Origin of the sequence: Candidatus Acidulodesulfobacterium sp. H_13 (assembly GCF_048541835.1) — a bacterium.
GTDB lineage: Bacteria > SZUA-79 > SZUA-79 > Acidulodesulfobacterales > Acidulodesulfobacteraceae > QIJE01.
Genome location: NZ_JBLEOY010000001.1, coordinates 32,983 through 90,653, shown reverse-complemented (window position 1 = coordinate 90,653; position 57,671 = coordinate 32,983). Strand labels below are relative to the sequence as shown.

Annotated in this window: 56 protein-coding genes and 4 tRNA genes (1 of these 60 running past the window's edge); 17 read left to right on the top strand and 43 right to left on the bottom strand. The window is 36.7% G+C overall.

Going from position 1 to position 57,671, the window contains the following annotated elements; genetic code table 11:
* Nucleotides 1-1,184, top strand: the 3' portion of a protein-coding gene (hemL, locus tag ACMCNP_RS00445; RefSeq protein ID WP_419312304.1) for a glutamate-1-semialdehyde 2,1-aminomutase. The gene continues 106 nt to the left of window position 1, outside the view; 1,184 of the gene's 1,290 nt are visible here — the last part of the coding sequence; the start codon falls outside the window, past its left edge; its stop codon occupies nt 1,182-1,184.
* Between the two features lie 155 nt (nt 1,185-1,339).
* Here the strand turns inward: hemL and ACMCNP_RS00440 are convergent.
* A tRNA-Ala gene (locus ACMCNP_RS00440) sits at nt 1,340-1,415 on the bottom strand.
* 373 nt (nt 1,416-1,788) lie between these two features.
* Between ACMCNP_RS00440 and ACMCNP_RS00435 the strand changes: the two genes are divergently transcribed.
* The 8 genes from ACMCNP_RS00435 (at nt 1,789) to cbiB (ending at nt 11,787) form a co-directional block, all read left to right on the top strand.
* Nucleotides 1,789-3,249, top strand: coding sequence for a radical SAM/SPASM domain-containing protein (locus ACMCNP_RS00435; protein ID WP_419312301.1), 1,461 nt, complete (start codon nt 1,789-1,791; stop codon nt 3,247-3,249).
* Between the two features lie 152 nt (nt 3,250-3,401).
* Nucleotides 3,402-5,522 carry a replication restart helicase PriA gene (gene priA, locus ACMCNP_RS00430; protein WP_419312298.1) on the top strand — a complete coding sequence of 707 codons (2,121 nt, stop codon included), beginning with the start codon at nt 3,402-3,404 and terminating at the stop codon, nt 5,520-5,522.
* A gap of 47 nt (nt 5,523-5,569) precedes the next feature.
* A complete protein-coding gene (locus ACMCNP_RS00425; protein ID WP_419312295.1) occupies nt 5,570-5,851 on the top strand; it encodes an HU family DNA-binding protein in 282 nt (93 codons plus the stop codon).
* Nucleotides 5,829-6,953, top strand: coding sequence for a tRNA (N6-isopentenyl adenosine(37)-C2)-methylthiotransferase MiaB (miaB, locus tag ACMCNP_RS00420; RefSeq protein ID WP_419312292.1), 1,125 nt, complete (start codon nt 5,829-5,831; stop codon nt 6,951-6,953). The genes ACMCNP_RS00425 and miaB overlap by 23 nt, the downstream gene beginning before the upstream one ends.
* A 6-nt stretch (nt 6,954-6,959) precedes the next feature.
* Entirely contained in the window at nt 6,960-7,619 is a 660-nt protein-coding gene (locus ACMCNP_RS00415; RefSeq protein ID WP_419312289.1) for a histidinol phosphate phosphatase domain-containing protein, read from the top strand.
* Between the two features lie 57 nt (nt 7,620-7,676).
* Nucleotides 7,677-8,312 (top strand): tetratricopeptide repeat protein, encoded by a 636-nt coding sequence (locus tag ACMCNP_RS00410; RefSeq protein WP_419312286.1) that lies wholly within the window; start codon nt 7,677-7,679, stop codon nt 8,310-8,312.
* A gap of 33 nt (nt 8,313-8,345) precedes the next feature.
* Nucleotides 8,346-10,718: a glycoside hydrolase family 57 protein gene (locus ACMCNP_RS00405; RefSeq protein WP_419312283.1), complete on the top strand. Its 2,373-nt coding sequence runs from the start codon at nt 8,346-8,348 to the stop codon at nt 10,716-10,718.
* A gap of 70 nt (nt 10,719-10,788) precedes the next feature.
* Nucleotides 10,789-11,787 carry an adenosylcobinamide-phosphate synthase CbiB gene (gene cbiB, locus ACMCNP_RS00400; protein WP_419312280.1) on the top strand — a complete coding sequence of 333 codons (999 nt, stop codon included), beginning with the start codon at nt 10,789-10,791 and terminating at the stop codon, nt 11,785-11,787.
* Nucleotides 11,788-11,819: 32 nt separating this feature from the next.
* On the opposite strand, the gene ACMCNP_RS00395 is transcribed toward cbiB, so the two are convergent.
* The 4 genes from ACMCNP_RS00395 to ACMCNP_RS00380 form a co-directional block, all read right to left on the bottom strand.
* On the bottom strand, nt 11,820-12,233 hold the full coding sequence (locus ACMCNP_RS00395) for a hypothetical protein (RefSeq protein WP_419312277.1): 414 nt from the start codon (nt 12,231-12,233) through the stop codon (nt 11,820-11,822).
* Nucleotides 12,234-12,326: 93 nt separating this feature from the next.
* Entirely contained in the window at nt 12,327-12,464 is a 138-nt protein-coding gene (locus ACMCNP_RS00390; RefSeq protein WP_419312275.1) for a hypothetical protein, read from the bottom strand.
* Nucleotides 12,461-12,790 (bottom strand): hypothetical protein, encoded by a 330-nt coding sequence (locus ACMCNP_RS00385; RefSeq protein WP_419312273.1) that lies wholly within the window; start codon nt 12,788-12,790, stop codon nt 12,461-12,463. The genes ACMCNP_RS00390 and ACMCNP_RS00385 overlap by 4 nt, the downstream gene beginning before the upstream one ends.
* 174 nt (nt 12,791-12,964) lie before the next feature.
* Nucleotides 12,965-13,582, bottom strand: a complete 618-nt coding sequence (locus ACMCNP_RS00380) for a hypothetical protein (RefSeq protein WP_419312270.1) — start codon at nt 13,580-13,582, stop codon at nt 12,965-12,967.
* A 242-nt stretch (nt 13,583-13,824) separates the two neighbouring features.
* Here ACMCNP_RS00380 and ACMCNP_RS00375 point away from each other — a divergent pair, with 242 nt between their 5' ends.
* Together ACMCNP_RS00375 and ACMCNP_RS00370 are read left to right on the top strand one after the other, a co-directional pair.
* Nucleotides 13,825-14,346 carry a 3'-5' exonuclease gene (locus ACMCNP_RS00375; RefSeq protein ID WP_419312268.1) on the top strand — a complete coding sequence of 174 codons (522 nt, stop codon included), beginning with the start codon at nt 13,825-13,827 and terminating at the stop codon, nt 14,344-14,346.
* Between the two features lie 95 nt (nt 14,347-14,441).
* On the top strand, nt 14,442-15,140 hold the full coding sequence (locus ACMCNP_RS00370; RefSeq protein WP_419312266.1) for a Bax inhibitor-1/YccA family protein: 699 nt from the start codon (nt 14,442-14,444) through the stop codon (nt 15,138-15,140).
* Here ACMCNP_RS00370 and rfaE2 read toward each other — a convergent pair.
* Nucleotides 15,102-15,623: a D-glycero-beta-D-manno-heptose 1-phosphate adenylyltransferase gene (rfaE2, locus tag ACMCNP_RS00365; protein ID WP_419312263.1), complete on the bottom strand. Its 522-nt coding sequence runs from the start codon at nt 15,621-15,623 to the stop codon at nt 15,102-15,104. The genes ACMCNP_RS00370 and rfaE2 overlap by 39 nt on opposite strands.
* A 199-nt stretch (nt 15,624-15,822) precedes the next feature.
* Between rfaE2 and ACMCNP_RS00360 the strand changes: the two genes are divergently transcribed.
* Nucleotides 15,823-15,912, top strand: a tRNA-Ser gene (locus ACMCNP_RS00360).
* 53 nt (nt 15,913-15,965) lie between these two features.
* Nucleotides 15,966-16,247, top strand: a complete 282-nt coding sequence (gene tatA / locus ACMCNP_RS00355; RefSeq protein WP_419312261.1) for a twin-arginine translocase TatA/TatE family subunit — start codon at nt 15,966-15,968, stop codon at nt 16,245-16,247.
* Nucleotides 16,248-16,277: 30 nt separating this feature from the next.
* Here tatA and ACMCNP_RS00350 read toward each other — a convergent pair whose 3' ends face one another.
* A complete protein-coding gene (locus ACMCNP_RS00350) occupies nt 16,278-16,943 on the bottom strand; it encodes a hypothetical protein (protein ID WP_419312259.1) in 666 nt (221 codons plus the stop codon).
* A 176-nt stretch (nt 16,944-17,119) separates the two neighbouring features.
* On the opposite strand from ACMCNP_RS00350, the gene ACMCNP_RS00345 reads away from it, so the two are divergent.
* Together ACMCNP_RS00345 and fba are read left to right on the top strand one after the other, a co-directional pair.
* Nucleotides 17,120-17,212, top strand: a tRNA-Sec gene (locus tag ACMCNP_RS00345).
* A gap of 85 nt (nt 17,213-17,297) precedes the next feature.
* Complete coding sequence (gene fba, locus ACMCNP_RS00340; RefSeq protein WP_419312256.1) at nt 17,298-18,224, top strand: class II fructose-1,6-bisphosphate aldolase; 927 nt, start codon at nt 17,298-17,300, stop codon at nt 18,222-18,224.
* A gap of 9 nt (nt 18,225-18,233) precedes the next feature.
* On the opposite strand, the gene ACMCNP_RS00335 is transcribed toward fba, so the two are convergent.
* From ACMCNP_RS00335 to ACMCNP_RS00195, 29 genes are all read right to left on the bottom strand, one after another.
* Nucleotides 18,234-18,896, bottom strand: coding sequence for a YIP1 family protein (locus ACMCNP_RS00335; RefSeq protein ID WP_419312253.1), 663 nt, complete (start codon nt 18,894-18,896; stop codon nt 18,234-18,236).
* A complete protein-coding gene (cimA, locus tag ACMCNP_RS00330) occupies nt 18,896-20,527 on the bottom strand; it encodes a citramalate synthase (RefSeq protein ID WP_419312250.1) in 1,632 nt (543 codons plus the stop codon). Before cimA ends, ACMCNP_RS00335 begins: the two co-directional genes overlap by 1 nt.
* Complete coding sequence (locus ACMCNP_RS00325; protein ID WP_419312247.1) at nt 20,514-21,761, bottom strand: aspartate kinase; 1,248 nt, start codon at nt 21,759-21,761, stop codon at nt 20,514-20,516. Before ACMCNP_RS00325 ends, cimA begins: the two co-directional genes overlap by 14 nt.
* Before the next feature lie 27 nt (nt 21,762-21,788).
* The gene (lpdA, locus tag ACMCNP_RS00320) at nt 21,789-23,231 is read right to left on the bottom strand and encodes a dihydrolipoyl dehydrogenase (protein WP_419312245.1); all 1,443 of its coding nucleotides are present in this window, start codon (nt 23,229-23,231) and stop codon (nt 21,789-21,791) included.
* Nucleotides 23,232-23,252: 21 nt separating this feature from the next.
* Nucleotides 23,253-23,708 carry a tRNA (adenosine(37)-N6)-threonylcarbamoyltransferase complex ATPase subunit type 1 TsaE gene (gene tsaE, locus ACMCNP_RS00315; protein WP_419312242.1) on the bottom strand — a complete coding sequence of 152 codons (456 nt, stop codon included), beginning with the start codon at nt 23,706-23,708 and terminating at the stop codon, nt 23,253-23,255.
* A gap of 2 nt (nt 23,709-23,710) precedes the next feature.
* Complete coding sequence (locus ACMCNP_RS00310; RefSeq protein WP_419312239.1) at nt 23,711-24,193, bottom strand: CBS domain-containing protein; 483 nt, start codon at nt 24,191-24,193, stop codon at nt 23,711-23,713.
* 37 nt (nt 24,194-24,230) lie between these two features.
* Nucleotides 24,231-25,859, bottom strand: a complete 1,629-nt coding sequence (locus tag ACMCNP_RS00305) for an NAD(P)H-hydrate dehydratase (RefSeq protein WP_419312236.1) — start codon at nt 25,857-25,859, stop codon at nt 24,231-24,233.
* The gene (gene acpS, locus ACMCNP_RS00300; RefSeq protein WP_419312234.1) at nt 25,856-26,266 is read right to left on the bottom strand and encodes a holo-ACP synthase; all 411 of its coding nucleotides are present in this window, start codon (nt 26,264-26,266) and stop codon (nt 25,856-25,858) included. The genes ACMCNP_RS00305 and acpS overlap by 4 nt, the downstream gene beginning before the upstream one ends.
* Nucleotide 26,267: 1 nt before the next feature.
* On the bottom strand, nt 26,268-26,996 hold the full coding sequence (locus ACMCNP_RS00295) for a pyridoxine 5'-phosphate synthase (protein ID WP_419312231.1): 729 nt from the start codon (nt 26,994-26,996) through the stop codon (nt 26,268-26,270).
* Nucleotides 26,997-27,028: 32 nt separating this feature from the next.
* Complete coding sequence (gene glmM, locus ACMCNP_RS00290) at nt 27,029-28,390, bottom strand: phosphoglucosamine mutase (protein ID WP_419312229.1); 1,362 nt, start codon at nt 28,388-28,390, stop codon at nt 27,029-27,031.
* Between the two features lie 36 nt (nt 28,391-28,426).
* Nucleotides 28,427-29,077, bottom strand: coding sequence for a CdaR family protein (locus ACMCNP_RS00285; RefSeq protein ID WP_419312226.1), 651 nt, complete (start codon nt 29,075-29,077; stop codon nt 28,427-28,429).
* A gap of 20 nt (nt 29,078-29,097) precedes the next feature.
* Nucleotides 29,098-29,934: a diadenylate cyclase CdaA gene (gene cdaA, locus ACMCNP_RS00280; RefSeq protein WP_419312224.1), complete on the bottom strand. Its 837-nt coding sequence runs from the start codon at nt 29,932-29,934 to the stop codon at nt 29,098-29,100.
* Nucleotides 29,935-29,955: 21 nt separating this feature from the next.
* On the bottom strand, nt 29,956-31,173 hold the full coding sequence (gene folP, locus ACMCNP_RS00275; RefSeq protein WP_419312221.1) for a dihydropteroate synthase: 1,218 nt from the start codon (nt 31,171-31,173) through the stop codon (nt 29,956-29,958).
* 2 nt (nt 31,174-31,175) lie between these two features.
* Complete coding sequence (gene ftsH / locus ACMCNP_RS00270; RefSeq protein WP_419312218.1) at nt 31,176-33,047, bottom strand: ATP-dependent zinc metalloprotease FtsH; 1,872 nt, start codon at nt 33,045-33,047, stop codon at nt 31,176-31,178.
* A gap of 104 nt (nt 33,048-33,151) precedes the next feature.
* Complete coding sequence (tilS, locus tag ACMCNP_RS00265) at nt 33,152-34,684, bottom strand: tRNA lysidine(34) synthetase TilS (protein ID WP_419312215.1); 1,533 nt, start codon at nt 34,682-34,684, stop codon at nt 33,152-33,154.
* Nucleotides 34,685-35,308: a class I SAM-dependent methyltransferase gene (locus tag ACMCNP_RS00260; protein ID WP_419312213.1), complete on the bottom strand. Its 624-nt coding sequence runs from the start codon at nt 35,306-35,308 to the stop codon at nt 34,685-34,687.
* 66 nt (nt 35,309-35,374) lie between these two features.
* On the bottom strand, nt 35,375-36,445 hold the full coding sequence (locus tag ACMCNP_RS00255) for a radical SAM protein (RefSeq protein ID WP_419312210.1): 1,071 nt from the start codon (nt 36,443-36,445) through the stop codon (nt 35,375-35,377).
* Nucleotides 36,446-36,474: 29 nt separating this feature from the next.
* Complete coding sequence (locus ACMCNP_RS00250; RefSeq protein WP_419312208.1) at nt 36,475-38,043, bottom strand: lipoyl protein ligase domain-containing protein; 1,569 nt, start codon at nt 38,041-38,043, stop codon at nt 36,475-36,477.
* Between the two features lie 21 nt (nt 38,044-38,064).
* On the bottom strand, nt 38,065-39,066 hold the full coding sequence (locus tag ACMCNP_RS00245) for a radical SAM protein (RefSeq protein ID WP_419312206.1): 1,002 nt from the start codon (nt 39,064-39,066) through the stop codon (nt 38,065-38,067).
* Nucleotides 39,067-39,068: 2 nt separating this feature from the next.
* Nucleotides 39,069-39,515 carry a glycine cleavage system protein GcvH gene (gcvH, locus tag ACMCNP_RS00240; protein ID WP_419312204.1) on the bottom strand — a complete coding sequence of 149 codons (447 nt, stop codon included), beginning with the start codon at nt 39,513-39,515 and terminating at the stop codon, nt 39,069-39,071.
* A gap of 35 nt (nt 39,516-39,550) precedes the next feature.
* A complete protein-coding gene (gene gcvH, locus ACMCNP_RS00235) occupies nt 39,551-39,988 on the bottom strand; it encodes a glycine cleavage system protein GcvH (protein ID WP_419312201.1) in 438 nt (145 codons plus the stop codon).
* 158 nt (nt 39,989-40,146) lie between these two features.
* Nucleotides 40,147-40,545, bottom strand: coding sequence for an ArsR/SmtB family transcription factor (locus ACMCNP_RS00230; protein WP_419312198.1), 399 nt, complete (start codon nt 40,543-40,545; stop codon nt 40,147-40,149).
* Nucleotides 40,546-40,696: 151 nt separating this feature from the next.
* Nucleotides 40,697-41,458 carry an enoyl-CoA hydratase/isomerase family protein gene (locus ACMCNP_RS00225; RefSeq protein WP_419312195.1) on the bottom strand — a complete coding sequence of 254 codons (762 nt, stop codon included), beginning with the start codon at nt 41,456-41,458 and terminating at the stop codon, nt 40,697-40,699.
* 23 nt (nt 41,459-41,481) lie between these two features.
* Nucleotides 41,482-44,673: an efflux RND transporter permease subunit gene (locus tag ACMCNP_RS00220; RefSeq protein ID WP_419312193.1), complete on the bottom strand. Its 3,192-nt coding sequence runs from the start codon at nt 44,671-44,673 to the stop codon at nt 41,482-41,484.
* Between the two features lie 47 nt (nt 44,674-44,720).
* Entirely contained in the window at nt 44,721-45,791 is a 1,071-nt protein-coding gene (locus ACMCNP_RS00215; protein ID WP_419312191.1) for an efflux RND transporter periplasmic adaptor subunit, read from the bottom strand.
* A gap of 147 nt (nt 45,792-45,938) precedes the next feature.
* Nucleotides 45,939-47,153 (bottom strand): type II secretion system F family protein, encoded by a 1,215-nt coding sequence (locus ACMCNP_RS00210; RefSeq protein ID WP_419312189.1) that lies wholly within the window; start codon nt 47,151-47,153, stop codon nt 45,939-45,941.
* A gap of 62 nt (nt 47,154-47,215) precedes the next feature.
* Nucleotides 47,216-48,973, bottom strand: a complete 1,758-nt coding sequence (locus ACMCNP_RS00205; protein WP_419312186.1) for a GspE/PulE family protein — start codon at nt 48,971-48,973, stop codon at nt 47,216-47,218.
* Nucleotides 48,974-49,030: 57 nt separating this feature from the next.
* A complete protein-coding gene (locus tag ACMCNP_RS00200; protein ID WP_419312184.1) occupies nt 49,031-49,828 on the bottom strand; it encodes a type I 3-dehydroquinate dehydratase in 798 nt (265 codons plus the stop codon).
* A complete protein-coding gene (locus ACMCNP_RS00195; protein WP_419312182.1) occupies nt 49,828-50,043 on the bottom strand; it encodes a 2-hydroxymuconate tautomerase in 216 nt (71 codons plus the stop codon). The genes ACMCNP_RS00200 and ACMCNP_RS00195 overlap by 1 nt, the downstream gene beginning before the upstream one ends.
* Before the next feature lie 146 nt (nt 50,044-50,189).
* Between ACMCNP_RS00195 and ACMCNP_RS00190 the strand changes: the two genes are divergently transcribed.
* The gene (locus ACMCNP_RS00190) at nt 50,190-51,881 is read left to right on the top strand and encodes a methyl-accepting chemotaxis protein (RefSeq protein WP_419312179.1); all 1,692 of its coding nucleotides are present in this window, start codon (nt 50,190-50,192) and stop codon (nt 51,879-51,881) included.
* Between the two features lie 175 nt (nt 51,882-52,056).
* Here ACMCNP_RS00190 and ACMCNP_RS00185 read toward each other — a convergent pair whose 3' ends face one another.
* The 7 genes from ACMCNP_RS00185 to ACMCNP_RS00155 all read right to left on the bottom strand — a co-directional run bounded on the left by ACMCNP_RS00185 (nt 52,057) and on the right by ACMCNP_RS00155 (nt 56,406).
* Nucleotides 52,057-52,497: a hypothetical protein gene (locus ACMCNP_RS00185; RefSeq protein WP_419312176.1), complete on the bottom strand. Its 441-nt coding sequence runs from the start codon at nt 52,495-52,497 to the stop codon at nt 52,057-52,059.
* Between the two features lie 126 nt (nt 52,498-52,623).
* Nucleotides 52,624-52,755, bottom strand: coding sequence for a hypothetical protein (locus ACMCNP_RS00180; RefSeq protein WP_419312173.1), 132 nt, complete (start codon nt 52,753-52,755; stop codon nt 52,624-52,626).
* Nucleotides 52,756-52,801: 46 nt separating this feature from the next.
* Nucleotides 52,802-52,972 (bottom strand): hypothetical protein, encoded by a 171-nt coding sequence (locus ACMCNP_RS00175; protein ID WP_419312170.1) that lies wholly within the window; start codon nt 52,970-52,972, stop codon nt 52,802-52,804.
* Nucleotides 52,973-53,164: 192 nt separating this feature from the next.
* Nucleotides 53,165-54,598, bottom strand: coding sequence for an oligosaccharide flippase family protein (locus ACMCNP_RS00170; protein ID WP_419312167.1), 1,434 nt, complete (start codon nt 54,596-54,598; stop codon nt 53,165-53,167).
* 271 nt (nt 54,599-54,869) lie between these two features.
* Nucleotides 54,870-55,415: a DUF2079 domain-containing protein gene (locus tag ACMCNP_RS00165; protein ID WP_419312164.1), complete on the bottom strand. Its 546-nt coding sequence runs from the start codon at nt 55,413-55,415 to the stop codon at nt 54,870-54,872.
* Nucleotides 55,416-55,453: 38 nt separating this feature from the next.
* Nucleotides 55,454-55,801: a glycosyltransferase family protein gene (locus ACMCNP_RS00160; RefSeq protein ID WP_419312161.1), complete on the bottom strand. Its 348-nt coding sequence runs from the start codon at nt 55,799-55,801 to the stop codon at nt 55,454-55,456.
* A 529-nt stretch (nt 55,802-56,330) separates the two neighbouring features.
* Nucleotides 56,331-56,406, bottom strand: a tRNA-Asn gene (locus tag ACMCNP_RS00155).
* A gap of 514 nt (nt 56,407-56,920) precedes the next feature.
* On the opposite strand from ACMCNP_RS00155, the gene ACMCNP_RS00150 reads away from it, so the two are divergent.
* A partial coding sequence (locus ACMCNP_RS00150; RefSeq protein ID WP_419312158.1) for a hypothetical protein occupies nt 56,921-57,671 on the top strand: 751 nt, incomplete at its 3' end.

Here is a 57,671-nt window from a genome sequence, read left to right as displayed (position 1 = left end):
TGATAATAAAGAAAGCACACGAGAGTAAAATTTACGACGTTGACGAAAACGAATATATCGACTATGTCATGTCTTACGGTCCCATGTTGCTTGGACACGGTGATGCTCGCGTAATAAAGGCTATTTCGGATACGGCAAAAAATGGATTCGGTTTTGGAGCAACGACGGAAACGGAGGTCGAACTTGCCGGTTTAGTCAACAAATATTTTCCCTCAATGGAGATGATAAGACTTGTAAATTCCGGAACTGAAGCCGTAATGAGCGCAATCAGGCTTGCAAGGGGTTTTACGAAAAGGGATAAAATTATAAAATTCGAGGGATGTTATCATGGTCATTCCGATTCTATGCTTGTAAAGGCCGGTTCCGGAGCGCTAACGACATCCATACCTTCAAGCGCCGGTATCCCAGTAAATTCCTCTTTGGATACCCTCGTTGCTGTTTATAACGATTTAGAAACCGTCAAAGATTTATTTCTTAATCACAAGAGAGAGGTGGCCGCGGTCATAATAGAGCCGGTAGCTGCAAACATGGGGGTAGTTTTGCCTAAGGACGGTTTTTTGGAGGGCTTAATGGACCTGTGCCACGAAAACGATTCGCTTATAATTTTCGATGAGGTCATAACTGGTTTCAGGGTGTCCCATAGCGGAGCACAGGGCTTGTTCGGTCTAAAACCGGATATAACATGCCTCGGCAAAATAATAGGCGGTGGGCTTCCGATAGGCGCTTTCGGCGGAAGGAGAGATATAATGGAATATCTTTCTCCTATTGGTCCGGTTTACCAGGCAGGAACGCTTTCCGGTAATCCTATATGTGTAGCAGCCGGCATAGCTACCATAAAAGCAATAGAAGAAGACGACGCGGTATCTAAAGCCAATGAAGCATCGCAATATCTGATTAAAAATTTAAAAGACGAGATTAAGGGTTTTGACGATAAAATTACGATGAACGGCATAGCGTCTCTGCTCACCATATTTTTTAAGGGAAGAGATGTCAATAATTTTAGAGACGTAATGAAGTCGGATGCAATTTTATTTAAGAAATTTTTCGGTATAATGCTAAACGAGGGAATATTTATTGCTCCTTCTCAATATGAAGCTATGTTTTTAAGTTCCAAACATAGCAAGCACGATATAGACAAAACCGTTCTCGCTATAAAGAAAGCGATAAAAGAAGTTTTATGTTGAATAGTTATCTGCCGTCGTTAACGACTTTTATGTCGGCAATGGATTGAATATAATAAAGAATAAAACGAGGCTATTTAATATTCTGCGTATAAGATATATTCAATTTTAAAAGACTTGTTCGTTCTGCGGAACGGCTTATTTTCTACTGCCTTAAATGGTGGAGGGTATGGGATTCGAACCCACGACCTACGCCATGCGAAGACGCCACTCTACCAACTGAGCTAACCCCCCGTTTTCAAAACCGTCTGTTCATGTAAAACAAATATTATTATCGCAAATAATCTATAAAAAAGCAAATATAATAATCGGTCGTTTTAAAACAACCGATTATCCCGTTTTTTCTACTTTACCTCGGTACAGTGCTACGTTTCTTGACTTTTTCCATTATAGTGATAAACTACAAAAAGCTATTATTTCATAATTTAAGTTAATATAGTAGTGAGGACTTATTTTTTTTGGCATTTTATACGTTACATAAAAAGGAGGTGCTGTTGGAGAATATTAAAACGATGGTGCGGATATTAAAAGTGTAAAATGACATTCTACCGACCGCGCCTGGAAGTTCTGAAAAATAATTTTGTATCAATAAGGAGGCCTACAAATTATGGAATTATCGGTTATGAGAGAAAGGGTTAAAAGCGCTGTCGTAAAACGCACTCTTTATCTGGCAGGTAACTATATAGTGCCTAAGCTAAACGATGAGATGATAGTTAAGATTTCTGATAAGTTAAATCATTTCAAAGCGCCCGCCGGAAAGATTTTTTTCGACCATATTTTTGTCAATTTAAAAAGAAAACTTCCATACCTTTCTAAAAACGTCAGGAAAGGGATATTCGATAATTTTATCTCTAATTTTTTACTGCTTAGCGGGGAAAGGAGGAGAAAATTTATCGATAAAAATGGTTTTTATCCGCCCCTTTTTTATGTTATTAGCCCGTCAATGCGTTGCAATCTGAAATGTTACGGGTGTTATTCCGCTAACTATGCAAGAAAAGATAAGCTTTCATATGAAAAAATCAATCAAATCATTGACGAAGGTAAAAGCTTCGGAATATTTTTTTATACTATTTCCGGCGGGGAGCCTTTTATAAGAAAAGACCTTATAAGCATATTCGAAAGAAATAAAGACTGTTTTTTTCAGATTTACACGAACAGTTCTTTAATAGACGGCAAAATGGCGGAAAAGCTTTCGAAGTTGGGCAATGTTTTTCCATGCATAAGCGTCGAGGGTTTTGAAGACGAAACTGACGAAAGAAGAGGAAAGGGTCATTTTAAAAAGGTCGTTTCGGCCATGAATTACCTTAAGGACAACGGAGTGCTTTTTGGTTTTTCCGCCACGGCGACGAGGTTTAATAATGAGGTAATTGTTAGTGACGAGTTTATAGATTTCTACATTAAACAGGGGTGTTTTCTTGGGTGGTATTTTAATTATATACCTATCGGACGAGAGCCGGATATCGGTCTTATGCCGACGCCGGAACAGCGAAATTTCAGAAGAAAAAGGGTGGCGGAGATAAGAGAGACTAAACCGATAGTAGTCGGGGACTTCTGGAATGACGGGGTTCTCTCTCACGGCTGTCTTTCGGGCGGACGTGTTTATGTTCACGTAAATGCTGAAGGCGGGGTAGAGCCGTGTGTATTTGCCCAGTTTGCAGCGGACAATATATTTGATAAATCTATGGAGGAAATCCTTAATTCGATGTATTTTAAGTCTATAAGGAAAGAACAGATGAATAATAGAAACAGGCTCCGTCCATGTATGATAATAGATTACCCTGAAATTCTAAGAAAGGTCGTAGCAGAAGGCGGTGCTAAGGCTACGCAGGAGGGGGGTGAGTCTATAATAACCGAACTCAAAGATAAAATGGACGAGTATTCCCAAAATTACGGAAAGATTGCCGACGAAGCTTGGAAAGAAGAATTCGGCAACGGTAAATTCTTTTATACTCATGACGGTAAAAAGGTTGAATTAAACGAGGACGATTATTATAGAAGATCCTTTTATCCATTAAAAGGAGGGCATAAAAAAGAAAAAACCGAGAGCAAAATACATAAGGGGATTTAAATAATATTTTGGGTTTTAGAAAAAAGGGCGGAAATTAAATTCTGCCCTTTTTTCTTTTTTATATTAGCCTTTTATGTTTACATTCGATGCGGTTTTTCCGTATATTATTTTATATTATAATATTACGGTTAAAAATATTATAATATAAAGCTATGATAGCCGATATAGTTATTCCCAAAAGCGGAACAAATATTAAATTTATTTATTTGATACCGGAAGAATTTGAAACCGAGGCAGAAGTAGGTAGAGCAGTTATTGTCCCTCTAAAAAATAGACCGGTTTATGGTTTTATATTCGATATCAAACAAGATGAACCCTGCAGCTTTAAAAATAAAAAAATATCGTTAAAAAAGATACGTCGCATTTCAAAGGCTGTTTTTTTTAAAGAAGCCCACAAGGATATGTACAATTTTCTTATGTCCTATTATCATGAAAATATCTCCAGGGTTTTTGAGACCGTTTTGCCGTCTATAGACGTGAATCATTTTGATCTGATAGATAAATATTACAATGAAGCATTGGCTCAAAAGGCAGGCGATGCATGTATCCCCAATTCCGCATTTCTTTCCGAAGCGCCTTATGACTTGACAGTAGACCAAACAGATTCAGTGAATATAATAAAAGAGTCGATAAAAAACTGTTTTTATAAAACTTTTTTAATTCACGGCGTTACGGCAAGCGGTAAAACAGAGATTTATTTCAACCTGCTTGATTTTGCTTTAAGTTTAAATAAACAAATTATCATAATCGTTCCGGAAATATTCATTACCAATCAGTTTATTTATTTGATAAAAAAAAGATTTAAGGGATTGGCGGAGCAGAACAGTTTCGCAATATTTCACAGTAAGATTTCAAAAAAAGAAAAGTTTGTAAACTGGATAAAGATACTTAATGGCGACATTAAATTAATATTAGGTGCAAGATCCGCTATTTTTGCTCCGGTGAAAAATTCCGGGCTTGTAATAGTAGACGAAGAGCATGACGGTTCTTATAAACAACAGTCGGGGCTTCTTTATAATGCAAGGGATGTTGCCGTTATGCTGTCCAAGAAAACATCTGGAGTCTGCGTGCTGGGTTCGGCAACTCCTTCTCTCGAATCTTATTATAATGCGACAGAGCTTAAAAAATACGAATACATCTACATAAAAAGCAGGGTGAAAGGTAAATCTTTGCCGGAAACGGATATAATAGATTTAAAGACAGAATTTAAGAATTCAGGTAAAAGGAGATTTTCCGATAAAATCTTATCAAATGAAACTACCCGACTAATCGAGGAAAATATTGGCGGCAACAGGCAGGTATTGCTGTTTTTAAACAGGCGTGGATTCTCTACGTTCTTGATATGTTCGTCTTGCGGTCATCTATTTTTATGTAATAATTGCGCTATATCGTTAGTTTACCATAAAAATAAAAACGCAGATGCAGGAGGCTTCTTAAAGTGTCATTATTGCGGTCATAGCGAAGATATTCCTAAACTCTGCCCGGAATGCGGTATGGATACCATTGAACCTTACGGGATAGGTGTCCAAAAATTAGAAGACGTCGTGAAAACATTATTTGCCGTTCGCGAAGACGTTAAAATAGAAAGGATAGATTCGGATATTGCGAAAAGCGGGAAAAACGGAGCGGATATATTTAAGAAAATGCAAAAAAAGGAAATAGATATATTGATAGGTACCCAGATTATAACTAAGGGACACGACTTTCCGGACGTAGGTCTCGTTGTGGTTATTTTGGCAGATAGCTTATTGAACATACCGGATTTCAGAAGTTCCGAAAAGGCATTCCAAGTACTCACTCAGGTTTCCGGGAGGGCGGGAAGGGGAGAGGGGCGCGGCAGAATTGCAATACAAACGTTTATAGGGAACAACTATTTATTGCGATACGTTGCGACTCATGATACAAAAGGTTTTTACGAAAAAGAACTTGCAATAAGAAAAGAATATGGCTACCCGCCTTATACGAAAATAGTAGCATTGAAATTAACGGATAAAAATGTCGACAGGCTAAAAGTAATGGCATCCGATTTAAAGGAGGTAGTAGATTTTAATATAAAATCACCCGATTTTACTAACATATCTATTTTGGGTCCTTCGCCGTGTCCGATAGAAAAAATAAAGAACGATTTTAGATATCAGTTAATATTAAAGGGATATCCGCAGGTATCTAATCTGCATAAATTAATAAATATATTGCGAGGAAACGAACGCTTATCCGGATATTTTTCTTCTCAAAAGATAGTTATAGATGTTGACCCTGATATCCTTATGTGATAAACTTTAACATTAATATAAACCCGATAAAATTAAGAGGAGTCTCAATGAATAGGGCACAATTTATCGAAAAATTTGCAAACAAAAATGATATTCCGATAAAAATGGCGGATAAAATAGTAAGCACCATATTAAATGAAATAAAAAATGCTTTGATTCAAGAAAAGAGAGTAGAAATAAGAGGATTTGGAAGTTTTTCCGTTAAAGAATATAAGCCGTATTCCGGAAGAAATCCAAAAACAGGCGAAAAAATAGAGATCAAAAAAAAGTCGGCTCCGGTTTTTAAAGTCAGTAAGATTTATAAAAATGACCTTATTAAGGGAAAATAATCGTAATAGCAAGGGGTTTTTCATTAAAACTTACGGCTGTCAGATGAATCTTCACGATTCCAACTCAATAGAGAGCAGTCTTTTGAAAAAGGGGTTTTATAAAGCCGATTCCATAAAAAACGCAGATATAATTATTTTTAATACTTGTAGCGTACGAGACAACGCCGACCACAAAATCGTTTCCGAATTAGGCAGATTTAAAAAAAATTCCGATAAAGATAAAAAGATTGTTCTTGCCGGATGTTTTGCGAAGCAGATTAAATTGAAAAATAAGGAAGAATCCGGCTTATCCTTTGATTACTGTTTCGGTCCCGACGAAATAACGTCTATTCCGGATATTCTTGCCGAAGAAATGGAAGAAGGATTAGATAAGATGGACGAGTCGGCAGGTTTTATTACGGACGCAATGTCTGAAAACGGGTCAGTAACCGTTAAAATTATTGAGGGGTGTAGTAATTACTGCTCATACTGTATAGTTCCGTATGTCAGGGGAGAGGAAAAATCGGTACCGTTAGGTATTATTTACGATACGGTTAAAAGGCATGTTTTAAACGGCGATAGAGAGATCTTGTTTTTGGGTCAAAACGTAAATTCGTATATATCCCCGGATGACGATACAAAACGATTTTGCTATCTGCTGAAATTGATTTCTAAAATTGAAGGTTTAGGCAAAATTAGATTCTTAACCTCTCATCCTAAAGATTTTAATGACGAACTTATTAAACTAATTTGCAGCAACGATAAAATTTCCAAAGACATTCACTTGCCGGTTCAGTCCGGTTCCGATAAGATTTTATCGGCTATGAATAGGGGCTATACGAGGCAGGATTATTTAAAACTTGCGAGGAAGTTAAAGAATGGGCATTCCGATATATCTATTTCTTCCGATATAATAGTCGGCTTTCCGGGTGAAACGGATGAAGACTTTAAAATGACGCTTTCTTTAATGGATGAAATAAAATTTGATTTTATTTTCGGTTTTAAATATTCTCCGAGACCCTTTACTAAAGCTTCCGAAATTGAGGACGACGTTTCAATAGGTATAAAGAAAGAACGACTTAAAAGAGTATTTGAAAAGCAAAAAAAAATAAAGAACGGATAAGGGATAATGATAGATTTTCATATGCACACGATATTTTCGGATGGAGAACTTGTTCCGGCGGAACTGATTAGAAGGGCTATATATTCCGGAATGGAGGCAATAGCAATAACCGATCACGCCGATTTTTCCAACATAGAACATAATTTATCCAATATTAAAAAAATTTGTGAGAAAACAAATTCATTTTATGGCAGCAGTAACAAATTTACGGTACTGCCCGGCGTGGAAATAACCCATGTCCCTCCCACCCTTATAAAAGACGCCGTCGATCTTGCGCGAAAATGCGGTGCGCTGATAGTTATCGTTCATGGTGAAACCTTGAGCGAACCGGTAGAAAAGGGGACTAATTTAGCTGCATTAAAAGAAAATATCGATATATTAGCACACCCAGGTTTGATTTCCGAAGAAGAGGCCCTGATCGCAAAAAAGAACGGTGTATGCTTAGAACTTTCTTACAGGAAGGGACACTGCCTCGCGAACGGACATACGGCTAAAATTGCCGCGAAAACAGGAGCAAAACTTATTATATCAAGCGATACCCATTCGCCTTGCGATATTATGGACGAGGCGATTTACGACGGCATCGGATTCGGTGCCGGGTTGACGCAGATAGAATTAAAAAGCATAAAAGATAACGTCTCAATATTATTAAAAAAATATGCTTGATTTTTATATAGATATTTTATAACATTAGCTAATCATAATGTTCCGGAGAAAATACATATGGATAAAATAGACGTAGACGGTTTTTTAATAAAAAATAAATTTCTGCTTATCGGGGTTATAGTATTAATTATTTTAATAATAGGCTCTGTTTTCGGTATCAGGTATTACTACGGCAACGTAAATAAAAATGCCGATAAATTATTATGGAAGGGTATAAGGCTTTATGTATCATTTAATGGTAAAAATAAGAAGGTTATATATAAGTCCGTTTCTTATCTTAAAAAGCTTCGACATGAATATGTCGGAACGAGTGCTTATAAAATTTCTAACTTTTATACGGGATTAGATTACATGAAGATCGGCAATTTTAAAAAAGCCAAGTCTTATTTGACGAAGTATATAGCCGCTTATCCGAAACCGGGTCCCGATAATTTAACATATTTAGCTTATGGTAATCTTGCAACCGTCTCTATTTTTAAGAAGGATTATAAGAACGCTATTTTAGATTTTGCGAAAATGTCTAAAATAGATGGCGTCAAACTTCAGGAGTACGCAATGCTAAAAGAAGCCACGCTGTACACGCAAATAAAAGAACCTAAAAAGGCGGTGTCCATTTATAAAGCGATGCTTACCAACGATGCAATGACTAAAGATAGGGGATATATAGAAAATCTAATACAATTGAACTCTTAATGTGCCCTTTATCCAACTAATTTCAATATCAAAGTGAATTCTATAAACGTAATATTCTTGTGGCATTTTCACCAGCCTTATTATAAGGATGATTTTACCGGTGAAATATTAATGCCGTGGACGAGGCTGCATGCCACTAAGGACTATCGTTTTATGGGAGAGATTTTAAAAAATTATCCCAAAGTTCATGCCGTTTTTAACTATTCTCCTTCTTTACTGACACAATTAGACGATTACGTTAATAATTACGATAATACGCTTAAAAACGAAAAATTTTTAAGCATTTCCGCCAAGAAGATACTCGAGTTAACTGCTGACGACAAACTGTTTATTCTCGATAAATTATTCCCAGCCTGTTCTTCAGGCAAACATTTTTTAGAAAAAAGCGAAAGGTTTAAGCAACTTTATTACAGGTTAAGAGACGCCGGCACTTCGATAGGGCTTGGAGAGAAAATAAGTTTATTTACAAATCAGGATTATTTAGACATAATAGTCCTGTTTAACATTATGTGGATAGATCCGATTTCAATAAATTCGGATGAATTTTTGACGGCGTTAAAGAATAAGGATAAAAAATTTACCGTAGCAGAAAAAAATGTATTGATCAAAGAAAAAATTCCGCAGATTTTAAATAAAATATTTCCGCTAATAACCGAACTTGCAGGCAACGGTCAGATTGAGCTTTCGGCAAGCCCTTATTATCACCCTATATTGCCTTTATTATGCGATACCGATATAGCCGATTTTCATGACGGCATAGTGCTCCCTAAGCCCTTTAGGCACCCTGAAGACGCCGATTATCAAATTAAAAGCGCTATAAATTATTTCGATGAAAAATTAAATTATAAAATAAATGGAATGTGGCCGTCCGAGGGGAGTGTAAGCGAAAGAACGCTAAAACTTTTCATAGATAATAATATAAATTGGATAGCGACGGATGAAGAAATATTATTTAATTCGATAGGCGTTAATTTTTCGGATATTAATAATAGAAAACTGCTTTATATGCCGTATGTAGTCAAGAGAGGCAATGGATATTTATATATATTCTTTAGAGATAAAATGCTTTCCGATTCAATAGGGTTTAAATATTCAAACTATGAGCCCGAAGCAGCAGCCGAAGATTTAATAAATAACTTGAAAAACATAGCTTTAAGTTTGCATAATTACAATGAAAATGACTTGCCGGTAGTATCTATAATATTAGACGGAGAAAATGCATGGGAATATTATAAAAACAACGGATACGATTTTTTTAATTACCTTTACGAAGGATTATCTAATAATACGGAAATTATAAATACCGTAACCGCGAGTGAGTACATAAAAAAAGTAGAAAATACCCTAAAAATAACCGACGATATTGATAAAACGTCAAATTCAATAGAAAATGGCAAAACAGGTGTCAAAATTAAACAATTTTTAGATATTAGACGGAATCAGGGGCGTAATATTGATTTTTCCGAGATTTATAATATTCCGACTATATATCCTGGCTCATGGATTAACCATAACTTTAGAATCTGGATAGGAGATAGCGAGGATAATAAGGCATGGGATTTACTTTCAAAAACAAGAAGCTATCTTGTAAATAAAACCAATAATAGTATACGGGAAGAAGGAGGGTTGCGCGGCGAATATTTAAAAGCCGCATGGAAACAGCTTTATATCGCCGAGGGAAGCGATTACAACTGGTGGTATGGAGAGGATAGAACATCAGGTATAGATGAAGAATATGATCTGTTATACAGAACCCATATTATAAATGTTTATAAGTTTTTGAATGATAATCCACCTGATGATTATTTTATTCCGGTATTAGAAGGAAAAAGAGCGGTGAAACCGAATCTGAATATAGTATCGTTTATAAATCCGAAAATAGACGGTATTACCGGTAGTTATTTTGAGTGGCTCGGAAGTGCCGTCTATTTTCCGAATATCATATCCGGAAAAGCGATGGCGCATACGGACAGGTTTATAAAGAGATTATATTACGGATTTAATGAAAACATGTTTTTTATGAGATTTGACTTTTTCAAGAAAGAAAGTCAAGACTTGTCGGATAAAATGCTGAATATAAAATTTATAAATCCTGCAAATATTGAAATAAATATCGAATTTTATATTATGGATAATAATATATTGAATTTATCAGTTAAATCATCTTTAACTAATAAAAAATCGGTCAGTCGAGAATCGGGTTTGGAAGTTGTTTTTAAAGATATCCTCGAAGCGGCAATTCCGCTTTCCATTTTTAATGGGGATTCCCTCAGCAATATATATTTTTATGCAGTTCTTACCTATAAAGACAATCCTTTGGTTGAGATAGAACGTTTTCCGGTTAACGGATATTTTGAAACGACTGTTCCAAATAAAAACTTCGAAATAATTAACTGGCTTGTATAAATTAATAAATAAATAATTTTAGATGTTATGTCCCATAAGGGACATTATGTAAACTACTTAATATTTTTTGATGATTATTCTTCCCGTAGCTTTTTTGCTTGAATTTTATATCGGCTCTATCCGATATAAATTGCATCCGTTGAACATAATGGGAAAAATTGCATTTTTTTTAGAAAAAGTATTTTACAGCGTTTCTGATGATTTTCTTTCCGGTCTGCTATTTAACCTTGCTGCAATTTTTTTAATAATAGTCGTTTTTGCGGTAATCGACATTATAACGATTAAGATCTCCATATTTTTATTCTACTCCTTTTCTGTTTATATCCTGCTTTCTTTTCTTTCTACTGGCGGTCTAAAATATGAAGGTATGAAAATATATCGGTTTCTAAAGGCAAACGATATTGAAAGCGCAAGAAAAGCCCTTATGTCTCTTGCCGGCAGAGACAGTCATAATCTTAACCTGTCTGAAATTTCAAGGGCCGTTATCGAATCGATTGCGGAAAATACCGGAGACGGTATGGGTTCGGTAGTTTTTTATTTTACAATAGGATTAATCTTCGGATTATTATATAAACCGTTTCAAATGCCCTTTGCAGTTGCCTTAGGTATCGCCTTTGCGGTTATTTACAAAAGCGTAAACCTTATGGATTCGTTAGTAGGATATAGAAATAAAAAATATGAGAAATTTGGTAGTTTTTCTGCTCGTTTAGACGATGCCTTAAACTATATTCCCTTTAGAATAACCGCATTTTTTATGCTTTTATCGACGCTTATTTACAGTAGTTATGATATTAAAGAAGCACTTAAATCATGGGTCAAGTTTAGAAAGAATCACCCGAGTCCAAACGGAGGACAGCTTGAATCCGTAATAGCGGGAGCGCTGCGAATAAAATTAGGCGGGATCAACCATTACGGCGGCGTTGAAAGCAAAAGACCTGTTATGGGGTTTGAAAATTACGGCGCTGCAAGCAAAGAAAATATTATAGATACTATACATATTATGGAATTGACATCCGTTCTTCTTGTCATTTTCTATACCTTATTGCCGGCGATTGCGTTTTTCGTTTAATTATTTCGTAAATTTATTCTATACTTCTAATTTTATTGGTTTATTTGCACGATTGCCCAAGATGATAAACCGTCAGGTCGTACGCTTACATGTTCACCCGGATACAGGCAGTGAAACTTGCTCATTTGGTGCGTGTTTTGAATGGTAATCATTTTACCCGATAACAGCTCAATCTCGTTATAACAGTGGCTGAGACCTTGACTGTCGGGCTTGCAGTTGGAATCCGTCTTTACGATCCCCAATGCCGGACTTAAAATCTTACCTTGAATGATAGGTACAAAATAGCGTCCTGCCTTACCATTTACATACCAAGAGCTGGGACCATGAACTCTACTGGGAAGCTTGGGCTCCCAAGCCAAAGCAAAAGAGGAAAATCCTATAATAAAAAATCCAATTATTAAAATGAATGATATAAATTTTTTCCAACCTATATTGTATAAATTCATAATTTCTCCTTAAATTGAAGCCGGTTAGACTTTTTTACGAACAATTTTATACCTATCCTCTCTCAGGCAAATAATTAAATTCATTGCATTTAATTAAAACTTATTTAAATCAGGGATAAATTCCAATTTATTGAAACCGTAATCGTCTCCGGATGCAAATCGGTCTAAAATACTTTTCATAGTGCGTGACGTATTATTTTTCAGTTTCATCCATGCTGCCGTTCCTTTCAAAAACTTATCTTTTTCAATAATCCAATCGGTATCGTCTCCAAACTCATGATTAAAAAAACCTTTTTGGATATAATATCGAATGAATCAAACATGCGGGATGTAAAGAAAATACCTTTCCCGGTATGGCTTTTAGTGTCCGCCGTAAGTTTTCCTTTGTGTAATTCAAAAACGGCATGCAGTTCGTCAAGAAGATTTAATCCTCTTTTAATTTTATTAAAGATACCTACCCCGTTATTAAATAGCAACATTTCTGTGTTAACTGCATCTTTTCTTGTCGCTATTAAGATTTTGGAATCGCCGGGATAGTCAATCGCATCATTAAACATTTCCGTAAATCCATAGCTCCAAATATTTAAAATATTATCCGGTAATGATAAAGATAACCGTACTAATAGAATTAGTCCATACCAAATCCTCGGCTAAGTTGGGCGTTTTTTGAATAAGGTAAACAAACTATCGCATGTCATTCTCAAGCCCTAAAATCAATTCCTTTGCTGCAATCATAATGTACTGTATTCATCTATAACCAAATTATAATTGGGAATATTTTGACTGCCTATAAAATCTCTTATCATATCTATTTGTTTATATTTATCTATAAAATAATCCTCAAATGGAATATATAATATAGGAATAGAATAATTAATTTTATTTAAACCTTCAATTATAAATCTATCATATATATTAGCTAATTTAAGTCCATCTTTTATACTAATTTTATCCCTATTGTATAAACTTTTAGCCACATTATATGAATTTCTAAAACATATTAGAAGCATAGGATTTTCTAATAATTGTATATATTTATCAAAAAACAGCGTACTACGAGGGTCCTTCCAACCCCATATTTCAGACTTATTTTTATTAATTATAGATTTTGCCTCACATATATTATCATCAAAAGACTTATGCAAATCATCTTGAGACGGAATATTGTTCCAATTACCCCCTGCATGTTTTAAAAGCTTTTCATGAAACGTCATAAATTCAATATTCTCAAAATGACCTGCAGGATTACTTGAATTTGCGCCTATTAAGTTTTTTCCAATATTAACGCCTAAGTCCTGACAAATACAAGATGTTAAACTTGTTCCGGATCTATGCATGCCAATAATCATTATATCTTTCAATTTAGAATTTATAATGTTAGTCGGTTATTTTATTAATGTCGTCAGGATATTTTTTAACTTGTTCAAAGATATGACGCCGTATATATCCCTCTTCCCCGTTTATTCCGATTGTTATAATTCTTTTTCTATTTATTGTCAACTAAAATTTATAACCCGAAAAAGTACCTTGACTTTTTAATTGCGGTACAATATATTATATATGGCAATCAAACTTAAAGGTTTATAGACGGTTGATTATCTTAGATTTTGAGACAAACTCTACGAACATACATGACGTAATCGAAGCAGCAGCTTTTCGTGTTAAACAAGTAGGCAACAAATATATTGTCATAAGTACCTTTCATAGATATTATTTCTCAAAATACAACCTGAATACTTATGCTTTAGCAATCCATAAACTATCCCCTGAAAGGCTTGAAGAACTAAGAACCGGCGTCAGTTATTCGGAGTATTTTGAGAATGACTTAGATTTTGTAGAGTTTTGTGATGGTGCTGAGACTCTTGTTGCTCACAACATCTCGTTTGAACTTCGCCATATAGGAGATTTGGTTTTATTTAAGAATCACTTTTGCACTATGAAAGAGAATAAAAATATTGTTAAAGCTACAAATGTAGCGGGAGATTTAAAAAATCCGAAACTGATTGAGACTTGCTCTTACTACAATATTGAGTTTGACGACAAGCAATACCATAGCGCTATTTACGATGTAACCAAAACTTTAGAAGTTTTAAATGAGATGAAAATAATATAAATATTCACATCTAAAAAAGGCATCTCGACTTTTTCTGAGTATAGCGCTGAAAATAAGGACATAATTTTATAAATAAACCGGAGGAAAAAAAATAAGTGAATTATAATTATGATATTACGAGCGTACGGGGACAGGCAGTAGAAGGTCTGTCCGATTTTTTCAGGGGTATTTTTACGTGGATGACTTTAGGGCTTGCGATAACAGGAGTGGTTTCTTATCTTATAGCCATGGATAAGCCGGTCGTTCAGTATCTTTACACTCATATTTTATTATTTTATGTGTTAATAGGGCTTCAACTCGTTGCCGTTTTACTGTTGTCGTTCGGGATAAACAAATTCCCCGCTTATATTAGCGAGATAATATTTTTATCATACTCCGCGCTAACGGGAATTACGTTTTCTTTCATTTTTTTAGTTTATACTAGTCAATCGATAGGCGAAGTGTTCTTTATCACGGCTGCGTCTTTCGGTATATTAGCGTTCTTGGGCTATACTACCAAAAGGGATTTGACTAAAATGGGAAATTTCATGATGGTAGGATTGTTTGCTATAATGATAGCTATGGTCGTAAATTTCTTTCTTCACAGCTCTGCCTTAATGTACGTTATATCAGTTCTCGGAGTCGTTATATTCCTGGGCTTAACCGCATATGATATGCAAAAACTCAAACAAATATATTTAAGCGGTTCTTTCGACGAAAGAAAAGAAACGGTTATGGGAGCCTTGACATTATATCTGGACTTTATAAACCTGTTTTTAATGCTTTTGATGTTGTTCGGTCAGAGAAGGGATTGATTTTATCGCCTTTATAATACTGCTCGTGGATTTTCCGTTTACAAAGTCTATTAATATCGTCAGTCCGCCGGATGATTCTACAATATCGCATCCTACTATGTTTTTTCCGTCGTAATCGCCTCCTTTAACTAAAAAATCGGGATTTATTTCTTTTATTAAATTATAAGGCGTATCTTCATCGAATATCACGACGTAATCGACCGGTTTCAGATTTACCAAGACATATGCCCTGTCTCTTTCGTTTATTATCGGCCTACCCTTTCCTTTAAGCCGCTCGACCGATTTATCGCTGTTTAATCCGACTATAAGTATGTCGCCGAGGGCTTTTGCTTTATTAAGATAGCTCACGTGTCCAACGTGTATAATGTCGAAACATCCGTTAGTAAATACTATTTTCTTGGAGGATTTCTTGAGTCCCGATATCTCTTTTTTTATTTCATTTAATTCTATGATTTTATCGGATTGACAAGCGGTGTTTTTCATACTTGGTGAGAATCATCTGATATATGTTAATGAATCAAGAAACCCCCCGACATATTCAACATATATCGAGGGGAAAAATGGAGAAAAGAATTACTGTTGTTTAGTTTATCAAAATATATTCTTTTGTCAACAAAAAAATAAGGGGTATTGAATATATTTTTAAATAATGATAAGCTATATCATATATATAAGGATATGCGGAGAGGTGTCCGAGAGGCCGAAGGAGCATGACTGGAAATCATGTATAGATGCAAGTCTATCGAGGGTTCGAATCCCTCCCTCTCCGCCAGTTAAAAGATAACAGTTATATTTTAAGAAATTAATCGTAACAGGGGGAATAAAATGTTCGGTTTTAGTTATTACGGCATAATAATTATTTTTGTAATCGTTTTTCTGATATTTGGAGCCGGCAAACTTCCGGAGATAGGTAGCGGTATAGGAAAGGCTCTTAAAAATTTCAAAAACAGCGTTTCAGGAAATGATGAAATAGACGTTACGCCTAAAGAAGAAGAGAAGCCTAAAATAAAAAAGAAACAGATATCAAGAACAAGTTCTGCTTCGTCACCTCAAAAAAGAAAAAGACAAACCCGCTCCGGAACTGCTAAAACTACTAAGAAAGCCTGATTATAACTCATATTATGTAAAGATATAATATTATTTTTTAATTCGATAGAAGTGGCTAATCGTAATCGAATAATTTTTTGAGTTTGGGCTTATGTCCAAAAAAACCAACATAAATTTTATGGGATGGTTGGGTAATATTTCTACGTTAGACATATTTACGCCTTCTTTATTGCCTAACGCCATATTGACTGCAATATTGGACATATCTTCGAGTTTTTTAAGTTTTATAAAATTGCCGGCATAAACATGTTTCGTCAAGAGAACTATATTCTTAGTACTATATAATTTTCCATCAAGTTTGACATAACTTATGGAAAATTTGTTTTTATTGACTATATAACCGGTAATTAAAAGGTTGTTCTCTGGAAGCGTTAAGGGTCTGTAAACCTTGGTTTTTAACCCAAATATTTCTACGTTAGTATTATTGCCGGGAAACAATATTATGAGTAAGTAATATGCCGATAAAAATGCCGCAATTCCGAGCATGACGTAAAATATTTTTTTTAAATCATTTTTATTTGCATTAATACCCTTTCTTTTTTCGGAACCCCTGCCGTTTTTATTTGCTTTATTATTGTTCGAATCAGCCTTTGTACCGGACGCATTATTATCTCCGTTTTTCTCTCCGATAGAAAAACCGTTTTTATCATAGCTTTCTTTGAAGAACTCGTCTTCCCCTATTTTCCACTTATCCATTTTAACTGTTTGTTCTACCCCTTTATTTTTTATTTTATCATTATAAATTATAACTCAATAATGCTATAAATGCTATATTTTATCATATAAATATAGAATGCGCCGTATTAACGGGATGTTTAAATGGCTTGAATAATGGGCATTTGTATGATAACATTTTAATCGTGATGGAAGAAGGAAGCGGATAGACGGCTGGTGCCTCTCTTTGACTTCAAATCAACAGTCGCTCCTACAAAGGGTGAGGTGGGTTCGATTCCCATACGCTTCCGCCGTTTAGTTTATTTTTTTTGATACGAGATATAATATCGGTATTGTGTAACAAAACTAATGATTTAAATAAAAAGGGGGACTAAAATGTCTTTGATATCCACAAAAATCATACTCGATAACGCCGATAAAAACGGTTACGCGGTAGGGGCTTTCAACATCAATGATATGGAGTTCTTGCAAGCGATATTTTCCGCCGCTTTAGCCGAAAAGTCGCCTATAATCATTGCGGCAAGCGAAGGCGCCATGAAATATGCCGGCGCAGATATGATATATTCTATGGTTAAAACCATTTCGGATGCCCATCCGGATATTCCGGTTGCTCTTCATCTTGACCACGGTTCAAATCTGAGTGCGGTTATGACCGCAATAAGGGCCGGTTTTACATCCGTCATGATAGATGCATCTCATTTTCCGTTCGAAGAAAATCTTAAAATAACAAAACAGGTGGTCAATATTTGTCACCCTCTCGGAATATCGGTCGAAGCCGAACTCGGAAGGCTTAAGGGTATTGAAGATAATGTTTCCGTTGCGGAAAGGGATGCCGTTCTTGTAAATCCAGAAGAAGCTGTAGATTTTGTTTCTGCATCCGGCATCGATTTTCTTGCCCCGGCAATAGGCACTTCCCATGGAGCATTTAAATTTAAGGGCGAAGCTAAACTAGATTTTGAACGCCTAAAAAAAGTAAAGGAGTTGACCGGCATCCCCCTTGTTCTTCATGGCGCTTCATCCGTTCCCGAGGCCGCATCTAAAAAATTTGAAGAATTCGGCGGAGATTTAAAGGGAGCGAAAGGCGTCCCGTTCGATGTCCTAAAAGAAGCGATAAAATATGGAATAAACAAGGTCAATACAGATACAGATCTGCGCATATCCTTTTTGGCAAGGGTTAGGGAAAGCATTGCTACGGATAAAACACAGATAGACCCGAGAAAAATTTTCGGTCCCGCAAGAGATTACGTTACGGAGATCATAAGAGAAAGAATGAAGATTCTTGACTCATCCGGAAGGTTATGAGCTAATCCTTTACGGCTGTCTTATTAGAATAATCTTTATTAAAAAGGTTATAAATATCATTAGAATAAGAATAAACGGAAGCAACAGTGTCATTATAGACTTCTGAGTGGAAAGTTCGTTGGTTTCCTTAACGCCTATTATTAATAATACCGCAAACCATGCCGCTGATATGTTATACCCAAAGATAGGAAGTATTGAGAAAACACCCACTCCGGAAGCATAGCCTATTATTCTAAAAGTGTTTTTTATTCCCTTATTTCCACCCATAAGCATTACGAATCCATGTATTATGACAGTCAGAATTGCCAGAAAAATAGTATATAAAATTCCAAACAAAAGTAATAAGAAGATGCTCCCCGCTATTAAGTATAAAACCATAGAACTTTTATCAGATAGAAATAGCGGAATTTTCGATAATATAGTGTAATTACTATATAAACTTATTTTAAAAAAGAATACCTCCCAAAATAAGGAAAATACTAAGCTTATATACGTAAATATTAAAGCATAGAAATAAGGACGTAAGATTCCGAATTCGCTGTCGCTCACCATGGCAGTATCGTCATAATCCAACTCTTTATAGAAAACCTCTGGGCTGAAAAGAGATTTTTTCCACGTTAAAAATAGTGCCTTAAAAAATCCTATTTCTTTTATATTATCAAAATCTGTCATTATTTATTACCCACCTTAACTCTTTCTTTGTCTAGTTTATATGTTATGCCGTCTACAAGAGCCATATAGGATGCCTCTATTATGTTTTCCGATACCCCGAGAGTCGTCCATTTATCTTCCTTGTCCGATGACTCTATTAATACCCTGACATAAGAAGCCGTACCTGATTTTGTCTTACTGCCCCTTATTACCCTCACTTTAAAATCAGTAAGCCTCATCTCGTTAAGCACTGGGTAAAATTTTACCAATGCTTTCCTTAAAGCATTATCCAAGGCGTTTACCGGACCGTCCCCTACTGCGACCACATGTTCGGCTTTGGACTTAACCTCTATCATAACAACGGCTTCGCTGAATATATTATTGTCGGTCGTCTTTTCGACATTTATCCTAAATGCAAGTAATTTAAAGTATTCTCCGCCAGTATTCTTGTTGTCGTTTGCCGAAGAATACCTGTTTAAAAAAATTTTAAAAGAGCCGTCAGCGCTTTCAAAATTAAACCCCATACCTTCAAGCTCTTTAATCTTATTCAAGAGATCCGTTTCTTGAGAGGTCGTAAGTTTACTCAAATCAAACCCTATCTCTTTCGCTTTGGCCTCTATATTACTTTTACCCGATAAATCAGAAATTAAAAATCGCCTATGATTACCGACTAATGTCGGTTCGATATGTTCGTATGACGACGGATTCTTTAAAACGGCATGAGCATGCATTCCTGCTTTATGGGCAAAAGCGCTTTCGCCGACGTAAGGCATATTCTTAACGGGAATATTATTGGCTATCTCGTCTATTAAACGGCTTATTTTGACAAGATTTTTAAGTTTCTCCTCTCCTATAGCCTTAAGCCCCATTTTTAACTCAAGATTAGGAATAACAATCGAGAGATTGGCATTGCCTGTTCTTTCTCCGTATCCGTTTATCGTTCCCTGGATATGACTTATGCCGCCCAAGGCGGCGGTAATAGTATTTGCGGTTGCGCAGTCGATGTCGTTATGACAGTGTATACCGAGTTTGGTTAAGTCTATGCCATAATATGTATTAAGCCTTTTTATTATTTCAGATATTTCATGCGGGAGCGATCCTCCGTTAGTATCGCACAAGATAACCTTATTAGCTCCGGCTTCTAAGGCAATATTTATGGATTTAACGGCGTAACCTTCATTATTTTTAAAACCGTCAAAAAAATGTTCCGCATCGAAAAATACCGTCTTGCCCCCGTATTTTAAAAAATCAATTGAATCCGCAATCATATCCAAATTTTCGTTTAAGGATATCTTTAAAATGCTTTTTACGTGCAAATCCCAAGATTTCCCGAAAATAGCCAAATACATGACACCGGTCTCGTTTAATGCCCTTAGTCCCGCGTCATCTTTTGCCGAACTATTTTTTCTTCTGGTACTTCCGAATGCGACCAATCTTGAATTTTTAAACTTCTTTTTCGATGCTAATTCAAAAAAATTCCTGTCTTTTGAATTGGAGGCGGGGAATCCTCCCTCTATAAAATGAATGCCGAGTTCGTCAAGAATTCCTGCTATCATCAACTTATCGTCGATAGATAATGAAAACCCCTCGCTCTGCGTTCCGTCCCTCAGGGTCGTATCGTATATCTCTATATAATCGTTATTTACATTCATCTCTTTTATTGTCGGTTTCTCCCAAGTTAAACACGTCGTGCAGTACCCTTGTGGCAAGTTCCGCATATTTAGCCTCTATGACACACGATATTTTAATTTCAGAAGTAGAAATCATCATTATATTAATACTTTCTTTGGCCAGTGATTCAAACATCATTGAAGCGGTTCCGTGATGATTGCGCATTCCGACTCCTATTACGGAAATCTTTGCAATTTTATCGTCGCTTATGACGTCTTTTGCATTAAGGTCTCTTGCGATATCGCTTGCTATCTCTATCGCTTTTTGCAAATCTTTTTTAGAAACCGTAAAGGTCAAATCGGTATGACCCTCTACAGATATATTTTGTATAATCATATCTACTACAATATTTATATCTGAAATTTTTGAAAAAATCTTTGCGGCGATACCGGGCTTATCGGGAATACCCCTTATAGAAATTTTTGCCTCGTCTTTGTCGCATGCAACGCTTGATACCTGCAACTCTTCCATGTCTTCCTCATCTCCTAAAAATTTTATTTGTGTTCCTTTACTCTCTAAAAAAGTGGATTTCACAAATAAATTTACTTTATATTTCATGGCAAATTCGACCGATCTTATCTGTAATACCTTTGCTCCGAGGCTCGACATCTCTATCATTTCATCGAAATATACGACATCTAAACGCTTGGCATCCGATACTATCGACGGGTCTGCCGTATAAACTCCATCTACATCCGTATATATATCGCATCTGTCCGCATTAATTGCCGCTGCCGCCGCAACCGCCGTCGTATCAGATCCGCCTCTCCCCAGCGTAGTAATAAACCCGCCGGAATTTATCCCTTGAAATCCGGCTATAATGACTATCTTGCCCTGCTTGATCATTCTATATATATTTTTGACGTCTATAGACGATATCCTTGCTTTTCCATAAAATTCATCCGTCGTTATTTTTACCTGATGACCCAACAACGGAATAGCGTCATAGCCTTCACTCTTTAACGCTAAAGAAAGAAGCCCTGAGCTTACTTGTTCCCCGCTGGAAATAATCAAGTCGGTTTCCATATCGTTCCGACAGCCTCCCATTTTAGAAGCAAGATCTAAAAGTTTACTGGTTTCTCCGCCCATAGCGCTTACGACTACGACTACATCGTTGCGGTTGAGTTTTTCTTTGATTACTTTAGCGGCGACGCGCCTTATTTTTTCTATGCTGCCCATAGAGGTGCCGCCGAATTTTTGAATAATAAGAGCCATAAATTAATAGAATATTCTCATTATAGATTATCGATGCTTTTTTGCCGCTCGGGAATTAAACTTATGAATCGCCTCTCCTATTGAATCTAATGCCGATTCGGGGACTATTTCCGAAAGAGTGGGGTGTGAATGAATCGTAGATTCTATGTCGAAAATAGTTCCGCCGTAGTGCATATGGGAGGCAATTTCTGCGATTAACTCAGGAATATCTGCCCCTACTCCAGTCGCTCCGATAATCTTTTTAGACTTTTCTTCAACCAAAACCTTTAAAAATCCCTCTTTTTCTTCCATAGCCAAAGCCATTCCGTTTGCGGCATACGAAAAACGCCCCGTATTATAATTTAAGGGGAGCCCGTCATCACCCTCTTTTAGCCCGACGGTTCCTATAGGCGGATTTGTATATATGGACCAGGGTAATACGTCGTAATTTTTTTCTCTATTTATTCCGGCGATGTTATCCGCCGCTATTATTCCGTCGAACGACGCCTTATGGGCAAGCATCGGTCCGTCTATTATGTCTCCGCATGCATAAGCCCCCTTAATGCTCGTCTCATTACGGCTGTCAACCTTTATTCTGCCTCTTTCGGTCATCTTTATGCCTGTGTCTTCAAGTCCCAGACCTGCGATATTTAATCTTCTTCCGATAGAAACAATTACCTTGTCGGCTTCGAATATTTCACCGCTTTTTAATGTAACCGCGGCCTTACCGTTTGCCGCCGCCGGCGCAATGCTGTCTACCTCCGCGCCGTTCGTTATATCTATATTACGTGATTTAAAAGCCTTGCGGGTAAATTTAGAAATCTCAGCATCTTCGGTAGAAAGTATAGAAGGCAAGAGTTCTATTATTTTAACGTTAGACCCGAATTCCGAAAAAATATTGGCAAACTCACATCCGATAACCCCTCCCCCTATAATGATTAAAGACTTCGGTATCTCTCTCAATGAAAGGGCTTCGTCTGACGTTATTATGCTTTTATGGTCTATATTAAAAGAGGATATCATAAGAGGGGACGAGCCGGTTGCGATTATTAGATTTTTTGCGGAAATCTGTGCTTCCTCTATATTTTTATCGGCAGAATATTCATTTAATGCTATGCCGAGTCTGAAACCGTTATCATCCGAACCGGCGACCCTGCCGAAGCCGTAAAAAATCTTAACCTTCCTTGCCTTTAAGAGTTTTTCGACGCCCCCCGTAAGTGTCAAGACGACCTCATCCTTATAGTCTATTATCTCTCCATAGTTAAAACTAAATTCATCCACGATAAAACCGTGCTCCGGCGCTTTAAGCCTGCTTAGATATTTTGCCTTTGAATATAATATTTTAGTCGGTATGCACCCCCTGTTAAGACATGTTCCGCCAAATCTGTCTTTTTCTATTATCGCAACGGATAAACCGTTGATAGCGGATTTCAATGCACTCACATACCCTGCCGGACCACCGCCCAAGACGCAAACATCGAAATTTTCCAACTCTTTCTCCCCGTATTGTTTTTATAATATTTTTTTTATTTCTATATATCTTTTCTCTTTTTTTCCGTCGTCGTCTTTTTGTATATCTACGACGTAATAGTTGCCGATAATATATTTTTTATAATCTATCTCTACTATATCCGTCCACTCGGCAATGGTAATATTTTTACCATCCAACGAATTAAAGAATCCGCAATTTTCTAAATCATAAATAGTTTTTAATCTGTAAAAATCGAAATGGTTTATCTTTATTCCGCAGTCATAAGCGTTCATTATCGTATAAGTCGGACTTGTGGCAAAAATATTACCGTTTTTACCACTATGACAAAGAAAACTTATGATCCCCGATGAAAACCTTGTTTTTCCGGCTCCCAAGACACCTTTTATCGAAACAAAATCATCTGCCTTTAATCTTTTCGCAAATTCTTTCGCTATAAATTCGGTTTTTTTAGGCGAATCGGATTCGAATTTTTGCAAATTTATTTTTCCTGTTTCTCTTTTTTTTTCTTTTTTGAAGACATGGCCTTGATTATATCGTATCTGGAGACAATGCCGATAACTTCCTTGTCGTCGTTTACGATAGGAATAGAGTAAAATTTCTTATCCGTCATAACGGTTGCAAGGTTATATATATCTTCGTTCTCTTTCGCGTAAAAAACGTCTTTATTCATTAAGTCTTTAATCTTAGTTGCCGTTATCCTATCCACGTCTTTTTTAAAATGCTTAGATGTTCCCAGATAGAATATACTGTCGAAAATAGTGAAAACGGTTGGTATATGAAGATTGGATTCTTGATACACAAGATCGGTTTCTGATACTATACCCGTAAGTTTTTTATTTTTGTCGACTACCGGAATCGCATTTATTTTATATTTTAAAAATATATCTGCCGCTTTTTTTATCTCGTCTTCTTCGTTTAAGACTATTACGTTTCCGGTCATTACGTCTTTTGCCTCTACCATATACTCTCTCTCCCTTTAATTCACCCGGCATTACCTATTATCGCAGTGTGGAATTTGGATGATTTTTATTATGTCTTACCTTCATTAAATTTATGGTTTTCGGAATATTTTCGGCTATCTTCACGGCTCCTGCCCCAAAATCACCATATTCTTCTTTAAGATTATTGGCAGAATAAACCATTAAAAAAGATGCCGCCTTCAATGCTTTATATATATTCATACCCTGACAAATAAAAGAACCTATAATGCCACTTAATACGTCGCCGCTTCCTCCGCTTGCAAGCAGTGTACAGTGTGCGCACTGTACAGAAACGTTTTCGCCGTTTTTATCGAATATAAACATACTTGACCCTTTAAGAACTAAATATACCCCGAACTCTTTGGCAAAATTCTTCCCGATATTCAACGGGTCTTTTTCTATTGTTCTTCTGTTAATACCCGTCAAACGCTCCATTTCTTTAAAATGCGGCGTTAAAACAATATCGTTTTTATCAGAAATTTCCTTTAATATTTTCATGTTCTCCGATAAAATATTTAAGGCATCGGCGTCTAAAATCATAGGAACCCTTATATCTCGAATAAGCCTGCTCAAAAATAGCTTCGTCCTTTCATTTAGACCTATTCCGGGTCCGATAACGACTGCCGTCTTACCTTGAAGCATATTCTCTGAAATATCCGCAGCACTTTCTTCTACAAAAAACCCTTTATTATCGTCAAAAACAGGATATGTCATTATTTCGGTCGTTTTTGTTTCCATAATATCGTTCAATTTAGCCGGAACAGCTACGGAAACGAGACCTGCCCCACTCTTAAATCCGGCATAGGAAGACATATATGCCGCGCCGGTTTTACCATAGCTCCCGGCTATCGAAAGTAAATGCCCGTAATCGAATTTTGTCCCGGTCTCCTTTCTTTCGGTAAAACACCCTATAGCCTCTTCCTCGTCAATTACTTCTATTCCAGAATAATAATTATCTAACAACTTTTTAGGCTGGTTTATATCGATTAGTGTTAATTTCTCACTCAGTAAAAGCTTCTCTGACTCGTTAACATAAAAACCGGCTTTTAACCCGCCTAATGTAAAAATCCTCTTTATATTACTTTTTATTCCGGAACCCATAAAATCTCCGGTATCGGCATTTAACCCGCTTGGAACGTCTATACATAATATTTCAAACCCAATTTCCCTACTCTTTGTATCGACTATTTCTATAACAGCTTTTAAAAAACCTGTTACTTCTCTGTTTATTCCCACTCCGAATATCGCATCGGATAAGATATCCGTTCCGTCTAAAATTTCCGATAAAATAGGCAGTTGTTTTATTTCGGAAATTTCTATCACGTCGGAGTTTAAATTAAGCAAAATATTCAAGTTTTCTTCGGCAGCCCCTTTGTATAAATTTTTGTTCGCAAGAATTACCGTCTTTACGCTAACCCCGGCATTAAAAAGATAGCGCGATAAAACAAAACCGTCACCGCCATTATTTCCTTTTCCGCATATTATGGTAATATCGGATTTTAAGAGATAATCTTTGCCGTATAATTTTAAAATCTCCCTATAACATCCACCCCCGGCATTTTCCATCAGTATATTCTTGGAATATCCGAAAATGGAATAACTCTCTTCGTCTATTTTTTTTAAATTTTCGGAAAAATATAATTTCATTTTTTATTAAGGCTTTGAATCACAACAACCGCACAGGCAAAATCATTTTCATGGGTTATGCTAACTTTTATCGAAAACAGAGTTTTTTTAAATTTTCGGCTTATCATATATGCTGTATCTTCATCTATATTTATCAAAGGTTGCCCGCTTTCTTCATTCGATGTGGTTATTTTATTCAGCGGCAGGGAAAAGATGCCCGCTCCTATGGACTTTAGAAACGCCTCCTTAACCGCAAAATAGCCCGCCGCTTTCTTCATGGCTTTTAGTTCGTTTCTGTATTTAATTTTTTCTATAACATTTCGTTCTTTTTCCGAGAAAACCCTGCTATAAAATCTTTCTCTATGCGAACACAGTGCCTTTTTTATTTTTCTTATAGAAACTAAGTCTATACCTATACCCTCTACCATTCTATACTTTTGCTAATTCTGCAGCCTTTATGATGCCGAGCATTTCTTTTACCGCGGACTCCAATCCGGTGAATATAGAACGGGATATTATGGAAAAGCCTATATTAAATTCATAAAAACCGTCTATCATGACGATGTCGTAAACATTTTTATAATTTAATCCATGTCCGGCATTAATTTTGAGTCCTATTTTTACGGCATGTCTTGCCGCCTCTTTTATCCTTTTTAATTCTATTGCTTTATCCTTAATCCCGGTTTTACCGGCATAACTGCCTGTGTGTATTTCTATAAAGTCGAATTCGGCTTCTGCAGCGGCCTCTATCTGTTTTAAATCAGGTTCTATAAAAGCTGATGTTGTACAGCCGATAGATTTAAATTCTGAATTTATATCCCTAAATCGGCCTACGTTTGATATTGCGTCCAATCCGCCCTCCGTTGTAAGCTCTTTCCTTCTTTCCGGTACTATAGTTACGCTTCGAGGCATGATATCCATAGCGATTTTTACTATCCCCTCGTCGGCGGACATTTCAAGATTTAATTTTTTCGTTAAATCGGATATAATCCTAACATCCTCGTCTTTTATGTGTCTTCTATCCTCTCTCAAATGGCAGGTTACGTTAGACGCTCCGGCCTCTAAAACGACGAAAGCCGCATGAACCGGAGACGGAAATATTTCACCCCTCGCATTCCTTAAGGTTGCAACATGATCTATATTTACGCCTAATTCCATAAACCGTTTCTCCGAATTTCTTAATATTATTGCTAAATGCCGTTATTATCAAAGTATCTTTCTATCTCTTCTTCAATTTCGTTACCTATTCTGTTAATTTCCTCATCATTTTTTCCCTCCACAAGAACCCTCAAATAATTCTGCGTTCCCGAATACCTTACAAAAATCCTGCCCCTATTCTTTAACACTTCGTTAAAATGATCTATTTTTTTTGAAACTTTTGTCATCTCGTCGATGTTTTTCCTATAAGGTACCTCTACATTGAAAAGAGCTTGAGGATACGGTTCGATAATCTTTCTCAGTTCCGAAAGCGGCTTATCCGTTTTTACCATAATCGTAAGAAGTTTTAAGGCCGATATTATACCATCTCCGGTATTAGTATTATCTAAAAATATAATATGCCCGGATTGTTCGCCGCCGAGGTTATAATCGTTTTTAATCATTTCTTCCATAATGTATCTATCGCCGACCTTGGTATAAATCGTTTTTATCTCATACTTTTTAAATAAGAGTTCAAGGGCGATGTTCGACATAGGAGTAGTAACTACGCCATTATTTTTTAGCTCTCCGGTTGATTTCATGTTTATAGCGCATATAGCGAGAAACTCATCTCCTTGGAGTATCTTTCCGTTTTCATCGCTAAAAATTACTCGGTCTCCGTCGCCGTCAAAGGCTAAACCGACGTCTGCCCCGTTTTTCTTTACCAATGAGCTCAAATTATCGGGATGCGTGGAACCGCAGTTGTCGTTAATATTTATTCCGTCGGGGCTTGCATTCTCTAAGATGATATCCGCTCCGAGTTCCGAAAAAACCTCCGGAGCTACTTTATAGTTGGCGCCGTTAGCACAGTCTACTACAATTTTTAAACCATTCAGGGTTAGATTTTTAGGAAAAGATAGCTTAGTAAAAATTACATATCTGCCTGCCGCATCGTCTATCCTGTGAGCCTTGCCTATATTACCCCCCGTTGGTCCCGCATTGTCAAATTTATAATTGACAAATAGATCCTCTATTTTTTTACATACTTCATCGTATAATTTAAATCCATCGCCGTTAAAAAACTTTATTCCGTTATCGTAAAAAGGATTATGCGAAGCAGATATTACGACGCCGGCATCGGCTCTCATACTGGATGTTATAAAAGCAACCCCGGGCGTCGGCATTGGTCCGACCAAATAAACATCAGAACCCATAGCGCATATCCCGGATGAAAGTGCCGTTTCAAGCATATAACCGGAAATTCTCGTATCCTTACCTATTACTATTTTCGGTCTTTTTCCTCTCGATTTTAAAACTTGCACCAAGGCCATGCCCATCTTTAAGGCCACTTCCGAAGTCAAAGGGTATCTGTTTGCCTGTCCCCTTATACCGTCCGTTCCGAATAATTTTTTCATATTTAGCCTATCTCCTTTTCTCAAAGCATATCGATTCTACTTTGAAATGGTAACATTCACACTGACCTTTTTATTATACATAATTTTTACTAATTTTGTAGGTTTTCTTAGGGAAACCGTTAATGATTTACTTTTATAGACGTTTCTTAGATCTATCTTCATAGTCTTAACGACCGACATATGTCCAACGATATCTTTCGGTCCCCTGACCGGAATATATTGCGGAAAAACACTTATATTTTTTAAATAATGACCCGCAGGCGGTCTTCCGACGGTTACCGGCAGAATTTTTATATACTTCGTTATAACCCTGCTAATTATTACCGGAATAATACTCGGACGGATGCTTATAACCTTTATACCGGCTGGAAGGTTCAAATAAGACCTGCTTAAGATTATCGTGTTTTTTCTGGTAAGAAGATAATTTTCGTTTATCGTAAAAAAGATTTTTTTATTGAGCCTCATTAGCGCTATCCTTGAACCGCGCAGCTTTACATGAATTTCTCTGGGAAGTTCATTGCTTACGGCGTAACCGCTCGGAAGAGATTTAATTATGAGCCCCGCCGTATAAACAATATCCTGTTTGGTTCCGCCTACGACATATCCCCATACGATAATCGCAAAAATTAGAGAAAATAGTTTTAGCCAGAAATTCTTTTTTATTAAATTTTCTATATTTCTATTCATATACAGTACCGTTAATATTTTTAATCCTGTTTCTTTTGGGATTCTTCGGATTTTCCAAATAAAAGCTCGTAAATCGTTTTTATTAAGGGCTGTTCTTGTTCGTAATGATAACTTAAATTTTTCAAAAGCTGATTTCTTAAGTCTTCCAGGCTTTCTATTTTCAGTATTTTTTTAGGGCGTATTATTTTAACCATGCCTGTTTCTTCGGAAACAACAATGGAGAACGCATCGGTAAGTTCGGAAAGACCGATCGCCGCCCTGTGCCTTGTACCTAATCTTTTGCTTATATTATCTTCCGTAGAAAGAGGCAGATAACAGGAAGCCGCAGCTATTCTGCCCTTCCGAATGATAACGGCACCGTCGTGAAGCGGAGACGGCTGAGTAAATATACTTACGAGAAGTTCTTTGGAGATAATAGAATCAAGCTTTATACCTATTTTTAAATAGTCGCCTAAAAACATATCTCTTTCGAAAACTATAATTGCGCCTATTCTCTTCGATACTAATTCGAAAACCGCCTTTGACGTTTCTTCGACTAAACTTACCCTCTCCAATTTATTCTGAGCAACTGAGAAAGGATTTTTTCCGACACCTATAAGCGCCTTTCTTATTTCATTTCTGAAGAGTACTATTATTACTACTATTATAGAACTTAGAAAATTGCCGAAAATATACTCTGTTGCATAGAGCTTAAAAATAACGGAAAATAAAAATATGGCAAAAACTATTATAAGTCCGACAAGAACCTGAAACGACCCGGTTCCTTTTATGAGCGTTATTGTCCTGTAGATTATAAATGCTACGATTATTATATCTAAAACATCCTGCCATCCGAAGTTTTGTAAGAGAGAAAACATCTTGCTTTATACCATACTTCGTTACATTATTTTATTTAACGAGGCAAACGCCGATGCGGTTTGTCTTACGTCGTGAACCCTGACTATATCTATGCCTTTTAGTTTTAAATATGAAAAGATCGCGATATTGCCGCTTAAAATGTTGTCTCGGTTTTTTCCGGTAATACGGTTGATAAAAGATTTCCTTGAAACGCCCGCCATAACGGGTAATCCTAAAGATTTAAAGGAGATAATACCGGATAGTAAGTCATAATTGTCGTTCATGGATTTAGCAAAGCCGAAACCGGGATCGATTATAACATTATTATCCGCATCATAACCGCCGGCCTTAAGATAATCTATCTTATTTTCAAAATATGAAAGTACTTCATAAAACATATCATCGTAAGGTACTAAATCTTTTTGCATATTTTCAGGAGATTTTTCCCTCGAATGCATCATAATGTATGGCACGTCAGCGGATATTACAATTTTTGCCATAGCTTCGGCATTGTAAGAAAGCCCGGATACGTCGTTTATCATATGGGCTCCAGCCTTTATAGCCTCTTTTGCTACCGCGGGTTTCCTCGTATCTATAGAAATAGGAATGTCGAGTGTTTTAGATAAGTTTTCAATTACGGGACATACTCTGTCAATCTCTATCTGCTCATCTATTTCTGATGCCGAAGGCCTTGTGGATTCTCCACCTATATCTATGATGTCGGCGCCATCCTTTTCTATCTCTATGCCTCTTTTTACCGCGGAATCATAACTTAGATATTTACCTCCATCGGAGAAAGAATCCGGCGTTATATTGAGAACGCCCATAATATAAGTTTTACCGTTAAAAGATATATCACCCTTAGCGGTTCTCATTGTTCTATTATTTACTTTTTCGTGAGACCCATCGCATACTTTTAATATATTTTCAAGCTCGACCGATAATTCTTTCAAGCCGAATCCCTGAGACTTTATCTTTTTTATGACAATTCTTAGCTGAACCGGCGTTCCAAATAAAATAGAGTCGGAACCGTCAATTTTTCCGGTGATGACATCCCTATGATTGGCAAGCTCCGCACCTATGCTCAACGCTTCCTGCTTAAGTATGTTGAGGGTAGTCGGGCTTATGTTTTTCAATTTAATAACAGCATACTTAAGCTTTTCTCCCATGATAATTTTTCCGATATTAGACACACCTACGCCATATAACGCCTTCAAGGCAGCGCGGCTGTCGAAAATATCTATGAGATATGCTTGCATAGTTAATCTTTAATATTCGACCCTTTGTCAGAATTATCATCAGAACTTTCTTCTCGCAGGCTTTCGTTCGATTTATAATCGGGTTTGTGAGCAATGATAATTGTGTCTATTTCTTGTCCGTTCAAGGATTCTTTCTCTATCAGTTTTAATGATAGATCGTTTAATATATCTATATTTTCCGTTAAAATCTTCCTTGCCGTTTCATGGCTTTTAGCTATAATTTCTCTCACCTCTTCGTCTATAGAAACCGCGGTAGATTCAGAATAGTCTTTATGTTGAGCAAATTCCCTGCCGAGAAATATTTGTTCCTCTTTTTTTCCGAAAGCGACAGGACCCAACTTTTTACTCATGCCCCATTCACATATCATTTTTCTGGCAATATCAGTAGCCCTTTCTATATCGTTGGATGCCCCGGTAGTCATCTGATGAAACGTAATTTCCTCCGCAGTCCTGCCGCCGAGTAAAATTATTATTTCGCTAAGCAAATACTCCTCGTCATAATTGTGTTTTTCATCTATCGGAAGCTGCTGCGTAAGCCCCATAGCCATTCCTCTTGGAATTATGGTAACCTTATGTATAGGATCGGATCCGGGGATCATTTTGGCTACAAGCGTATGCCCCGACTCATGATAGGCGGTTATTTTTTTCTCCTTTTCGTTTATCACCATACTTCTCCTTTCCGTCCCCATCATAATCTTATCTTTCGCCTCTTCAAGATCGTTCATCATAACGACGGATTTGTTTTTTCTTGCCGCTAAAAGAGCTGCTTCGTTCACCATATTTGCAAGATCGGCTCCAGAAAATCCCGGCGTTCCTCTGGCGATAACTTTTAAATCAACGTTCTCATCCTTGGGAACGTTTTTAATATGAACCTTTAATATTTCTTCTCTTCCCTTAATATCCGGTTTGGGAACGAGAACCTGCCTGTCAAATCTGCCGGGTCTCAAAAGGGCAGGATCTAAAACGTCGGGTCTGTTTGTCGCTGCAATTAAAATTACGCCTTCATTAGGCTCAAAACCGTCCATTTCTACAAGAAGCTGGTTCAACGTCTGCTCTCTTTCATCGTGTCCGCCTCCCAGACCGGCACCCCTGTGTCTTCCTACGGCATCTATTTCGTCTATAAATATTATACACGGAGCACTCTTTTTCCCCTGCGCAAAAAGGTCTCTAACCCTAGAAGCGCCAACGCCGACAAACATCTCTACGAAATCGGAGCCACTTATGCTGAAAAAAGGAACCCCTGCCTCCCCCGCTATGGCTCTTGCAAGAAGCGTTTTACCCGTCCCCGGAGCTCCTATCAATAGAACGCCGTGAGGTATTCTGCCGCCTAACTTCGTAAATTTTTTAGGGTCCTTCAAAAAATCTACTATTTCTTCAAGTTCTTGTTTAGATTCTTCTATCCCGGCTACGTCCTTAAAGGTTATTTTATTTGTTCCGTTGCTTAAAAGCTTGGCCTTAGATTTTCCGAAAGACATGGCTTTGCCGGCACCTCCTTGCATTTGTCTCCAGAAAAAATACCAGAATGCAAAAAGTATTACTATCATCGGGAGCCAATCGATCAAGAAACTAAAATACCATGGAGAACCAGGTTTAGGCTTTGCGTCTATCGCTACGTGATGTTTTTCAAGAAGCGGAATGAGTCCGGAATAAGTCGGCGCATAAGTTCTAAACTTTTTTCCGTTCTTAAGAATACCCTTTATATTGTGTGATTCTACAGTAACACTTTTAACGCTGCCAGCCTTTATCTTTTTTAAAAGAGAAGAAAAAATGATCTTTTGAGTTTTAGGCGGATGATGATTAAGCATCGTAAAAACAAAAATCATCAAAAAGATTATAAAAATCCATAGCAGCATGTTTTTAAGTCTTGCGTTCAAATTATATTGACCCCCTTATATTTTAGATATTGATTGATAAAATTTAGATATTATTAAATATGGCATATTTATATATTTTTTTCAATAATTATTTACAAATTCCGTTATTTTATACCCATTACTCCGACGACATTGGTAAATTCCGTTATCTTTATGTTATTGCTTAATGTATTAAGGCTTACCCATGCTATTTCGTCTCCGAAAATTACGAGGGGAATAATCTTTCTTATTCTTAAAGGCACTTTTTTGTCGATAAAATACTCTTTAATCTTTTTATGCCCCGCTATTATACCTAAAGGAACGAACCTATCCCCCTCCTTAAAGGGTCTTATTGTAACCGGAAAGACTATTTTGTCGTAATCGAAATATACGACGTCCGGCGACGCAAAATCAAACCTTTTTCTTAAAATATTTAATTTCACCCTTTTTCCAGTTTTACCGTCTAATTCTTTTATATAAAAGGTTTTTCCGATTTCGTCTATTTTTATTGTTCCGGGTGTTTTACCGTCTATCAAATAATTATAATTACAATTTGTCATAGAGGCGTCTTTACTCAATTTCAATTCGAAATTAAACGATTTAAACGTCAAATTTCTACAGGATAAAGGCATATATTCTATGGCAACTTTATTGTATTCTTTTCTAACGCATATAAAAGAATTGATAAAGAAATACGTATTCGGCTTTTTACTTTTTATAAGTTTAAGAAAAACTTTAAAATTTGCATAGGAAACTATTATTTTCTTTGAGAAAATATATAAATTACTCTCGCAATATTTTTCATCTGTACTTAAAACGGCCGCCCTTAAGAACCTATATAAAACAGGCTCATCCACTCCGATAAGGGCATTTGCATCAAAAATAATCCTTTTTTGGAAGGTATCCGGCGTTGCAATCTCTTTAAATAACTTGAATGCCGTCTTTTCTATAAAATCGTCGTCTTTTCTTAATATCTCGGAAGTATTACGAATAGTTTTTAAAAAAGAAACATTACGTTCCTTTAATAAAGGAATAATTTCAAGCCTAACAAAATTTCTCAAAATTCTTTTATCGTAATTTGTGTAATCTTCTCTGAATTTTATTGAATTCTTTTCGGCAAAGTCTAATATTTCCCGTTTTGTATGATTTATAAAGGGTCTTATTACGATACCGGATATTACCGCAATACCTGCCATCGCCCCGCTCCCGCTCCCGGTAATCAACCTTATAATAAAATTTTCAGCAAAATCGTCAAGATGATGCGCTACGGCAAGCTTTTTCGCTCCAAAATCAACTGCCGATTCCATTAAAAACCGATACCTTAAAATTCTTGCCGCCTCTTCTGTGTTTAATCTGTTGTTCTTTGCGTAAGACTTTACGTTTTCGCCGCCGCTATAGAACGGTATAGATAATTGTTTGCACAAGCCTGCGACGAACGCTATATCTTTATCGGACGATGTCCTAATTTTATGATCAAATGAAGCACACGCAATATCTATGCCTAAATAATGTCTTAATTCGTAAAGAGATAATAATAAAACGGTGGAATCTACGCCGCCGCTAACCGCAATCATAACCCTGTCGCCCCAAACCAAAAGGTTGGAATCCATTATGGTCTTGACTAATTTTTTAAGAAAAAACGGGTTTAATATATTCACTTATTTTTTAGAAATTAAAGTGAAAAATGAGGGATATAAGGGTAAAATATTTATATCGTTAAAACCGGATTCTTGCAATATGTTTACGGCTTCTTCGGTGGACACCCTTTCTTGTAAAGGCGGTCCCATTATCGGATGCACATCCTCTCTTTTCCAATCTAAAAGAAAAAATGTCCCTTCATTCTTCAGCACCCTTTTTATTTCCTGAAGATAAACGTGTTTGTCTTCAATCTCGTGAAAAACGGCTGTCATTAAAAGGATATTAACTGAATTATCCCCTAAAGAGAGAAAAAGTTCCTCGCATTTAATACATTTCACATTAGAAATATCTTCATCTTTAATCTCTTTTCTAAGTTTTTTGTTAAACATGCCTATCATTTTATCGCTTATATCTAAAGCAAAAAAAAGTACGTTTTTATCGTTTATTTTTTTTAATCTCTTTATCAGTGGAATAGAAAAAAAACCGCTTCCGCATCCCACATCGGCGATGGTAATGGTATCTTTTGTTTTTAGATAATCTGTCGCTGTTTCTTCTATTGCTTCAATAAGAAACCCTGGAGGCGTAAGTTTACGTCTCTCTTCCGAATCTAATTTTTTATGATCTGCAGGATCGAATCTATGCATATATTTATATTACCCCCGTCGTATTTGTGAATAAAATTTCCTATCAATTTTTAATTTTTCTCCATCTCAATCATAATCTAACAGTTCTCTTCTTATTCTCGCCACATCGTTCATGTTTAGCGCAAACGGAAAACTCCTTATATTCTTAGGTGAAGAATCGCCGAATGGTCTGTTGCATGCCGAAATTTCGGTTTTTCCGGGACAGCCGGTAGTCTGAAAAGCTGCGCCCCTTTCTATTATTTCGGCAACGGTTTTAAAAGGCATGCCGAAATCTATAATCCTCTCTTTATCGTCGAAAATCATATCCTCGACCCTGCCCATATCATAATCTATTATATGTCTTGCCGTCTGAACGCGTCTATATTTACCCGCCGGGCATTGAGGATGATTCTCCAATCTCGACCCCTTTTCCTGATAAAAAGAAAAGAGATGCGACCTTGCCCCGATATCTCTAACCGCCTGTATTCTGCGTACCATTTCCTCTTCCGTTTCTCCTAAGCCGACAACTAAATGGCAACCAACCCTGTTTTTTCCGAAAACCGAAACGGAATATTCTAATATATCGTTATACTTTTTCCATCTATGAGGTCCGTTAACGCCCTTCCCCCTATATTTGTCGAACAATTCCGGCGTTGCGGCATCTAAGGCTACCGTTACCATATCCGCGCCGCACTCTTTAAAGCTATCTATATCTTGATGCTTTAAAACGGTAGGGGCCATTAGTATAGAAACCGGACAGTGCAGTTCGCCGACGAACCTTTTTAAAATCGTAAAGGTATCTTCCTTTGCTTTTTCATGAGTTATCATGGATATGCAAATTCTATCCGCTATATCCTTTTTTTTGAGCGTCGATTCTATTATGTTGTCCGTTTTGAACACCGGCCAGTCTACTCTTATAAAACTTTTATCGTTGTAATCTCCTTCTCTCGTTTTTTGAAGACCGCAATAAGCGCAATTTGCCTTACATCCCTCGTCGTATGTAAGAAGCACGTTTATACAATGAAGACAGGCATTGCGATAAAAAATACCGGGGACGAAGTCCATCGTCATTGCGGCGGCCAGGCTTACCTTTAGATAATCGGGGGAACTCTCCTCGTATACGTCATTTTCTATCTCTACTGCTATATTTTTACTCATAATTTTATAATTCCTCCGGTAAATTATTCTTACGAATCGGCTATATGATAATCATGCATTTGTCCAAACATCTTAAATAATACCCCTGCCCCAAGAGAGGTCTCTCCGTTAAAAATACCTTCGTAAGCACCTTCTTCTTTATGTAATAAATAGCATAACGGAGACGATATATCTATTAAGAGCGCTTTTATGCCGCTTTTTCTGAATGCATCATTCCTTTTTATGTAAAACTCTTTACAGCAAAACCCTATATAGGATTTAATTTTTTCGGCTTTAAGCCTGTTCAATGTTTCTACAAGATTTTCATAATTTATTATCGTTTTCGGTTTGATGTTATACCGTTCTGCAAATTTATATGCCGTACCGGTCTCGCAATCACCACACGATATACATTTATCCTCGTTTCTATATTCACATTTTGCTTTTTTAGCGCAATACGGTAATAGAAGAAATTCGGCGGATGAAACGTCTTCGGGTCTCATTCCGTTTATAAAGATAAATCTCGACAGGTCTTCCTCTGTAATACCGGTATTTTTGGAAAAATTAACCTTGTTTATTATCTGAACGGCTATGTTTAAGAAATCTTTTTTGCCGATATTTTGAAACTTAGGGTCAAATTTTTTGAAGTAATCATCTATTTTAAAAATCAATTCATCTAACGTCGTATCCTTCAAATAGCTTTCCAAATCCGCAATAGTCCTCGTTGGAGAAACAAAATAATCACCGGTAAAATAAATTTGCTTTAAAAGGTTTCTCTTTTGATCGACTCTCGTGTAAGTCTTAAATAATCCGCCATCGCATTTATATATTTCGGAAATCATTTTCGTTTCCACAGGATCAAATTCATTTAAATAAACCCAATCCTCAGCCGCAAAATCGGCTCTATTTTCTTTTAAAAAATCTTCTTCTTTTGTTGACAGTCCGGATTTATAAAAATCGATGCCGAAATATTCCTCGAATCCGGAAAGAATGCTTGATTTTATATATTCCAACTCGGGTATGTAGCCGATAACGTTCTTAACGGAAGTTACTCTTGAAAGAATAGAATCGAAATTTTTGGACGTCAATTTTTCAACCGGAATTCTTAACGATTTAATCATATATTCGGGATTAAAATCTAAGAGCAACGTTCCTTGAAAAAAATAAATCGAAGACTCATAAGTACCTCCGGTACCGGAAATTTTGCGCCCATCGACCTCTATATCATTTCTAGGCCTAAATTTAGCATTAATACCAAGTTTATTAATTCCCTTTACGAAAGCACCGCAAATATTCTCGGTAAGTTTTTCAAGGCTGTTTATATTCAGTCCAATACTTTTAGAAGAAAATACAATCTCCCATCCAAGTTGCATCTCGTCGCAATAAAGCGCCCCGCCCCCGGTTATCCTCCTTCCTATTCCTATACCATTATCTTTGCAGTAATCCTGTCTTATCTCGCTAAACACGGATTGATGATATCCTACCAAGGCACACGGTTTAAATCTTAAAAAACGGAAAGTATCCTCTATCAACCCCTCTTTTCTAAGTTCGACAAGAGATCTATCCATGCATATATTAAATGAAAAATCTTGTAAACCCGTATCGATTACCCTAAACATCTTCTATTGTCCATAATCCGATTAACCTCCAAGCGTTATGGCAGGCAAGGCAGTTTCTGAAAAAATTAGGGAACAGCAAACTTCGGAAAATTTTGGTTTTAACCCCAATTTGATACTGAAGGGTATAATTCCTTCCGAAGGATATGCTATACCGTTCAATCCGGACTTTACCGCCAATTCTTCTATCTTAAATTTGTCTAATCCGTAAGGTCTTTCGCAACCTAAGAGAACCGGGGTATCCGTAAATTTTTTTCTGGCATATAAAAACACGTCGCCTATTTCTGAGGGAGCGGGTGGAGCGATATTTTCCATCTTAGTATTATGCATCGGCATAAAGCCTACCAGCACCAAAGAGGAAATATTATATCTGGAAATAATATCCACGGCATTATATTCTCCGGCTATATGTCCATGTTTTAACCCTATTACAACGTGAGGAGAGCACGGTATCCCCCTTTCCGATAAAAACTTCAGGGAATTCTCGTAATCCTTAACCGTAGCATTGAGATGATATATTTTTCGAATAGTATCTTCATCGCCTATAATGTCAAGCATTGCCGAATCCACGCCGGAGTCATAAAGACCGTCTGCTATTGCCTCGGTAATAAGCCCGCAATGAACTATAACCTTAAGACCAAAATCGGCTTTTATTTTTCTTATTACGCCTATATAGGGAAGAATATCTACTATGCCTGAGCTGTCTGAGCCGCCGCTCAGCAAAAATCCCGTACCGCCGGATTCTTGTATCGTCTTGGCCTTATCATAAAGTTCGTCCTGCGTGAGCACGGAAGTCATAGATTTTAGTATTTCCGCGTTGCAGTGTTCGCATTTTAAAGAGCACGAACTACCCGTTATGGAAAAAGGAGGAAAAGAATCGGTTTTACTGTTTTTAAAATCCTCCGTTTCATAAGATTTTATGCTTGGGGCATAAAAATGTATTGCGGAATCGAAGCGTTCTTTTCTTATATTAAAGCCTTCCAAATACTCTTTACTTATATCCTCGTTGTATTCATAAAAACCCATAGTTATCTCTTTTTACAAATTATATCTTCTTCCTCAAGTTTTTTTGTATATGCGCTGACAGCCTCTTTGCCGGTTATAAAGGAATTTATATCCGATGCAGATTCTTGAAGAGGTCTTAATTTTGCTATCCATCCCCTGCCGTATGGGTCTAAATTAATAATATGCGAATCTTTTTCCAATTCCTCGTTTACCTCTACTATCTCACCCGTAAAAGGCACAGAAAACGGACCCACGTATTTGCCGCTCTCTATCGTAGCGGCGCTTTTACCCTTTTTAATAACTCTGCCTACGGCTTTAACCTCTGCATAGATAATCTTTCCGGCTAAAGATTGAGCGGGGTCGGTCATACCTACGGTAACGGTTCCGTCGTCGTTTTTTCTACCCCAAACATGATTTTCTATATCGTAATATAAATCTTCCGGAATATCACATTTATTAAAAATAGCCATTATATGCCTCCCGATCCAATCTTATATTTTAAAAATTATTCGCATTTAATTCCATCGGCTTCTATCTTTTTTTTGTAGGCTTCTACCGCTTCTTTTCCGATAAGAAGGTTTTTCTTATCCTCTTCGATGTTATCGGCCTTAATTTTACAAACCCAGCCCTTTCCGTAAGGATCTGAATTTATAATGGAAACATTTTCAACAACTTCATCGTTCACCGCGACTATTTCGCCGGAAAATAGAGCCGGCACTGGACCCACGTATTTGCCGCTTTCTACCGTTGCTACGGACTTTAGCTGTGCGATTTTACGTCCGACTTTTTTTGGAGTAATATATAAAAGCTTACCGGCTAAACTCTGTGCAACGCTGGTCATACCTACAGTAACGGTTCCGTCGTCTTCAAGTTTTCCCCACACATGTTTTTCTACGCTGTAATAGAGATCTTCCGGAATATCGCATCCATTAACTTTCGACATAATAAATTTTCCCCCTTGCTTAATCATTTAATTAACTTTTGTTCTAATAATACCTATAACTTTCCACTATCCTCAGGTATGCCGAACTCAGGCATATCTTTGCCTGCATTAGCACGGAAATGCCTTCTTTGCGCAAGCATCGTCGTTTCAGACATTCTCTACTTGCAATTTTGCGACAATACTAAATCGGCATTGTTGTTAGATTCGCAAAAGCCGTCATCGAATAATTTTAAGTCGCTGAACTCTTCGGCATCTTTTATTTCTTTGATGTCCTTAATAAGATGCCTCATTTTTGAATTTGCCAGATAGTATAGAAGTTTATTGCCGACTCTCTTGCAATCTACCATTCGAGTGTTTCTTAAAACGGCTAAATGCTGGGAAATATTGGATTGAGTTTTATCGAGGGCAGAAGATATATCGTTTACGCTAACCTCTTCGCCTTCAACTATACATAGGATTCCAAGCCTTATAGGATTAGATAAAAGCTTAAAAATATAAGCCAATTCTTTACATTTTCTGTTCAGACTATCGTCGCCGATACACAATTTCTTTCCCATTTTTTATTTTTTTCAGATGCAATACATAACGATTACGTGTATATTCTGAGTGTAGAATATACCAATTTGGATACGATTGTCAAGTAAAAACCGGGGACTAAAAATGTCTGTTTTTCGTCGATATAAAAATAAATCCAATCTAATAGTGTAATTACAGGATATGATCGTTAAAATTGTTCACGGATATCTTCCAGTCTTTTCCGTTAGCTAAAAGTTCGGAAAAAGCCTCACCTACCGAAAATTTATTATTTTTAATATAATTATTCCATAAATCGACAAAAAACTTTTTTTTAAGCCTCAAAGAGTCTACGGATAATTCCTTAAAGGTATTTAAGAAATCCCCTGTTCCTTCATTTATCCCGTCTTTTCCAAATAAATCGGTTAAATAGTTAAATCTGTACATATCCTCGGCAGAGTAATTTTTAGAACTCAATATCATCTCCTGCGCCTTTTGGACGCCGATTAAAAATGCCAATCTTAAGGCGGTATAAGAAGAAGATAATATTCCGTATCTAGACGATATATCGGCAAAAACGGCAGTTTTTGCGGCAAGTCTAAAATCACACGAAGAAACGATATCCAAACCTATACCGCTTACAAATCCGTCAATAACACATACGACCGGCACAGGGGATTCTACGATATGCCTCGCCATCGTATTTAATATTGTTATGTAGTATCTCGCACCGTCTTTATCTAAACCGGCAATATCTTTTATTCTCGGTCCGGTTGCAAAAAAACCCCTGTTTGAGCTCTTTATTAATATCGCTTTTAAATCCAATTCCTCATCGAGATGTCTTTTGAATATTTTGATCAATTCGTTAATCTCTGCTATATCAAACGTATTTCTTTCGCCGAGATCTATTTCTATCTGTCCTATACAACTGTTCTTACAATCAAATCTTATCGGCATAGGTACTCCCTTATAATATGTTGTTATAAATTATCGTGAACGTCTTCCTTGCGCCATCTCCTACCCTCTATAATATAATAAAGTATCGGAATAACCACTAATGTCAATATTGTAGAGGCAAACATCCCGAAAATAAGCGCCCATGCAAGACCGTTCCATACGGGATCGGTTACAAGTATCATAGAGCCGAATATAACCGCAAGCGCCGTTATTATAATCGGTCTTGCCCTCATGGTTCCGGCTTCTACAAGAGCATCGATAATATTGTATCCTTCTTTTTTCCTTTCGTTGATAAATTCTAACAGCAGTAACGAATTTCTTATAACTATCCCTGAAAGGGCTATTACGCCTATCATAGACGTAGCAGTAAAGTATGTCCCCGTTATGGAGAACCCCGGCATTATGCCTATCATTTCAAGCGGTATTGCGCCCATAAGCACCACCGGGACTATAAATGAGCCGGTATAGCCGACTAACAGTATATATATAAGCAGTATGGCGACGCCCATAGCCGCGCCGAGCTGAGAGAAAACCTTAAGGGTAATATGCCATTCTCCACCCCATTCTATGTGATAACCCCTTGGAAGCGGATGTTTAAAAAAATGCAAAATAAGATCTAAATTAGCATACATCGGACTTCTGTTTATAACATTGCCATAAACGTAAACAACGGGTTTTAAGTCTCTTTCATAAATCATATTACGCAAATAGCCGTTTTTTATTTTGACCAAGGAGTTTAACGGCACCAATTTTTTTGCATAAGGCGCATATATCCATATGCTTGACAACATACCTGCGTTTATCCTGAACGAAGGGGGCATCCTCAGGAATATACCCTCCTGGTGCAAACGGTCATTCTTATGAATAGTCCCTATATTCATACCATTATTTAAAAGATAAAGCGTTTGAGCTATCATTTCGGATGTAATACCGAGCATAGATGCTTTATCTCTGCGTATTATAATCATAACCTTTTTAATTCTTTTTTTATAAGAAGAGTTTACGTCTGTTATTCCCTTAGTTTTTTTCATCTTTGCCTCGACAATTCGAGCGAGTTTTTCCTGCTCTCCATAATTTCTTCCGTAAATTCTTGCAACTATCGTAGCCTTTACTGGAGGTCCAGGAGGGCTTTCCAGAACCTTAACAACGGCATGATACTCTTTGCCTATTTTATGAACCACCGGTAGCACTTTTAAGACAAGCTCATGCGACGATACGTTTCTTTTATCCTTATTGATCAAATTTACTCGTATTTCGGAATACCAGCTTGCATTTCTAAAGTTGGAACCCCTTAAAAGTCCCGAAAAATCAACAACAGAATGCGTCCCTACCGTAACAATATAATTTTTTACCTGTTTAATCCGCTTTAAATAATTTACGATTCGCATAGTTGCTATATTTGTTTTTTGAAATGTAGAGCCGGGTTGCATATTCACCGTTACTAAAAAGGTATTGGTATTTGATACGGGAAGCATTTTAAACTTAACTATTTTAAAAGCCGGCAAAGCCATGGAAGAAATAAATAAAAATATTATTACCAATATAAAAATATATCTTTTCTTTTTGCTTAAAAGAAGAGGGGTTAATATTTTGGCGTATAAACCCTTTTTATTGCCCCTTTTTTGTTCTATAGATTCTTTTTTTCGAAGAAGCGCTATCCCCTTTTTATTGGCCATAAGTTTAAGATAAAACCAGGGTACTATAGTAAGCGCGACAAACAGAGAAACTATCATAGCTATAGGTACATTAAGAGGAATAGGCCTCATGTACGGACCCATCATTCCAGTAACGAACAGCATAGGGATAAATGAAACTATAACGGCTAGAGTTGCAAAAAAATTAGGGTTCCCTATTTCGTTTACGCCGAGGACGGCATAGCCCGGCAGTATATTTCTTTTTCGCGAAAAGACTCGTTCTATATTATCTATAACGACGACGACATTATCCACTAAAAGACCCAGCGAAAGAATCAGCGCGAATAAAGTAATTCTGTTCAACGTTTGATGAAACAGGAAGACAATACCCAATGTAAGCAGTAACATTATGGGAATAGTAAAGGCAACGATGAATGCTTCTCTCCAGCCCAATATCAGCAGCAGAAGCACTATGATAATAATAATGCTCACCCCTAAATGAAAAAGCAACGTATTTACCGCATCGTTTGCCTTTTTTCCGTGGTTTCTCGTTACCGTATAATAAACGCCCGCCGGCAGACTCGTTCTTACTATTTTATGAAACTTTGCGAGTACGTTATCTACGACTGTAACCGCGTTTTTCCCCTGTCTTTTTGCGATGGCTATGGTCACCGCCGGATAAATACCCTTAGCTCCGGTTATTATCTTATCGCCGCTTTCAAACTCTCTATAATACTCGCCTAAGCCGAACTCAGACAAAAAGTTGGAGGGCTCATACGCATATTTTACGGTTGCTACGTCTCTCAAGTAAACCGGTTTTCCGTTATGAACGGATATAATAAAATTTTTAACGGAATTTATGTGATAAAAATACCCACCTGCCGTTAAAAATGCCTTTTTATTATTGTTTTTAAGGAAACCGGCGAACAGTTCTACGTTCGTTTCTTTGAGCTCTCGTGCTATCATCAGCGGAGAAACGTTATAGGCTGCCATCTTTATCGGATTAAGATAAACATTTAACCGCTTATATTTTGCGCCGTTTAAAAAGGTAACGCCGGTTCCGTGAACAGAGTCTAATCTGCTTAAAATCCTATTTGCCACGGTAGTAAGGAAACCTGCACCATATTTTTTACTCCATAGCGTAATATCCAATATGGGAACATGGTTTACGTCGATTGGCTTAATTATGGGTCTCATTACCCCTTTGGGAATTTCGTCAAGATTGGAGAAGACCTTATTGTATAAATCGACGAGGCTTTTATCCCTGCTTGCGTTTACATGAAACTGTACGGTAACAATGGATTCCGAGTTCATGGATATAGAGTAAACATGCTTGACCCCGGGTATCTGCCACATCTTTCTCTCTAACGGCTTCGTTACTAAATTTTGAACCTCTTTTGCGTTTGCCCCCGGAAATCTGACTATAACGTTTGCCGCCGGAACTATAATTTGAGGATTATACTGCCTCGGTGTAAGCAATATAGCTACTGCGCCGAAGCATATGATAAATATAATCAGCAAAAGCGTTATCTTATTCTCTATGAAATATTCTGCAATCTTACCGTTAAAATTTTTATCCATCTATCCAAAAAACTCCTTATTTTATATGGTCGGCAACATTTGATGTATTAATTCAGTTTCGGCGTTACACGGCTGCCGGCGGTAATCTCATTTAAATTGCTCGTTATTACAGTCATTCCGGGAGTTAATCCGTTTAAAACTATAACAAATTTTTTATTATAAACACTACCCCTGCTCACCGGCTGGAAAATAACCTCTCCCGCCCCGGTCGCGACATAAACGCCCCATATGCCGAGTCGCTTTAATACGGCATTTTTTGGTATTAGAATAACCTTTTTACTGCCTATTTTAAAATTTGCAATGCCGTACATCCCCGGCATTAATCCTAAATTTCTATCCCCCGTTATACCTATCCTTACTAAAATAGAGTGAGAATAACGACCGGCAGATCTTACGACGGATATGATTCTCCCTACGACCGAGCCCTTAACTGCCGTAAAATTTAATTTAACCGACTCATTTCGTCTTAATTTATTATAATATTTGACATTTACGTATGTTTCAAATTCTAATTCTTTAATGCCGCGAACTGTCAAGAGCGTCTCGCCGGGGCTTACAAGGTCGCCGATATAAACTTTTTTTTGAGTTATAACGCCATTTATGGGGGAATATATATTTATATAATTCAAATAACTATGCGCTTCGTTCAAATCGGCTTTTGCGACATTATACCGCATAAACGTATTATCATAGGTCTGCTTTGAAACATAATTTTCTCCATACAGTTTTTTAATCCTATCGTATGTTTTTTTTGCATTTAAAAACCCGGCTTTTGCGGCATGATATTTAGACATTATTTCGGGAGCGCTCAATTTTAAAAGCAACTGCCCCTTAAGAGCCGTTTGCCCGTTATGTACGTTTTCAAATATTACATAGCCCATTATATGCGCCGATATTGCGGTGTTACTTAGCGATTTCACGTTTCCGGGAGATTTAAGGTAATTAGATACGAGTTTATACTTCGTCCTAACGGCTTTTACTTTCAATCCCGTTTTTGCCGTGCCGGATAGATAAGACTTTTTAGCACATCCGCTTAACGACAATGATATTAATGTAAATGCCGCCACAGTTAAAAAAGCATAAAAAATACCCCTTATTTTTTTTTTCGATGAATCCATTTTTCACTCCCTAATATGATATAAAAAATATCAAATTGCATATATCTATATATCTATATATATGATTATTAATATATTGCATATGGTATCATTTTTATACATTTCAAGTCAACATTTTTTATGACAAAAATCCTTAATCCGGGTAAATCAACCCTGTTTTGCAAAATTTATTACGTCTATTATAGGAAGGTAAATCGCCAGCGCGAGAAACAGCACCATTCCGAAGATTATCGTTAAAAGAGCAGGCTCTATGCTCGCTTGAAGGATACTTAATTGATGGTCCAAATCTTCGTCGAAGTAATCGGCTACCTTGGTAAGCATCTCGTCGATATGCCCGGTTTCTTCTCCTACACTCACCATCTGAATCACTATACCGGAAAATATTTTTGAATTTTTAAAACTGGTCGTAATGGACTCTCCCCTTATGACATCGGATTGTATTTCGTCGATCTTGTTCGTAAAAAATTTATTATTTACGGCATCCCTGATAAGCTCAAACGACCTGTTTATCGGAAGTCCGCTCTGGAATAAAAGTCCGAAAATTCTGGTAAACCGGCTCATCATGGACTTATAAAAAATGCCGCCGAATATAGGTATTTTCAGCTTATGCTCGTCCCACCACAACCTGCCTCCGGATGAACCCATGTATAATTTTACCCCGACAATAAGCGCAAACGCAGCGCCCAAAATTATATACCAGTAATTTACGAAAAAGCCGGATATAGCAACAAGGACTCTTGTCTCTAATGGAAGGGGTACGTTAAAACTCCTATAAAGCATAGCAAATTTAGGTATTACGAACCCCACTAAAATCACTACCGCAATTATAATCGCCGATAAAACTATCTTGGGATAAAAAGTGGCGCTTTGCACCTTTGCTTTTACCGCCATATCTTTTTCCATCAGAAGGGCGAGCCTTACGAGTACGTCATACAAAAAACCGCTATTTTCGCCTACTTCAACCATATTTACGTAAATTTCGGTAAAAACATTCGGATGTTTAGAGAGACTTTTATAAAGCGTCTGACCGCTTTCCACATCCCGTTTCACTTCCGACAGAACATTTTTGAGTTTTCTGTTTTCGGTAAATTCTATGAGCGAATCAAGACTTCTTGTCAGGGGCACGCCGGATTGATATAGCGTAGCTAATTGTCTGGAAAATATAATTACGTCCTTTTTAGAAATCCTTTGAAAAGCAGGAAAAACGTCTCCCCATGAAAAACTCATCGCTTCTTCCACCGAAATAGGGATAAGCCTCAAGTCTTCTATTTGTTTTTCTGCCGAGATAGAAGAAACCGACTCTATTTTTCCGACTACAAGTTTACCCTGCCTATCCCTTGCTCTGTAATTATATATAGCCATATAAGAACATAACCTTATTTTAAATAATAATAAATATTATAATACAAATAGCTCGTCCAAGTCTAAATATTTTGCGTAGCCTGAAAAACCTCTTCGAGAGTCGTAATCCCATTTATAACCTCTTTAATGCCCGCCATTCGCAAGGGAACGAACCCGTTTTTTATAGCAGCGCTACGCATTTGCGAGGTATCCGCTTTCTCAATTATTAATTTTTGAATACTTCTGTCTAGTATTAAAATTTCCCGTATACTCAATCTTCCGTAAAAGCCCGTTCCTCTACACAGGCTGCACCCGACCTCTTTGTAAAATTTAAAATTGCCGCCGACGGGAAGACCTATGTCTTCGATTAGTTTTTGATCCGGCAAGTAGGGTTGTTTACAGTTATCGCAAAGTCTTTTGACCAACCTCTGCCCGATTATTCCCTCAATAGAAGAAGAGATTAAAAAAGGTTCTATTCCCATATCGACTAATCTTGAGATGGCGTTTAAAGAATCCTGTGTATGAAGCGTAGAAATCACGAAATGACCGGTCAATGCAGCCTGAATAGCAATCCTTGCCGTCTCCTCATCCCTTATTTCACCGACAAAAATAATATCAGGGTCCTGTCTTAAGACCGACCTTAAGGCATTAGTAAATCCAAGCCCGCCCTTTTTATTTACTTCTATCTGGTTGACGTATTTTATTTTATACTCTACAGGGTCTTCTACGGTAACAATGTTTTTATTTATAGTATTAAGCTCGACGATTATAGAATACGCCGTCGTTGTTTTGCCGGAACCGGTCGGACCGGTAATCAAAAATAGTCCGTATTTTTTACGGATTATTTGTAAAATTTTTTCTTTTTCATTTTTATCAATGGACAGTTTAGAAATCTTAAGGACATTGGAAGATTTATCTAATAGCCTCAGAACCGCCTTCTCTCCGTTTATGGTCGGAACTACGGAAACCCTGATGTCCATAGCCTTTCCCCCTATATTTATATCAAACCTTGAATCTTGGGGATTTCTTTTTTCGGCAATATCCATATTTGCCATTATCTTTATTCTTGCGATAACCGGACCGAAAAAATGCAACGAGATTTTTTTTGCTTCGAAAAGATCTCCGTCAACCCTTTCCCTCACGATAATTTCATCTTCAAGAGGTTCTATGTGTATGTCTGAAGCCCTATTTTTAGAAGCAGATAATATTATGTCGTTTACAAGTTTAATAATATTAATATCTTCGGATTCAAGAATTTCTTTAACCGCAACGGCAGACGGTTGAGGGAGCGGAGGCAATAAGGAACGCGCGCCCGCACCGATATTATTCGCAGTAAACGCTACATCTCCATGAATAGTACTTTGGCCTTTTCCTGTTTTAGACACGTCCTTGGCTATCCATATAAAATTAATAGCTTCAACGATCTCGGCATCTTTCGCTAAAATTATTTCTATATCGCGACTTATATTTCTTTTTAATGCATCCGTTGCAAACACGTTTAAAGGGTCGGATAATGCAACGGTAAGAATACCGTCTGACAGGCTTATCCCTATCATTTTAAACTGCCTTGAAAGAGCTTCGGGTATAAGTTTGCCGATTGCAGGGTCTATTATTATTTTAGACAGGTCTATTTTTTTTAATCCAAGCTGCGATGAAAGAGCATCCAATATATTGTCTTCCGAAAGTATTCCGAGAGATATCAATGCGCGACCTAATCTTAAGTGCCGCCCCCTTCCTTCCGCAAGGGCGGTTTCGAGCTGCGTGGGGTTCAATAATCCCTCTTCTATGAGTATCTCCCCTAACTTTTTAGTCTTGGAGAAGTTATTGATTATTATGCCCATTTTTATTACGCTCCTTTTGCATTCGGCTGCCCGGAATATGGTTTCGCCTCTCCCACATTAAGAACTTAATGCATGTGCGCATTTCATTATGTTGCCAAAATCTTCCGCTTCCGTTTGACCGGGAGCCGTGGCCCCGTAAGGCGAAGAGCAATATGCAAGATATGAACCGTAAATTAAGGAAAGGGCCCTCGTAATTTTGCCCTTTTCGCCCATGCCGAAAACGATAAATTCCGGAAAAGAATCCGCATCAGTCATTTTTATCGAATGAAGCGTCCGGTTTTTTTCTAAAACACAGGGAACATCGCTTTCCGAAATAACCGTATCCGCAAGTTTAAAATAATCTGCGCCCAAATAAAGTGAATCTATATAAAACCTTATTGCAGTCGGCAAATCCACCTGCCCGCCAAAGTCGTGCACAGAAAGAATAACTTTTGAATTTTTTGAATGGGCAAAATCCACGAAATTTCTCGTAATATGTCTTTCCGATATGTCTAATTCCGTATCGCAAATGTCTATACCCAATTCTACAACCGATTTTAAAAATCTTATCCTTCCAAGGTCGTTACTTATCCCGTTTTTTTGCTGCCTTTTGAATATAGATGTCACACGGTTGACGTTAAAGCCGGCACTTCTGTTCGTTCCTATAGTTTTAATGCCCATATCCTTTGCGTAAGAAATCAGTTTGCCGACCTTCCCTAAAACAATCGGATCGTCAAACTTATCTGCATCAGCCGTTTCTTTAATCGTATCAAATCTAAACTCTACGAATTTTACATTCTTACTTTTTGCATAATCTACAACGGCATATATGTCGTTAAGTTCGAGATTCCCGACAGAAATACAGATCCTCGGCATTATTCTCCCCCGTTTTTTTTATTTTTTTTAATCTTTTCGCATGCCGTTTCTTCGCCAAATCCCCACTCGTCGGAAGGAAACTCTTCAACTACCGTCCAGACGTTTTCTTTGTTTATGCCGAGGCTTTCCGACACACTCTTGGCAACCGATTTAATAAGATTTTTCTTCTGTTCCTTCGTTCTTCCTTCAAGCATTTTAATGGACACAAACGGCATATTCCCTCCTGAAACATCTTTAAGTTAAGTTCTTAAAAATTATAACAAATATAATATTTTTAGACAATTTTAATTTTATTCATTGATTTTAACCAATCGGTTTATTATAATTTAAATAAATTATTAAATGAATATGGAGAAATACTATGCTTGTAACATTAAAATCAAAGCTCTATTTTCTTATGGCAATCTGTTTTATTTTTATTCTCGCTGTCAGTTTAATGCTTATTTACTATAATAATACCTTAAAAAGAGAAACCGTTAACATGAATATAATCTCCAGAATGACAGGCAATATTAAAGACATACGGGGTAATCTCTTGCGGATTATACTTTTGTCCCGCATAAAAACGCTAAAAGTTAACGGAATAAAATCCAAAAAAACAAGGGCTGAGATAGAAAAAATTTACAATACGAAAATAATAAAATTGGCAGGCGATTCAATGCCGGAATTTCTTAACGTAGGCAACGCATTAACAGGTTATACTAAAGGGTTTGAAAATGTTGGAGCCGCATCTGTTTTTGGAGTCCCTAAATCGGAATTGCATAAGTTTTCGTCTAAAAAAATGACGACCCTGCTTGGGGGGCTGAATAGCAACTATTATATCATGAAACCGATGGTCCAGAGGCTTTTGAGATATCCCTTATTATGGGGTGCAACGATGAGTCCGACATATCTTAGGAATAACCTTGATCCGATGACTGCTCAAATAAATAAAATATATAGCTCGGTCCAACAGTCTTATTACGGCAGAATCAAATTGTTAGATTACATTTTCATCGCGTTCCCTATCTTATTCTTGATATGCGCTATTATAATTACGTTATATTTTAAAAATACTCTTCTAAGAGTATTAGATATCGTCAACGATAAAATCAAACAGATCGCCTCCGGCGACCTTACTTCTAAGATAGAAATATCCGGCGTTCATAAAGAGAGCGAAATCGGCATTATTATCGAACAGGTAAACATCTTAGTCGATTCGCTGTCTAAGCAGGTCAAGGGCATTATTGACACGTCCGACTCTTTGAGTTCTCAATCCGAAGAACTGAATGCATCTTCTAAAGAATTTGAAGAAACTATAGGGCAAATGAGGGAGAAGGCTTTATACATAATAGAATCTATTAAACAGATGTCCATTGCAATTATTGAGGTGGCTAAAAATTCTTCCTCCTCTGCACAAAAAGCGGAAGAAACGGAACAGGTTGTGGATTACGGTACTAAATCCGTTAAAGAGGTCGCCAACGAAATGAAAAACATTGAGCAAACGGTCTCTGCCGTTTCAGATACGATAACGGAACTCGGTACCTCATCCGTACATATAGGAGAAATCATAAACGTAATAAATGATATAGCCGATCAGACCAATCTCCTTGCTTTAAACGCCGCAATAGAAGCGGCAAGAGCTGGAGAACAGGGAAGGGGTTTTGCGGTAGTAGCCGACGAAGTAAGAAAACTTGCCGAAAGAACCACTAAGGCAACGAAGGAAATAGAATCTAAAATATCAAGCATACAAAGAAACACTCAAGATGCCGTTAATTCTATGCAAAAAGGAAAACAGGAGGTTTCCAACGGAGCTGAAATAGCCGCCAAATCGGCTAAAACAATATCCGACATAAATATTTTAATGTCTAAACTCAAGGAAATGATTACGCAAATTGCAACCGCTTCCGAAGAGCAGTCTCAAGTCAGCGAGGAGATATCTCTTTCATCGGAAGAAATAATTAAGGCGCAGGATAATGCACAGGCAGGATCCAGGCAGGTTATCGCTTCATCGGAAGAACTTGCAAGAATGGCGGTTATTCTATCCGATACAGTAAAGGTTTTTAAAGTTTAAATAAAAATAAAAATTAGCCGATTTCTTGATTTTTTAAATTTTATGCCTTATAATTAAAATAGATACGGGTTTTATATTTTATAATAACTCATTTATCGGTCGTTTTGTTCCGTTTGTTTTCATAATTTGGGACAGAATAATTGCCGAATGTGATGTCCTCCTAACCTGCCGGCCATCAACAACTACTTCCGGCAGGTTCTCTTCTATAAGGTTGCGTCTCTATTACGCTAATTTCTTTTACCTCGTCCGGTTGCCCCGCGCATACCACAAGAACTACGGTTTTGATATTAACTAAGGCGGCATGAGAATGTCCTTCTGGATTTAATATGTAATCTTCGGGAAGCAATCTCTGCTCTCCGTTCCTGAGGCAGTACCCGCCTTCAAGTATATAGACATGTTCGTCCGAACGGGCAACGGCCACCGTTCTGATTATTTTTTCTTCGGGCGGGATAAATTTAATCAAATAGGCTATCCCCTTCCCGTTTTCAAGCCTATCGGTCAACCGTTTTATAAATACTATTTCTTTGTCGTCATACAATATATCTTTTCCGTAGATAGAACTTGCGGGAGTCCAACTTGTTTCGGGGGTTCGTATAAAAATGGCATCGGTTTTCATTTTTTCTCCAAAAAATTATATTTGCTTTATATCTCGTTATTTTATGCCGAATGTTACCGCAAACTTGTGGAATTTATACGCGCAGTCCGCATCTCTAAAGCAGGCATCTTTAAGCCGGTTTATCTGCTATTCTACCGTAGATCCCCTGTCTAATTTTAATCTTTCTTTAGCCCCGCCGAAGTTGTATTCGATATAATCACCTATTATATAATTTATGTTTTCGTTATCTGCAAATCTGGTTTTTGCTATATCTATCATCTCCGGTGATATATCGATGAGGGTTATATCGGAGTCGGGGTATTTTTCAAGAAGGAAGAAAGGAGGTCAATAAGCCTGCCCCCGCACCTATATCAAGAACTTTAAGCGCTCCGGATGCCTTATGAATTAAAGAAACAGATACGGAATAAAGGTCGTCAAAACACGGAATCAACTCCTTTCTAATGGAATCAGAAACATCCCTTATTTTTTCATTCATTTAACCCGTCTTCTTATTATAGAGTAATTAAGCCCCTAAGTTCAAGGGAAAAATGGTCGCTGAAATACATTAAGATTTTTAAACAGCGTCATCGACATAACTTCTGGCGGTTCATACAGTAAATCTATACCCGTAAAATTCCTTAATTTCACCCATTTTGAAGTGTCTTATCTTTCTGCATTAGAAACAACACTATATTTTTAAAATCCCTCTGATTTCGGCGATATCTTTTTTGTTTATTGTCTTTAAGGCAACCGACAAACCGGAATATATGATAATTCCGGCGATAACGCATACAATTAAATCGGGAAATATCATCTTGATAATGTCGACTAATAATGCCATTGTTGCCGATATAGCCAATACTTTTATAAAATTAATAATGTTAAACGATATTTTTTTTATATGCTTCAAGGAAAAGACTGCCAAGCTGCAGCACATTATAATTTCGATCGCAAGGCCGGATATTGCCCCGCCGTAGACCCCGTATTCTTTGATAAGTAAAAAAGAAATTATCAATCCTCCGACAGTTGTAAAAAATGCCGATAATATCAAACTTCTTCTATCGTTTAATGCCGTAAAAAAACCAAAAAATGCCGAGGATATGGAGACAAAGAATACCGACCATATCATAATTCTCATAAGTTCCGCACTAATTGTGAAATTACCCCCGAAAAGCTTCAAAATCAATAATTTGCTTATTACGAATCCCCCGAAACTAATGGGTATCGAAAATGTATAAGCAAATCTTATAAGCTCACCCATCATCGATGATTGTTTCTCTTTGTCATTTTTTTGTATAGCCTCTGAAATTATAGGAATAAAGGCTCCCGTAGTCAAATTAAATAATATAAAAATGAAAACAATAAGTCTGTTGGCTATATAATAAAAGCCGATGCCGCTATTGTCGGCAAATATTTTCAGGAACAAAACAGGAAAACTCGCATAAATGACGATAAAGCCGGAAACTACCCCGAACGGAACACCGTTTGAAATAAGATGTTTAAAATTATTTATACTGAAATTAAATTTAAAAATTTCTTTTATTCCGTTTAGAAATTTAGCCTGAATAGAAGCCGTTAGGAATGTGCCGATTAAAAAAAACAGCACGGCTATCATATAGTAATTCTTGTTCAGTACGAAAAGGAAAACGCCGGCAAGGTAAGTCAACTTCCCTACTAATACCGATAAGGATAAAATCTGATTTTGTCCTAATGCCTTTATCGCCCAGTTAAAATTAAAGGTATTTATCATCAGGGCAATCGATATCAATATCATCATATCTCTTTGAACTTGATCGAATTTAAATAAAACGGCAATGATAATCATTAATGCCGCAGATAATAATGCCGCTACGATATTGAACGAAAAGATATTTCCTATAATTTTATCCGCATTTACCTTATCCTTGGAAATCGCAGCTTCTCCGTATGCCGATAAACCGGAATCCGCAATAATAGCAAAATATCCGAGAAAAATCAGAGAAAAGGCATATTCTCCATATACCGAAGAGCCGAGTCTTTTTATTAAAACGATATTTATTACAAGTGCAAAAATACCTGAGATAAAAGTGGATATATAGAGCAATCCTAAATTTTTAATAAACCTTTGTTTGTTTGAATGCATTTGACGGCAAGTTTATTCATGCTACCTTTTAATTAATTATATTATCCTGCAAGAATGTTGTATAATTTTTTCGCGGCTTTTTCCCATGTAAATTTCTTAACTCTCATAAACCCTTTATTGATAAGATCCTTTTTTAATCCTTCGTTAAATGCAAGATTTTCTAATATATGAGAGATATGGATAAAACTTTTCTCCTACACCCTGAATTATATCTACATTATCATAGACCTGCAAAATGTATTCAAATAATTTATAGGATTATATTTTAATTTTATTTTATAACGTTATATTGTTCTTTAAGTTTTAAAATTGTGTTGCACCCTTTTTCATAAACGATATCGTATTTCCCGGAATATTTAAGAGAATTAAATTTATTTAATAACCTGGCATCTCTTATTTTATCATAAGGAATGAATCGACAAGAGGAAAAAACTACATAATCCGCGGATTTAATTCCGGCAGGAAATACGTTAATAACATAATGCTTGTAAAGCTGCGAACCGACAAAATTGGAAGCGGAAATCCAGTACTTCGATTTAATCCTCCTAAAAGCTTTTCTAAGGTCATTGGGATACATATTTTGTTCATACTTATAGTTTTCGAAATTGAAGATATTAGAGAATCTAAAATTTGTAATTGACGAATAGTTTTGAATTATGACAGATAATATTAATATCAGACCGACAAAAAATACGGCAAAGTATCTCTTGAACGGCTCGAAATCAGTTTTATCTATAAAGTTTACGGTATGTTTTATGCCGTAAACTGAAGCTAAAACGAAAAACGGAACAACAAAATATGAATATTGCAGAATCAAAAATGGCTCGGAATAATAAAAATGTCCGCCAGCTGTATTTATTTTTTGTCAAAAGCAAAAACCCTTAGACCCTTTAATGTGGGGTAACGCATATAATAATCTCTGCCGTACCAATAATCATCGTTATTGCCTCGTAGAACAAAATATTTAATATAATAATTTTTAATTATTTCTTTTAAAATATGTTTATTCGTAGTCCAGTATCTATAAAAATTTAATCTATCAAATTTGGTATCATCGGAGCTGCCGTCGTCAATAGCTAAAATTTCAAAAGAGAACCTAAACTTCTTAAATGTTCTATGCGCCCAAAGTAAATTGCCGTATATTTTTTTACTTTCATTGTAGCAGGGCATCAATATCGAAATTTTACCTTTGTATAATTTCATAAATTTTAAATACTGCGTTTATTTTGGATACCGGCTTTTGCTGAATTTTACTTATCAAAGCGCCTGCTAATTGCTTAGACCTTTGTTTCATGCTATTTTCGGCATATTTCTAATCAAGAGAATATCGCTATTTTAGCAAAACAAGAAACATATTAATAAACTGTTTTTAGCCAACCTATCATCACTATTACTTTATATCATTCTAAAATATAAACATTGTATCTATGTATCATAATTATTATTCGTTTGCAAGTCGTCGTTTATATCTATCTAAAAAAAACGTGTGACCATCCGCAAGATAGATAATAGTTATATGTATTTAAAAGCGTTTACTCTAAAAAGATTGGTAGATGATAAAATCTAAATTAAGGCAAAAAATGCGGCATGCATTAGAAGCGAAAATCAAATATTCATGACCTATCCTTTGCAACGCTTTATTAATGCTTCATATGATGCATATTTTTCTTGTAAGCATAATTTTAAGATTTATTGTAAAGTGACGGAAACGCTTATTTTTTGCGGTTTTAAATGGCTCCCCGAGACGGACTCGAACCGCCGACCCAGTGGTTAACAGCCACTTGCTCTGCCAACTGAGCTATCGGGGAATAGAGGTATAAGTTAAAACGACAAACAGTATAATTAAAATTAGACTGAATGTCAATGTTTTTTAATCTTGCGTTAAGCTTATTGTTAATGCCGGACAAAAACCCGAAGCAATACTCTCTGATAATCACCAAGATTTACGGTTCAAGCCTTGCATTAACGTTGGTATTAAGGAATTGCTATTACAAAAAGCTGTTGACGATTTTAATATCGCTTATGTTTTTTTAGCCTCAGCCCCTTGACCAATCTGTGCCGATCTATTTTCCCTATGACCCCGCCGCTTAATTCTACATTGCGGTATTCGGAAGTTTCAGTAAAACGGCGTCGGACCGAAATCCGAATGCTTTTATACAGCGATATAAAATGATTGCAGGGGTGATATTATTATTTTGGCAAATAAGGTTTATGCGAATGTTGACATTAATGAATATCATGATATTATATAAACAAATAATTTTCCCTTTTTGAAAATTAGAATTTGATTAAATTAATAAATTAATGTTAAAGGAGTCAATTATGAAAACAGTAAAATTTTTACAAATTCTTTTTATGGGTCTTATCGTTTCAGGAATTGTTTTTGTTGGGACATCTTACGGAACACCGACTAAAGTCACACATAAAATGATGATTAAACACAATGCAAAATTAAAATTAATGAAGTTAAAGCTATATATAAAAATACTTAATAAAGTAGGCAGTAACAAAGAGGCTGCCATGAAAGTTGCGAAAAAGTTCAATATGAATCCAATGCAATTTAAATCATATATGAAAAAAAATATTAAATTAGGAGATGCCGTTTTTATTAAGATGATTAAAGATAACGCTGTTAATAAAACAAAAATAAAGAATTTCATTAAAGAATATTTAAAAAACGACAATGCGATTTATCGGCTTAACGGTAACGAAACGAAGGTTAAAAATATGATTAAAGAAATGAGTAGTGCGGTCAAGCTAAAAGTAGTAAACGAGGTATATAAAGCCGAGACCGGAGTAACCGTCGACCATACTCTCTCCCTTACAGTTGATACTGTTAACGGGAATAGTAATTTAAGATTAGAAAATCATATGGCCGGTACCTATATGACTCATTCCATGCAAAGCCGAATGGGGCAGGTTAATACGACTCAGAGACAGATAAATCAGGTTAATACGACTCAGAGACAGATAAATCAGGTTAATACGACTCAGAGACAGATAAATCAGGTTAATACGACTCAGAGACAGATAAATCAGGTTAATACGACTCAGAGACAGATAAATCAGGTTA

What these genes read in the sequence shown, in the direction of transcription:
- ACMCNP_RS00190 (WP_419312179.1), top strand. Translation starts at nt 50,190, where the DNA reads ATGCTTGTAACATTAAAATCAAAGCTCTATTTTCTTATGGCAATCTGT.
- ACMCNP_RS00175 (WP_419312170.1), bottom strand. Translation starts at nt 52,972, where the DNA reads ATGAATGAAAAAATAAGGGATGTTTCTGATTCCATTAGAAAGGAGTTG.
- ACMCNP_RS00205 (WP_419312186.1), bottom strand. Translation starts at nt 48,973, where the DNA reads ATGGGCATAATAATCAATAACTTCTCCAAGACTAAAAAGTTAGGGGAG.
- ACMCNP_RS00225 (WP_419312195.1), bottom strand. Translation starts at nt 41,458, where the DNA reads ATGCCGATAAGATTTGATTGTAAGAACAGTTGTATAGGACAGATAGAA.
- ACMCNP_RS00425 (WP_419312295.1), top strand. Translation starts at nt 5,570, where the DNA reads ATGAATAGGGCACAATTTATCGAAAAATTTGCAAACAAAAATGATATT.
- ACMCNP_RS00255 (WP_419312210.1), bottom strand. Translation starts at nt 36,445, where the DNA reads ATGAGTAAAAATATAGCAGTAGAGATAGAAAATGACGTATACGAGGAG.
- ACMCNP_RS00200 (WP_419312184.1), bottom strand. Translation starts at nt 49,828, where the DNA reads ATGCCGAGGATCTGTATTTCTGTCGGGAATCTCGAACTTAACGACATA.
- glmM (WP_419312229.1), bottom strand. Translation starts at nt 28,390, where the DNA reads ATGAAAAAATTATTCGGAACGGACGGTATAAGGGGACAGGCAAACAGA.
- ACMCNP_RS00220 (WP_419312193.1), bottom strand. Translation starts at nt 44,673, where the DNA reads ATGGATAAAAATTTTAACGGTAAGATTGCAGAATATTTCATAGAGAAT.
- ACMCNP_RS00295 (WP_419312231.1), bottom strand. Translation starts at nt 26,996, where the DNA reads ATGGAATTAGGCGTAAATATAGATCATGTTGCAACCTTAAGGAATGCG.
- rfaE2 (WP_419312263.1), bottom strand. Translation starts at nt 15,623, where the DNA reads ATGAAAAACACCGCTTGTCAATCCGATAAAATCATAGAATTAAATGAA.
- ACMCNP_RS00185 (WP_419312176.1), bottom strand. Translation starts at nt 52,497, where the DNA reads ATGAAAACCGATGCCATTTTTATACGAACCCCCGAAACAAGTTGGACT.
- ACMCNP_RS00310 (WP_419312239.1), bottom strand. Translation starts at nt 24,193, where the DNA reads ATGGTAGAGGCAAAAGACGTAATGACCGGAAACGTAATAGTCTTAAAC.
- folP (WP_419312221.1), bottom strand. Translation starts at nt 31,173, where the DNA reads ATGCAAGCATATCTCATAGATATTTTCGACAGCCGCGCTGCCTTGAAG.
- ACMCNP_RS00435 (WP_419312301.1), top strand. Translation starts at nt 1,789, where the DNA reads ATGGAATTATCGGTTATGAGAGAAAGGGTTAAAAGCGCTGTCGTAAAA.
- cdaA (WP_419312224.1), bottom strand. Translation starts at nt 29,934, where the DNA reads ATGTTTTCTCTCTTACAAAACTTCGGATGGCAGGATGTTTTAGATATA.
- ACMCNP_RS00415 (WP_419312289.1), top strand. Translation starts at nt 6,960, where the DNA reads ATGATAGATTTTCATATGCACACGATATTTTCGGATGGAGAACTTGTT.
- ACMCNP_RS00195 (WP_419312182.1), bottom strand. Translation starts at nt 50,043, where the DNA reads ATGCCGTTTGTGTCCATTAAAATGCTTGAAGGAAGAACGAAGGAACAG.
- ACMCNP_RS00180 (WP_419312173.1), bottom strand. Translation starts at nt 52,755, where the DNA reads ATGATAGATATAGCAAAAACCAGATTTGCAGATAACGAAAACATAAAT.
- ACMCNP_RS00250 (WP_419312208.1), bottom strand. Translation starts at nt 38,043, where the DNA reads ATGTTTAGGGTAATCGATACGGGTTTACAAGATTTTTCATTTAATATA.
- ACMCNP_RS00230 (WP_419312198.1), bottom strand. Translation starts at nt 40,545, where the DNA reads ATGGGAAAGAAATTGTGTATCGGCGACGATAGTCTGAACAGAAAATGT.
- ACMCNP_RS00380 (WP_419312270.1), bottom strand. Translation starts at nt 13,582, where the DNA reads ATGATTATTGGCATGCATAGATCCGGAACAAGTTTAACATCTTGTATT.
- ACMCNP_RS00170 (WP_419312167.1), bottom strand. Translation starts at nt 54,598, where the DNA reads ATGCATTCAAACAAACAAAGGTTTATTAAAAATTTAGGATTGCTCTAT.
- ACMCNP_RS00260 (WP_419312213.1), bottom strand. Translation starts at nt 35,308, where the DNA reads ATGCATAGATTCGATCCTGCAGATCATAAAAAATTAGATTCGGAAGAG.
- ACMCNP_RS00215 (WP_419312191.1), bottom strand. Translation starts at nt 45,791, where the DNA reads ATGGATTCATCGAAAAAAAAAATAAGGGGTATTTTTTATGCTTTTTTA.
- ACMCNP_RS00385 (WP_419312273.1), bottom strand. Translation starts at nt 12,790, where the DNA reads ATGTTTAATGATGCGATTGACTATCCCGGCGATTCCAAAATCTTAATA.
- ACMCNP_RS00325 (WP_419312247.1), bottom strand. Translation starts at nt 21,761, where the DNA reads ATGGCTCTTATTATTCAAAAATTCGGCGGCACCTCTATGGGCAGCATA.
- gcvH (WP_419312204.1), bottom strand. Translation starts at nt 39,515, where the DNA reads ATGGCTATTTTTAATAAATGTGATATTCCGGAAGATTTATATTACGAT.
- ACMCNP_RS00335 (WP_419312253.1), bottom strand. Translation starts at nt 18,896, where the DNA reads ATGACAGATTTTGATAATATAAAAGAAATAGGATTTTTTAAGGCACTA.
- ACMCNP_RS00285 (WP_419312226.1), bottom strand. Translation starts at nt 29,077, where the DNA reads ATGAATAGAAATATAGAAAATTTAATAAAAAAGAATTTCTGGCTAAAA.
- ACMCNP_RS00160 (WP_419312161.1), bottom strand. Translation starts at nt 55,801, where the DNA reads ATGAAATTATACAAAGGTAAAATTTCGATATTGATGCCCTGCTACAAT.
- ACMCNP_RS00245 (WP_419312206.1), bottom strand. Translation starts at nt 39,066, where the DNA reads ATGGGTTTTTATGAATACAACGAGGATATAAGTAAAGAGTATTTGGAA.
- ACMCNP_RS00350 (WP_419312259.1), bottom strand. Translation starts at nt 16,943, where the DNA reads ATGGATAAGTGGAAAATAGGGGAAGACGAGTTCTTCAAAGAAAGCTAT.
- ACMCNP_RS00410 (WP_419312286.1), top strand. Translation starts at nt 7,677, where the DNA reads ATGGATAAAATAGACGTAGACGGTTTTTTAATAAAAAATAAATTTCTG.
- ACMCNP_RS00395 (WP_419312277.1), bottom strand. Translation starts at nt 12,233, where the DNA reads ATGAATTTATACAATATAGGTTGGAAAAAATTTATATCATTCATTTTA.
- ACMCNP_RS00305 (WP_419312236.1), bottom strand. Translation starts at nt 25,859, where the DNA reads ATGAAATTATATTTTTCCGAAAATTTAAAAAAAATAGACGAAGAGAGT.
- acpS (WP_419312234.1), bottom strand. Translation starts at nt 26,266, where the DNA reads ATGGTAGAGGGTATAGGTATAGACTTAGTTTCTATAAGAAAAATAAAA.
- priA (WP_419312298.1), top strand. Translation starts at nt 3,402, where the DNA reads ATGATAGCCGATATAGTTATTCCCAAAAGCGGAACAAATATTAAATTT.
- cbiB (WP_419312280.1), top strand. Translation starts at nt 10,789, where the DNA reads ATGATTATTCTTCCCGTAGCTTTTTTGCTTGAATTTTATATCGGCTCT.
- miaB (WP_419312292.1), top strand. Translation starts at nt 5,829, where the DNA reads ATGACCTTATTAAGGGAAAATAATCGTAATAGCAAGGGGTTTTTCATT.
- tatA (WP_419312261.1), top strand. Translation starts at nt 15,966, where the DNA reads ATGTTCGGTTTTAGTTATTACGGCATAATAATTATTTTTGTAATCGTT.
- gcvH (WP_419312201.1), bottom strand. Translation starts at nt 39,988, where the DNA reads ATGTCGAAAGTTAATGGATGCGATATTCCGGAAGATCTCTATTACAGC.
- fba (WP_419312256.1), top strand. Translation starts at nt 17,298, where the DNA reads ATGTCTTTGATATCCACAAAAATCATACTCGATAACGCCGATAAAAAC.
- ACMCNP_RS00210 (WP_419312189.1), bottom strand. Translation starts at nt 47,153, where the DNA reads ATGGCTATATATAATTACAGAGCAAGGGATAGGCAGGGTAAACTTGTA.
- cimA (WP_419312250.1), bottom strand. Translation starts at nt 20,527, where the DNA reads ATGAATGTAAATAACGATTATATAGAGATATACGATACGACCCTGAGG.